This window comes from Pseudomonas sp. TE3644 (assembly GCF_056278815.1).
This window is the reverse complement of the sequence record NZ_JBWBQF010000001.1, coordinates 1,769,651-1,825,999: the sequence shown is the minus strand read 5'-3', so window position 1 is coordinate 1,825,999 and position 56,349 is coordinate 1,769,651. Positions and strand designations below refer to the sequence as shown.

General features: G+C 65.3%; 51 protein-coding genes and 1 riboswitch (2 of these 52 only partly in view). Of the genes, 25 read left to right on the top strand and 26 right to left on the bottom strand.

Annotated features, from left to right (window positions below; genetic code table 11):
• The 4 genes from pxpB to nac form a co-directional block, all read right to left on the bottom strand.
• On the bottom strand, nt 1-604 hold the 5' portion of the coding sequence (gene pxpB / locus ACZ9GA_RS08175; RefSeq protein WP_457363165.1) for a 5-oxoprolinase subunit PxpB. 68 nt of this gene lie to the left of the window's left edge; the window shows 604 of its 672 coding nt (coding positions 1-604); the start codon lies at nt 602-604; its stop codon lies off the left edge, out of view.
• Nucleotides 601-1,953 carry an acetyl-CoA carboxylase biotin carboxylase subunit gene (gene accC / locus ACZ9GA_RS08170; RefSeq protein WP_457363166.1) on the bottom strand — a complete coding sequence of 451 codons (1,353 nt, stop codon included), beginning with the start codon at nt 1,951-1,953 and terminating at the stop codon, nt 601-603. Before accC ends, pxpB begins: the two co-directional genes overlap by 4 nt.
• Entirely contained in the window at nt 1,953-2,372 is a 420-nt protein-coding gene (locus ACZ9GA_RS08165; RefSeq protein WP_457363167.1) for an acetyl-CoA carboxylase biotin carboxyl carrier protein, read from the bottom strand. The genes accC and ACZ9GA_RS08165 overlap by 1 nt, the downstream gene beginning before the upstream one ends.
• Before the next feature lie 594 nt (nt 2,373-2,966).
• Nucleotides 2,967-3,884: a nitrogen assimilation transcriptional regulator NAC gene (gene nac, locus ACZ9GA_RS08160; RefSeq protein ID WP_457363168.1), complete on the bottom strand. Its 918-nt coding sequence runs from the start codon at nt 3,882-3,884 to the stop codon at nt 2,967-2,969.
• Nucleotides 3,885-4,227: 343 nt separating this feature from the next.
• Between nac and ACZ9GA_RS08155 the strand changes: the two genes are divergently transcribed.
• The 3 genes from ACZ9GA_RS08155 (at nt 4,228) to ACZ9GA_RS08145 (ending at nt 8,383) form a co-directional block, all read left to right on the top strand.
• Nucleotides 4,228-5,436, top strand: a complete 1,209-nt coding sequence (locus ACZ9GA_RS08155) for an aspartate transaminase (protein ID WP_457363169.1) — start codon at nt 4,228-4,230, stop codon at nt 5,434-5,436.
• A 10-nt stretch (nt 5,437-5,446) separates the two neighbouring features.
• On the top strand, nt 5,447-6,976 hold the full coding sequence (locus ACZ9GA_RS08150; protein WP_457363170.1) for an MFS transporter: 1,530 nt from the start codon (nt 5,447-5,449) through the stop codon (nt 6,974-6,976).
• A gap of 66 nt (nt 6,977-7,042) precedes the next feature.
• Nucleotides 7,043-8,383, top strand: coding sequence for an OprD family porin (locus tag ACZ9GA_RS08145; RefSeq protein ID WP_457363171.1), 1,341 nt, complete (start codon nt 7,043-7,045; stop codon nt 8,381-8,383).
• 142 nt (nt 8,384-8,525) lie between these two features.
• Here ACZ9GA_RS08145 and ACZ9GA_RS08140 read toward each other — a convergent pair whose 3' ends face one another.
• A complete protein-coding gene (locus tag ACZ9GA_RS08140; protein ID WP_457363172.1) occupies nt 8,526-9,197 on the bottom strand; it encodes a glycosyltransferase family 2 protein in 672 nt (223 codons plus the stop codon).
• Nucleotides 9,198-9,473: 276 nt separating this feature from the next.
• Here ACZ9GA_RS08140 and ACZ9GA_RS08135 point away from each other — a divergent pair, with 276 nt between their 5' ends.
• Nucleotides 9,474-9,692 carry a hypothetical protein gene (locus ACZ9GA_RS08135; protein WP_457363173.1) on the top strand — a complete coding sequence of 73 codons (219 nt, stop codon included), beginning with the start codon at nt 9,474-9,476 and terminating at the stop codon, nt 9,690-9,692.
• Nucleotides 9,693-9,750: 58 nt separating this feature from the next.
• Here the strand turns inward: ACZ9GA_RS08135 and ACZ9GA_RS08130 are convergent, their stop codons facing one another.
• The 3 genes from ACZ9GA_RS08130 to ACZ9GA_RS08120 all read right to left on the bottom strand — a co-directional run bounded on the left by ACZ9GA_RS08130 (nt 9,751) and on the right by ACZ9GA_RS08120 (nt 11,323).
• Nucleotides 9,751-10,188, bottom strand: a complete 438-nt coding sequence (locus ACZ9GA_RS08130) for a hypothetical protein (protein WP_457363174.1) — start codon at nt 10,186-10,188, stop codon at nt 9,751-9,753.
• 152 nt (nt 10,189-10,340) lie between these two features.
• A complete protein-coding gene (locus ACZ9GA_RS08125) occupies nt 10,341-10,937 on the bottom strand; it encodes a DUF4865 family protein (protein WP_457363175.1) in 597 nt (198 codons plus the stop codon).
• Complete coding sequence (locus ACZ9GA_RS08120; RefSeq protein ID WP_457363176.1) at nt 10,934-11,323, bottom strand: tautomerase family protein; 390 nt, start codon at nt 11,321-11,323, stop codon at nt 10,934-10,936. Before ACZ9GA_RS08120 ends, ACZ9GA_RS08125 begins: the two co-directional genes overlap by 4 nt.
• 105 nt (nt 11,324-11,428) lie before the next feature.
• On the opposite strand from ACZ9GA_RS08120, the gene ACZ9GA_RS08115 reads away from it, so the two are divergent.
• Nucleotides 11,429-12,277 (top strand): LysR substrate-binding domain-containing protein, encoded by an 849-nt coding sequence (locus ACZ9GA_RS08115; RefSeq protein ID WP_457363177.1) that lies wholly within the window; start codon nt 11,429-11,431, stop codon nt 12,275-12,277.
• A 2-nt stretch (nt 12,278-12,279) separates the two neighbouring features.
• On the opposite strand, the gene ACZ9GA_RS08110 is transcribed toward ACZ9GA_RS08115, so the two are convergent.
• From ACZ9GA_RS08110 to ACZ9GA_RS08095, 4 genes are all read right to left on the bottom strand, one after another.
• Entirely contained in the window at nt 12,280-12,768 is a 489-nt protein-coding gene (locus ACZ9GA_RS08110) for a sterol desaturase family protein (RefSeq protein WP_457363178.1), read from the bottom strand.
• Nucleotides 12,769-13,115: 347 nt separating this feature from the next.
• On the bottom strand, nt 13,116-14,543 hold the full coding sequence (locus tag ACZ9GA_RS08105) for an efflux transporter outer membrane subunit (protein ID WP_457363179.1): 1,428 nt from the start codon (nt 14,541-14,543) through the stop codon (nt 13,116-13,118).
• Nucleotides 14,540-16,108: an MDR family MFS transporter gene (locus ACZ9GA_RS08100; RefSeq protein ID WP_457363180.1), complete on the bottom strand. Its 1,569-nt coding sequence runs from the start codon at nt 16,106-16,108 to the stop codon at nt 14,540-14,542. Before ACZ9GA_RS08100 ends, ACZ9GA_RS08105 begins: the two co-directional genes overlap by 4 nt.
• A complete protein-coding gene (locus ACZ9GA_RS08095; protein ID WP_457363775.1) occupies nt 16,101-17,111 on the bottom strand; it encodes an HlyD family secretion protein in 1,011 nt (336 codons plus the stop codon). Before ACZ9GA_RS08095 ends, ACZ9GA_RS08100 begins: the two co-directional genes overlap by 8 nt.
• A gap of 186 nt (nt 17,112-17,297) precedes the next feature.
• On the opposite strand from ACZ9GA_RS08095, the gene ACZ9GA_RS08090 reads away from it, so the two are divergent.
• Nucleotides 17,298-18,008 (top strand): CerR family C-terminal domain-containing protein, encoded by a 711-nt coding sequence (locus tag ACZ9GA_RS08090; protein WP_457363181.1) that lies wholly within the window; start codon nt 17,298-17,300, stop codon nt 18,006-18,008.
• 297 nt (nt 18,009-18,305) lie between these two features.
• Here the strand turns inward: ACZ9GA_RS08090 and ACZ9GA_RS08085 are convergent, their stop codons facing one another.
• The 7 genes from ACZ9GA_RS08085 to ACZ9GA_RS08055 all read right to left on the bottom strand — a co-directional run bounded on the left by ACZ9GA_RS08085 (nt 18,306) and on the right by ACZ9GA_RS08055 (nt 28,507).
• Nucleotides 18,306-19,316 carry a GGDEF domain-containing protein gene (locus ACZ9GA_RS08085; protein WP_457363182.1) on the bottom strand — a complete coding sequence of 337 codons (1,011 nt, stop codon included), beginning with the start codon at nt 19,314-19,316 and terminating at the stop codon, nt 18,306-18,308.
• Between the two features lie 334 nt (nt 19,317-19,650).
• Nucleotides 19,651-20,976 (bottom strand): ABC transporter ATP-binding protein, encoded by a 1,326-nt coding sequence (locus ACZ9GA_RS08080; RefSeq protein WP_457363183.1) that lies wholly within the window; start codon nt 20,974-20,976, stop codon nt 19,651-19,653.
• A 14-nt stretch (nt 20,977-20,990) separates the two neighbouring features.
• Complete coding sequence (locus ACZ9GA_RS08075) at nt 20,991-22,730, bottom strand: ABC transporter permease (RefSeq protein ID WP_457363184.1); 1,740 nt, start codon at nt 22,728-22,730, stop codon at nt 20,991-20,993.
• A gap of 245 nt (nt 22,731-22,975) precedes the next feature.
• Nucleotides 22,976-24,196 (bottom strand): voltage-gated chloride channel family protein, encoded by a 1,221-nt coding sequence (locus ACZ9GA_RS08070; RefSeq protein ID WP_457363185.1) that lies wholly within the window; start codon nt 24,194-24,196, stop codon nt 22,976-22,978.
• Nucleotides 24,197-24,276: 80 nt separating this feature from the next.
• Nucleotides 24,277-24,345, bottom strand: a riboswitch (Fluoride riboswitch).
• Nucleotides 24,346-24,488: 143 nt separating this feature from the next.
• Nucleotides 24,489-26,039 carry a carboxylesterase/lipase family protein gene (locus ACZ9GA_RS08065; protein ID WP_457363186.1) on the bottom strand — a complete coding sequence of 517 codons (1,551 nt, stop codon included), beginning with the start codon at nt 26,037-26,039 and terminating at the stop codon, nt 24,489-24,491.
• 360 nt (nt 26,040-26,399) lie between these two features.
• On the bottom strand, nt 26,400-27,020 hold the full coding sequence (locus ACZ9GA_RS08060; RefSeq protein ID WP_457363187.1) for a UbiX family flavin prenyltransferase: 621 nt from the start codon (nt 27,018-27,020) through the stop codon (nt 26,400-26,402).
• Complete coding sequence (locus ACZ9GA_RS08055) at nt 27,017-28,507, bottom strand: UbiD family decarboxylase (protein ID WP_457363188.1); 1,491 nt, start codon at nt 28,505-28,507, stop codon at nt 27,017-27,019. Before ACZ9GA_RS08055 ends, ACZ9GA_RS08060 begins: the two co-directional genes overlap by 4 nt.
• 119 nt (nt 28,508-28,626) lie before the next feature.
• On the opposite strand from ACZ9GA_RS08055, the gene ACZ9GA_RS08050 reads away from it, so the two are divergent.
• Nucleotides 28,627-29,508 carry a LysR substrate-binding domain-containing protein gene (locus ACZ9GA_RS08050; protein WP_457363189.1) on the top strand — a complete coding sequence of 294 codons (882 nt, stop codon included), beginning with the start codon at nt 28,627-28,629 and terminating at the stop codon, nt 29,506-29,508.
• Between the two features lie 106 nt (nt 29,509-29,614).
• On the opposite strand, the gene ACZ9GA_RS08045 is transcribed toward ACZ9GA_RS08050, so the two are convergent.
• Nucleotides 29,615-30,076: an Lrp/AsnC family transcriptional regulator gene (locus ACZ9GA_RS08045; RefSeq protein WP_457363190.1), complete on the bottom strand. Its 462-nt coding sequence runs from the start codon at nt 30,074-30,076 to the stop codon at nt 29,615-29,617.
• 187 nt (nt 30,077-30,263) lie between these two features.
• On the opposite strand from ACZ9GA_RS08045, the gene pcsA reads away from it, so the two are divergent.
• Complete coding sequence (gene pcsA, locus ACZ9GA_RS08040) at nt 30,264-30,983, top strand: phosphatidylcholine synthase (protein ID WP_457363191.1); 720 nt, start codon at nt 30,264-30,266, stop codon at nt 30,981-30,983.
• A 125-nt stretch (nt 30,984-31,108) separates the two neighbouring features.
• Here pcsA and ACZ9GA_RS08035 read toward each other — a convergent pair whose 3' ends face one another.
• From ACZ9GA_RS08035 to ACZ9GA_RS08020, 4 genes are read right to left on the bottom strand one after another with little or no spacing between them, the layout of a single operon-like run.
• On the bottom strand, nt 31,109-32,209 hold the full coding sequence (locus ACZ9GA_RS08035) for an XdhC family protein (protein ID WP_457363192.1): 1,101 nt from the start codon (nt 32,207-32,209) through the stop codon (nt 31,109-31,111).
• Entirely contained in the window at nt 32,196-33,419 is a 1,224-nt protein-coding gene (locus ACZ9GA_RS08030) for a c-type cytochrome (protein WP_457363193.1), read from the bottom strand. The genes ACZ9GA_RS08035 and ACZ9GA_RS08030 overlap by 14 nt, the downstream gene beginning before the upstream one ends.
• An 11-nt stretch (nt 33,420-33,430) precedes the next feature.
• Complete coding sequence (locus ACZ9GA_RS08025; protein ID WP_457363194.1) at nt 33,431-35,623, bottom strand: xanthine dehydrogenase family protein molybdopterin-binding subunit; 2,193 nt, start codon at nt 35,621-35,623, stop codon at nt 33,431-33,433.
• Between the two features lie 11 nt (nt 35,624-35,634).
• Entirely contained in the window at nt 35,635-36,087 is a 453-nt protein-coding gene (locus ACZ9GA_RS08020) for a (2Fe-2S)-binding protein (RefSeq protein WP_027981329.1), read from the bottom strand.
• A 186-nt stretch (nt 36,088-36,273) separates the two neighbouring features.
• Here ACZ9GA_RS08020 and ACZ9GA_RS08015 point away from each other — a divergent pair, with 186 nt between their 5' ends.
• Together ACZ9GA_RS08015 and ACZ9GA_RS08010 are read left to right on the top strand one after the other, a co-directional pair.
• Nucleotides 36,274-36,672 (top strand): hypothetical protein, encoded by a 399-nt coding sequence (locus ACZ9GA_RS08015; RefSeq protein WP_457363195.1) that lies wholly within the window; start codon nt 36,274-36,276, stop codon nt 36,670-36,672.
• Nucleotides 36,673-37,116: 444 nt separating this feature from the next.
• Complete coding sequence (locus ACZ9GA_RS08010; RefSeq protein ID WP_457363196.1) at nt 37,117-37,602, top strand: hypothetical protein; 486 nt, start codon at nt 37,117-37,119, stop codon at nt 37,600-37,602.
• Nucleotides 37,603-38,007: 405 nt separating this feature from the next.
• Here the strand turns inward: ACZ9GA_RS08010 and ACZ9GA_RS08005 are convergent, their stop codons facing one another.
• Nucleotides 38,008-38,259 (bottom strand): hypothetical protein, encoded by a 252-nt coding sequence (locus ACZ9GA_RS08005; RefSeq protein ID WP_457363197.1) that lies wholly within the window; start codon nt 38,257-38,259, stop codon nt 38,008-38,010.
• A 401-nt stretch (nt 38,260-38,660) separates the two neighbouring features.
• Here ACZ9GA_RS08005 and ACZ9GA_RS08000 point away from each other — a divergent pair, with 401 nt between their 5' ends.
• The 10 genes from ACZ9GA_RS08000 to ACZ9GA_RS07955 all read left to right on the top strand — a co-directional run bounded on the left by ACZ9GA_RS08000 (nt 38,661) and on the right by ACZ9GA_RS07955 (nt 48,866).
• Nucleotides 38,661-38,942, top strand: a complete 282-nt coding sequence (locus tag ACZ9GA_RS08000; protein ID WP_457363198.1) for a DUF6555 family protein — start codon at nt 38,661-38,663, stop codon at nt 38,940-38,942.
• 80 nt (nt 38,943-39,022) lie between these two features.
• Nucleotides 39,023-39,586, top strand: a complete 564-nt coding sequence (locus ACZ9GA_RS07995) for a type 1 glutamine amidotransferase domain-containing protein (protein WP_457363199.1) — start codon at nt 39,023-39,025, stop codon at nt 39,584-39,586.
• Between the two features lie 78 nt (nt 39,587-39,664).
• Nucleotides 39,665-39,880: a hypothetical protein gene (locus tag ACZ9GA_RS07990; RefSeq protein ID WP_457363200.1), complete on the top strand. Its 216-nt coding sequence runs from the start codon at nt 39,665-39,667 to the stop codon at nt 39,878-39,880.
• 294 nt (nt 39,881-40,174) lie between these two features.
• Nucleotides 40,175-41,395: a DUF1835 domain-containing protein gene (locus ACZ9GA_RS07985; RefSeq protein ID WP_457363201.1), complete on the top strand. Its 1,221-nt coding sequence runs from the start codon at nt 40,175-40,177 to the stop codon at nt 41,393-41,395.
• 980 nt (nt 41,396-42,375) lie between these two features.
• A complete protein-coding gene (locus ACZ9GA_RS07980) occupies nt 42,376-43,296 on the top strand; it encodes an ABC transporter substrate-binding protein (protein ID WP_457363202.1) in 921 nt (306 codons plus the stop codon).
• Nucleotides 43,293-44,417: a phosphotransferase enzyme family protein gene (locus ACZ9GA_RS07975; protein ID WP_457363203.1), complete on the top strand. Its 1,125-nt coding sequence runs from the start codon at nt 43,293-43,295 to the stop codon at nt 44,415-44,417. The genes ACZ9GA_RS07980 and ACZ9GA_RS07975 overlap by 4 nt, the downstream gene beginning before the upstream one ends.
• Nucleotides 44,414-45,283: a sulfurtransferase gene (locus tag ACZ9GA_RS07970; RefSeq protein WP_457363204.1), complete on the top strand. Its 870-nt coding sequence runs from the start codon at nt 44,414-44,416 to the stop codon at nt 45,281-45,283. Before ACZ9GA_RS07975 ends, ACZ9GA_RS07970 begins: the two co-directional genes overlap by 4 nt.
• A 102-nt stretch (nt 45,284-45,385) precedes the next feature.
• Nucleotides 45,386-47,536: a TonB-dependent siderophore receptor gene (locus tag ACZ9GA_RS07965; protein ID WP_457363205.1), complete on the top strand. Its 2,151-nt coding sequence runs from the start codon at nt 45,386-45,388 to the stop codon at nt 47,534-47,536.
• A 12-nt stretch (nt 47,537-47,548) separates the two neighbouring features.
• On the top strand, nt 47,549-48,145 hold the full coding sequence (gene pnuC, locus ACZ9GA_RS07960; RefSeq protein ID WP_457363206.1) for a nicotinamide riboside transporter PnuC: 597 nt from the start codon (nt 47,549-47,551) through the stop codon (nt 48,143-48,145).
• Between the two features lies 1 nt (nt 48,146).
• The gene (locus ACZ9GA_RS07955) at nt 48,147-48,866 is read left to right on the top strand and encodes a UTRA domain-containing protein (protein WP_457363207.1); all 720 of its coding nucleotides are present in this window, start codon (nt 48,147-48,149) and stop codon (nt 48,864-48,866) included.
• A gap of 117 nt (nt 48,867-48,983) precedes the next feature.
• Here ACZ9GA_RS07955 and ACZ9GA_RS07950 read toward each other — a convergent pair whose 3' ends face one another.
• Nucleotides 48,984-49,469: a sigma-70 family RNA polymerase sigma factor gene (locus ACZ9GA_RS07950; RefSeq protein ID WP_457363208.1), complete on the bottom strand. Its 486-nt coding sequence runs from the start codon at nt 49,467-49,469 to the stop codon at nt 48,984-48,986.
• A gap of 306 nt (nt 49,470-49,775) precedes the next feature.
• Between ACZ9GA_RS07950 and ACZ9GA_RS07945 the strand changes: the two genes are divergently transcribed.
• The 5 genes from ACZ9GA_RS07945 to ACZ9GA_RS07925 form a co-directional block, all read left to right on the top strand.
• Nucleotides 49,776-52,073: a TonB-dependent receptor family protein gene (locus ACZ9GA_RS07945; RefSeq protein WP_457363209.1), complete on the top strand. Its 2,298-nt coding sequence runs from the start codon at nt 49,776-49,778 to the stop codon at nt 52,071-52,073.
• Nucleotides 52,074-52,086: 13 nt separating this feature from the next.
• Nucleotides 52,087-53,292 (top strand): dipeptidase, encoded by a 1,206-nt coding sequence (locus tag ACZ9GA_RS07940; RefSeq protein ID WP_457363776.1) that lies wholly within the window; start codon nt 52,087-52,089, stop codon nt 53,290-53,292.
• Nucleotides 53,293-53,773: 481 nt separating this feature from the next.
• On the top strand, nt 53,774-54,460 hold the full coding sequence (locus ACZ9GA_RS07935; protein WP_457363210.1) for a peroxiredoxin-like family protein: 687 nt from the start codon (nt 53,774-53,776) through the stop codon (nt 54,458-54,460).
• A 14-nt stretch (nt 54,461-54,474) separates the two neighbouring features.
• Complete coding sequence (locus tag ACZ9GA_RS07930; protein WP_457363211.1) at nt 54,475-55,320, top strand: TauD/TfdA dioxygenase family protein; 846 nt, start codon at nt 54,475-54,477, stop codon at nt 55,318-55,320.
• Between the two features lie 540 nt (nt 55,321-55,860).
• On the top strand, nt 55,861-56,349 hold the 5' portion of the coding sequence (locus tag ACZ9GA_RS07925; RefSeq protein WP_457363212.1) for a gluconate 2-dehydrogenase subunit 3 family protein. 231 nt of this gene lie beyond the right edge of the window; the window shows 489 of its 720 coding nt (coding positions 1-489); it begins with the start codon at nt 55,861-55,863; the stop codon falls past the right edge of the window.

The window sequence follows — 56,349 nt, the reverse complement described above, 5'->3', positions numbered from 1 at the left end:
GCAGGGCGTCGAAGAACACCATGTCGGTGTGGCCGATGGTGTTCCAGCCGCTGGGGCCGGCCGAGGCCGACACGCCGGTCTGCACCCCGCCGATCGACACGGCGCCGGCGCCGATGCTGAGCACCGGCACCTGACGGCGTGGCGTGGCCAGGCGTGGGTCCATGCCGCCCAGGTAGCAATAGCCGGGGTGGCTGCCCAGGGCGAACACCGGGTACAGGGGCTCTGCGTGCAGGTTGGCGATGGTCTCGATGTCCAGCCCGGTATGGGCCACCACGTCGGCCATGTGCGGGCCGTGCTCGCCACCGTAGATTACCGGCAGTTCGATGATGCGGCCTTCCAGCGGCAGCGGCTGGCACTGTTCCCAGGCTTCCAGCAGGCGGCTTTTCAGGCCTTGCAGGTCGCGTGGCGGGGTGGCGAAGGTCAGCATCAGGTTGTTCATGCCCGGTACGGCTTCGGCCACGCCGCCCCAGTCCTGGGCCAGGCGGGCCAGGGCCCAGATGCGTTGTTGCGGCGGCAGGTCGAGGCTGCCGGGGGCTTCGAGCAGCAGCGCGGTGGTGCCCAACAGGCTGATGCGCGGGGCGGCGTCCATGTGCATGGCACTCATGATGCGGTCCTCTGTTGCAGCCAGCGTTCAAGGTGATGAATGTCGACGCCGCCCTCGCAGAAACCGGGGTCCTGGAGGATGTCGCAGTGCAGCGCGATATTGGTGCTGATGCCTTCCACGCGCATCTCGCTCAACGCCAGGCGCATGCGCGCCAGGGCCTCGTCGCGGGTGGCGCCGTGGGTGATGACTTTCGCCACCATGGAGTCGTAGTAAGGCGGCACGCGGTAGCCGTGGGTGACGTGGCTGTCCACGCGCACACCGTAGCCGCCGGGGATTTCCCAACGGCTGACCTGGCCCGGGGTGGGCATGAAGGTGTGCGGATCCTCGGCGTTGATACGACATTCCAGCGCGTGGCCCTGCACGCCGATGTCGGCCTGGGTCAGGCTCAGGCGTTCGCCGCGGGCCATGCGTACCTGCTGCTGGACGATGTCGATGCCGGTGGTCATTTCGGTGACCGGGTGCTCCACCTGCAAGCGGGTATTCATCTCGATGAAGTAGAACTCGCCGTCCTCGAACAGAAACTCGAAAGTGCCCACGCCCACGTAACCGATCTGCCGGCAGGCGGCGGCGCAGCGTTCGCCCACCTTGGCCACCAGCGCCGGGTCGATGCCGGGGGCCGGCGCTTCTTCCAGCACCTTCTGGTGGCGGCGCTGCATGGAGCAGTCGCGGGCGCCCAGCCACAGGGCGTTGCCGTAGGCATCGCAGAGCACCTGGATTTCCACGTGGCGCGGGTGGCCGAGGAATTTCTCGATGTACAGCTCGGGGTTGCCGAAGGCGCGGCGCGCTTCTTCGCCGGTCAGGGCAATCGCGTCGAGCAGCTTGTCGGCCTGTTCCACCACGCGCATGCCGCGCCCACCGCCGCCACCGGCGGCCTTGACGATCACCGGGTAGCCGATGCCTTGGGCGATGGCGAGGATGCTGTCGGCGTCGTCCGGCATGCTGGTGTCCGGCCCCGGCACGCAGGGCACGCCGGCTTCACGCATGGCGCGCTTGGCCGACACCTTGTCGCCCATGGTGCGGATACAGGCGGCGCTGGGGCCGATGAAGGTCAGGCCGGCCTGCTCCACGCGCTCGGCGAAAGCGGCGTTTTCCGAGAGGAAGCCGTAGCCGGGGTGGATGGCCTGGGCGCCGCTGAGTTCGGCGGCGAACAGCACGGCGGCGTGGTCCAGGTAGCTTTGGCCGGGGGCCGATGGGCCGATGCAGATGGCCTGGTCGGCCAGTTGCACATAGCGGGCGTCGCGATCGGCTTCCGAATACACGGCCACGGTCTTGAGGCCCAGACCCTGGCAGGCGCGCAAAATGCGCAAGGCGATTTCGCCGCGGTTGGCAATAAGGACGGTATCGAACATCACACGGCCTCCAGGCGGAACAGCGGCTTGCCGGCCGCGACTTCTTCGCCGCTGGCGGCCAGGATGGCCTGGACGATGCCGGCGCGTTCGGCCTTGAGCGGGTGAAACATCTTCATCGCCTCGACCACCGCCAGGGTCTGGCCGGCTTCCACCCGGTCGCCCAGTTTGACGAACGGGGGTTGGTCCGGGGCGGGTGTCAGGTGCAGCACGCCGTACAGGGCGGCGCTGGCGTCGAAGGTGTCGCTGATCGGTGCCGGTGCTGCGGCTTGCTTGAGCGGCGCAGCGACCGGGCTCGCCACGGTCGCCGACTGACCGTCGCGCAGCAGTCGCAACTGGGTGTCGCCTTCGTTGAGGCTCAGCTCGCTGAGGTCGGATTCGGCCATCAGGTCGATAAGCGCTTTAATGCGTTCCGGGTTCATGCAAAGGCCCCTGCCGTGAATAGTAAAAGTGGCTGGATGAACTCTATCGAGCGCACAAAATCACGGCCAAGACGGTTTGACTGTGGGGAGATAAGGGCGGCTTATGACGGGTAGACGGGGCAGGCAGCGCCAATGCATCAGGCCATGGCACGAAGGCTGGCAACTCCAAACCATCAGGCCATGGCACAAAGGCTGGCAACTCCAATCCAACAGGCCATGGCACGGTGCTACAAACGTGGGAGCGGGCTCTGCCCGCGAAGCGCCGCGCGGGCGGCGCTCGATCTCAAGAGCGCTAGAAAAACATCGGCTAGCACCTGGTAGCCCTGACTCGATTCCCAGACATGCCAGAGCGGGCTTCGCTTTGCCCCCACTGGGGATAGCATCAAGGCCGCCAAGTGCCAGTCGATGCTTTTCCAGAGCCCTCAAAATCGAGCGCCGCCCGCGCGGCGCTTCGCGGGCAGAGCCCGCTCCCACGTTTGTTGCACCGTGCCATGGCCTGTTGGATTGGGGTTGCCAGCCCTTGTGCCATGGCCTGGTGGATTGGCGTTGCCAGCCTGGTTTGCTCGGCTTTGAAGGTGTGTGAAGCCGCATTGCTCAAGCCTGCACCGACACCAAATTCCCACGCATCTCGGCAATCAGCTCCAACAGAATCGCCTTCACCGCCTGAGCCGGCACCGACAGCGGCAAATGCCCCGACAGGCACAGCGCCAGCGGCGCTTCGATGTCGGGCGCGGTGATGCGCAGCAGGTGCGCCTCATGCACTGCCACCAACGCGCGGGCAGCAGACTCGGGGAGGATGGTGGAACCGAAATGCTCGCTGACGGCGGTGGCCAGGGTGGTGGACGACTCCACCTCGGCAATCACCCGGGCGCTGAGGCCGATTTTCAGGAAGGCTTCGTCCACCAGGCGGCGCATGGTGTTGTAGGTGCGTGGCAGCAGCAGTTCCAGCTCGGCGACTTCGGCCAGGCCGATTTCATCGCGCTGTTGCAGTTCGGGGTCGGCGCTGACCAGGTACAGCTGTTCGCGCATCAGCGGCACGAAGGTCAGGCCGTGCACTTCGCGGCCGCCGTACAGCACGGCCATGTCCATGCGGCCGTTCATGATCAGTTCGCTGAGGGTGGTGCCGAAGTTTTCGTTGAGGTACAGCAGGATACCGGGGTGGCGTTCGCGTACCCGGCGCAGCAACGGCAGCGACAGCGCCGAGGCGGCAGTGCCGGGGGCCAGGCCGACCGAGACCTGGCCGGACAGGGCGAAACCGGTGGCGTTGACGTCGCTCTGTGCCTGCTCGCACTGGCGCAGGATCAGTTGCGCGTGGCCGTACAGCACCTTGCCCGCTTCGGTTGGCGTGACGCCGCGCTTGGTGCGGATGATCAGTTGCTGCTGCATCTCGGCTTCCAGCGTCACCAGTTGCTGACTGAGGGCGGGCTGGGCGATGTGCAGCACGTCGGCGGCCTGGGTCAGGCTGCCGACATCGACGATCTTCACGAAGTACTTCAAACGACGCAGGTTCACGGGGGTGGCACTCAGACAGATGGACTCTTGAGGCTACAGAGCAAGACCTGGGCCAGTTTTCGACTCAGCAGTCACAACCCCAGTCATAAGCACGCCCTATATTGGCCATCCCCCGGCGCGTAGCCGCTGCCGCCAGGCTGCGCTGGCCCTGGAGTACACCCAGTAAATCCCCTGTGAATGCGCGGGCCAGCGCAGCCTGGCGGCAGCGGCTACAGGTGCGCACCATGATGGTGCGAAAGCGGTCATAAGCTGTGCCTATCAACCCAGAACAAACTTGTCTTATCAGCCCCGTCGCCGCCCCTCGTAACGTAGCCGCCATCAGGCCACCAACGAGGACTTCCCCGTGACCGCTTCCCGCATCGCCGCCCGTGTGCATCGCATCAAACCCTCGCCCAGCAGCGCCGCTGCCGACCGCGCCAACGAGCTGCGCCGCGCCGGCAAGTCGATCATCAACCTGGTGGTGGGCGAGCCCGACTTCGATACCCCGGCGCACATCCGCCAGGCTGCCTGCGCCGCCATCGAGAACGGCGAAACCCGCTACACCCAGAACGCCGGCACCCCGGAACTGCGCCAGGCCATCGTCGCCAAGCTCAAGCGCGAGAACGGCCTGGACTACACCGCCGCCCAGGTGGTGGTGACCAACGGCGCCAAGAGTGCGATCTACAACGCCTTCTCGGCCACCCTGGGCCCGGGCGATGAAGTGCTGATCCCGGCGCCGTACTGGGTGTCCTACCCGGACATGGTGCTGGCCTGCGAAGGCGAGCCGGTGACCCTGGCCTGCACCGAGGAACACCACTTCAAGCTGACCGCCGAACAACTGCGCGCCGCCATCACCCCGCGCACCCGCTGGCTGCTGCTGAACTCGCCGAGCAACCCCACCGGCGCCGTGTACCACGCCGAAGAGTTGCGCGCCCTGGCCGATGTGCTGCTGGACTACCCCGACGTGCTGGTGATGACCGACGACATTTACGAGCACATCCGCTACGACGACCGCCCCGCCACCCACATCCTGGCCGTGGAACCGCGGCTCAAGGACCGCGTGCTGGTGATCAACGGCGTGTCCAAGTCTTATGCCATGACCGGCTGGCGCATCGGCTACGGTGCCGGCCCGGCCGACCTGATCACCGCCATGGCGACCCTGCAGTCGCAGTCCACCAGCAACGCCTGCAGCGTCAGCCAGGCCGCCGCGCTGGCGGCCATGAACGGTGACCAGAGCTTCATCGCCGAGAGCCGCGCCGTCTACCGCCAGCGTCGCGACCGTTGCCTGGAATTGATCAACGCCATCAACGGCCTGAGCTGCATCCCGCCCGAAGGCGCCTTCTACCTGTACGTCAACTGCGGCGCCGTGCTGGGCAAGCGCACGCCGCAAGGCCAGGTGCTGGAAAGCGACAGCGATTTCATCCTCTACCTGCTGGAAAGCCAGGGCGTGGCGGTGATCCCCGGCAGCGCCTACGGCCTGGCACCGTTCTTCCGCATGTCAACCGCATCGGCGATCGAGACCCTGGAAACCGGCTGCCAACGCATCGCCACCGCCGTCGCGGCGCTGGTGTAAGGGGCCGATGATGACGATGCCGAGCCACAGCGCCCTGACCTTCAAGAAAGCCTTGCTGGCCATGCTCGGCATCTCCCTGGTGCTGATGCTCTCGGCCCTCGACCAGACGGTGATCGGCAACGCCTTGCCGAGCATCGTCGCCCAGTTGCAGGGCTTCGAGCTGTACGCCTGGGTGGCCACCGGTTACCTGCTGGCGTCGATCGTCACCATCCCTATTTTTGGCCGTTTGGGCGACTACTACGGGCGCAAGCCGTTCGTGCTGGCGGCCACTGTGATCTTCACCCTGGCGTCGCTGGTGTGTGCGCTGGCCACCGACATGCTGGTGCTGGTGCTGGGCCGGGCCCTGCAAGGGGTGGGCGGCGGCATGCTGATCGGCACCGCCTTTGCCTGCATTCCCGAACTGTTTCCCGACACCCGTCAGCGCCTGCGCTGGCAGATTCTGCTCAGCGCGCTGTTCAGCGTGGTCAACGCCATCGGGCCTGGCCTGGGCGGCTACCTGACCGGCGCGTTCGGCTGGCGCTCGGTGTTCTACATCAACCTGCCGCTGGGCGCGGTGGCGCTGTTTTTCGCCTGGCGCTACCTGCCCCATTACCGCCCACTGCAAAGCCGCGCTATTCGCCTGGACTGGCTGGGCGCGCTGCTGATCGCGGTGGCGCTGGGCAGTCTGCAACTGTTCGTGGAATGGCTGGGCCAGGCGCGGGTGTGGGGCAGCGCGATACTGGGTGTGGTGTGCATCGCCGCTGCGGTTGGGCTGTGGTGCTGGGAGCGTCGCTGCAGTGAAGCGTTGCTGCCTGCCGCGCTGTTCCGGTCGGCCAGTGTGCGCCTGCTGTTCGTGCTGTCGCTGCTGGCCGGCGCGATCATGTTCACCCTGCTGTTCTACCTGCCACTGCTGCTGCAAGGCAGCTACGGTTACAGCCCGCAAGACGCCGGACTGCTGATCACGCCGCTGGCCCTGAGCATCACCTTGGGCGCCATCGTCAACGGCCGCATCATTACCCACCTGCGCAACCCCAACCTGATCCCCCTGGCCGGCTTCGCCGTGCTGCTGGTGGCCTGCGCCGGGTTGTCGCTGGTGGGCCTGAATGCCTCTTTCCACGTGTTGCTGGGCCTGATCCTGCTGGCCGGGCTGGGCCTGGGGTTCATCCTGATGAACCTCACGGTGTTCACCCAGACCCTGGCCGAGCGCCAGTTCCTGGGCATCGCCACCGCCCTCACCCAGTCGCTGCGGCTGGTGGGTGGGTTGCTGGGCACCGCGGTGATGGGCGTGCTGGTCAAGCTGCTGTACGCCAGCCACCTGCAAGGCGCGTTCATTGCCGCCGGCCACGCCGACGCCCTGCCCCGTTATATCGACCCGCAAGTGCTGCTCCAGGCCAGCGACGACCCGGTGCTGCTGCACCTGGCGCGCCAGGCCCTGGCCCAGGCCCTGGGCAGCGGCCTGCTGCTGTGCGCAGGCCTGGGCGTGTTGGCCCTGTGGGCGCTGTACCGCTTGCCCCCGGTGGCGCTGACCCGCGCCCCGGCCCCTGTTGCTCCTGACGAATAATAAAAATCTTTGACTGCCGCCATTGCCTGCCTCTCACAACATTGACTACAGCATGAGGAATAACCGATGGTGCTTTTGAATCGCGCAGCCAACCGCGCCCCCACCCTCCTGGCCGGCCTGTGCGGGCTGGTCATCGCCCAACAGAGCAACGCCGAGGGCTTTATCGAGGACAGCACCGCGAGCATTCTGGCGCGCAACTTCTTCAGCAACGCCGACAACCGCAGCGGTTCGGCCAACCCCAACTACACCCAGGAGTGGGGCCAGGGTTTCATCCTCAACTTCAAGTCCGGCTACACCCCCGGCACCGTCGGTTTCGGCGTAGATGCCATCGGCATGCTGGGCATCAAGCTGGACTCGGGCAAGGGCCGGCACTACAACCCGTCGGGCAGCAGCTACAACGGCAACATCTTCCCCACCGACGATGGCCGCGCCGCCGATGAATTCGGCAGCCTGGGCGCCACGGCGAAGATGCGCTTCGCCAAGACCGAAGTGCGCGCCGGTACCCTGGTGCCGATGCTGCCGGTGGTGATGTCTACCGACCGCCTGCTGCAACAGACCTTCAATGGCACGCAGATCCAGTCCAAGGATTTGAACAACTTCACCTTCATTGCCGGGCAACTGGACAGCGTCAAGGGCCGTGGGTCGACCAACCAGATGGGCATGTCGATCCCCGGGTCCAACAGCCGCCTGACCGGCAAGTTCGTGCACAAGTTCCAGTACGCCGGTGTCGACTGGAAAGCCACGCCCGACCTGTTACTGCAGTACTACTACGGCGGCCTGGAAAACTTCTACAACCAGCACTTCCTGGGCCTGGTGCATAACTGGCAGGTGGGCCCCGGCACCCTGCGCACCGACCTGCGCTACTTCAACAACAGCTCGGCCGGCAAAAACGGCAATGACTCGGATTACTACACCGCCGGCTACTACGGCGATGGCGTGACCAAGGGCAAGGTCGACAGCCAGCTGTCCAGCGCCTTGTTCACCTACAAAGTGGGCCCGCACACCCTTGCTGCCGGCTTCCAACAGGTGACCGGGGACAGCGATGCGGTGTGGTTGAACCAGGGTGACGGCTCTACCTCGTACTTCATCACCGAGTCGATGATCGGCAAGTTCCAGCGTGCTGGCGAGCGCACCTGGCAGGTGCGTTACGGTTACGACTTTGCCGCGCTGGGCGTGCCGGGGCTGACGTTCCTGGGCATGTACGAAAGCGGCTCGGGCGCGCGTACGGCGACGGGCGAGAAGAGCGAGTGGGAACGCAACCTTACCGTCAGCTACACGGTGCAGTCGGGGCCGGCGAAGGATTTGAACATTGCCTTGCGCCATGCCGCGATGCGTTCCGAGTTTACCGGGGTGCGTGATCAGGATGAGCATCGGGTAATTGTGAGCTACCCGATCAATCTGTTCTGATTCTGGGCTACCTGGCCCTTGTGGGAGCGGGCTCTGCCCGCGAAGGGCACACCGCCGTGTGTCAGCACCCATGCGGTGTGCCCTTCGCGGGTAGAACCCGCTCCCACACAGAACCTGCTCCCAAATGGAAGGTGGGCGGCGATTACAAGGGTTGTGTGCAGGCGACTTCGTCAAGCTTCAACAGGAATTCCCCAAACCCCTCCCGGCACTTGAAATCACGCCGCGCACTGGTGGTGACCGAATTGGTCGCCGTCCAGACAATGCGGGCGCCGATGCGCTCAAGGTCCGCCACCAGTTGCACGTCTTCATGCGCCGCCAAATGCTGAAAGCCGCCGGCCTTTTCGTAGGCCGCCGCACTCAACCCCAGGTTGGCGCCATGAATGTGCCGATGCCCTTCCTCGAACCGATACCCTTCCAGGTACCGCGCCCGCGCCTGCTCGCTGTAACCCTGCCAGCTGTCCACCGCCACCGTGCCACACACCGCATCGGCCTCGAAGGCCAACTGCCGGGCCAACCAATCGGCAGGGACCCGGGTGTCGGCATCGGTAAACGCCAGCCAGCGCGCCCCGGCGTTGAGCAACGTCTGCGCGCCTACGGCGCGGGCCTTGCCGACGTTACGGAACCACACCTCAAGCGTCGGATGGCCCATGGCCGCGGCCAGCGCACCCGTGTCGTCGCTGCAATCGTCCAGCACCACCAGCACCTGCACCGTCCCCCCCGCCAACAGCGGATGCGCAGCGGCCACCTCGATTGAGGCCAGGCACTGCTCGATATACCGTGATTCATTGTGCGCAGGGATTACCACACCAATCATGTCTCGCCCTCCTCGGCCCACGCGGTGCCTGTAGCCAATCGACTGGTGGGGGGCGAAGAAGGTTTAAAAAATATGCAGCAACCCGTAGCCGCTGCCGCCAAGCTGCGCTGGCCCGCGAGAACCCTGAAGATCTTTAGGGAGGCACAGGGCCAGCGCAGCCTGGCGGCAGCGGCTACAAGGCCGGGCAAACTTACTTGAACTCGCCCGTATGCCGCGGCTCCATACCTTATGGGCAGAAAATGCCAGCCACGAAGCCGCCTGACCGAGGAACCTGCCATGAGCAATGACAACAACCGCCCCGAAAACGCCCCGCCTCGCGACACCTCCGGCAAGCCGGTGAATGTGGTGAAGCGTGACCTTGAGGACCGCGATGACGATACCCGTGGGGTGGATGAGGTGATTACGCCGTCGTCTACCCGTGCCAAGGAGCAGGATGCGGAAACGCTGGAACGCAAGACGGCAGAGATTGAACGCAAGGTTGCGGACGGGAACTGAGGGCTATCCAGGTCGCTGCCCCCTCAGCGATCTGGATGCGCGGTTGGTATCGCAAGGATTAAGCGGATCTATACGTGACGAGAAAGTCGGTTTCCACGGTATAGGTTCTACTGAGAAAAACTGCTTTCACCCTGAATTTCCACCGTATTGCGCGGGTACCTTCACCAATGCTGCGGGAAAACCAGTCCAGAATGCTCGCTTTGGAAAGGCGATAGTCAAAGGTCCTCGACAGTGGCCTTCGAATATCGGACTCAGCATGGAGGCCTACCTCATGCCCCAACACCGTCACCCAAACCACACTCAAGTCCCATCGGTCACACGTTCCCTGGCTTTCAGGTAATGTAAGCCGCAAGGTAGTGAAGTCATGGGCGTCGAAGTAGCTTGTATAAATCCATCCATCGTCTGCGCCATCGATAGTGATGTTATTCAGGCCTCGCTCAATCCGTCCATCTCCCGACTTGACGTTGATGTTGTCGTCCTCAGATTCAATGTGCATTTTCACGTCCTCGCAACAAGCAGGCGGTGTACCTGCTCACTCGGCCGATTAGGACATGCGACCTAACGTTGCGGTACTGTCATTACTACTAGCAGCATGTAGCCATCACCCAGCGCGCCGATCTCTTGGCGCCCGCCGTACCGACAGGCGGTTCAATACACTGTGGACGTGCGCTCGCTGGCTGATGTTGGCTGTGACAGGTGCAGCAACCGATAGTGCTGCAGGCACGACGATAGCGGCAGCACGGCGGGCCGGCGGCGAAACACCATACGTACCAGGCTCCACTGTGCAGGATCAATTCCCGTCACCACAGCCTCCACACGGGGATCATCCAGCAAATCTGCAGCCAACTGCTGCTCCTGAATCCACAGGGCGGCCAATGGCGCGTGCGAGTCCACAGCAACGATTTCCCGGGTGACAAACCTTGCCCGTGCCAGGGTTGCCTTGCGCTGTTCGATCACCGGCAACCACGTATTGACCGTGGGCCGACCGAACGCTTCGCTGACGCCAGCAAATGCAGCGCTAGCCAAGAATGCGACCAACGCCTGGGCATTGGCCCACAGGTAAAACGGCGCGTAGAGGTTCTCGCTGGCCGGCACCTCATCGTCCTTCTCGCTGGCCATCAGGAATGCCTTGAACACCAGGTGCGGCCAGTCATCAAACAGGTGCCCCTTCTCCGCCACTCGCCGAGCGATCGCCGACATGTCGTGGCCTTGCGGGAACGAAAACGAATACTGCATGGCAATCATGACGCGATCTCCCCGTTCATGCGCCCCCCGCCAAACGACCACTCCTGCGCCGCAGTGGTGTTGATCACCACCATCACGTCCTCCGGATCAAGCCCCAGCGCCTGCTGCAAACGCGCCACCAGCGTCTGGTAGAACGCCCGCCGGGTGCTGTCGCTGCGCGGTTTGCCGGCGGTGATGGCGATCAGGGTGAAGGCGTCGCTGCGCGGGCCGCCCAGGTAATGTCGGTCGAACATCAACTCGCCTGGCGCGTGCTGGTGGATCATCTGGAAGCGGTCGCTGGGCGGTACGTCGAACGTGTCGACCATGGCTTGGTGCACCGTGGTAGACAGGCTTTGCAGGTACTGCGGCGAGTGGCCTTGCAAGAGGGAGATGCGCACAAACGGCATGGCGGGATCCTTGGGAGTGTTGACGAGCACAAGGCTAACAAGGGACGATACTCCCGAATATCAGATTAGTCTGAACTGACGATCCACTTTTTCAGGACAATCGCCATGCGCGTTCCCGCCTTCGATCTGGATGTGTTGCGCACCTTTGTCACTGGGGTAGAGCTGGACAGTTTTGCCAAGGCGGCCGAGCGGCTGGGGCGCTCCACCTCGGCGGTCAGTGCGCAGTTGAAAAAGCTGGAGGACCAGGTGGGCGCACCGGTGCTGGCGCGCTCGGGGCGTGGGCTGGTGTTGACGCCGCTGGGGGAATTGTTGCTGAGCCATGCGCGGCGATTGTTGAGCCTCAACGACGAGATTTTCGGCCATCTGCACGGCACCCAGGCCCAAGGCACGCTGCGGCTGGGGGTGCAGGAGGACTTTGGCGAGCACCTGCTTAGCCAGGTGTTGCAGCGTTTCGCCGCGGTTTACCCGCGCATCAATCTGGAGGTGCGGGTGGGGCGCAGTGCCGAGTTGCTGCCGCTGATCGACAGTGCCCGGCTGGATGTGGCGCTGACCTGGGATACCGGCGCCAGGACACCGTGGGCAACCCCGCTTGGGCACACGCCGATGCGTTGGATCGGCGCGCCGGCCAGGCGCTTTCCCGCTGACGAGCCTTTGCCGCTGGTGCTGTTCGATGCACCCTGCGTGTTGCGCAGCGCGGCCATCGAAGCCCTGGATGCAGCCGGGATTGCCTGGCGCATTGCGCTGACCAGCCCCAGCGTGGCGGGGTTGTGGGCGGCGGTGAGCGCCGGGTTGGGGGTGACGTTGCGCACCAGCGTGGGGTTGCCTGCATCGTTAATGGTGCTGACTGAGCTGCCGACGGTACCGACGATAGGCTATGTGCTGCATCGGGCGCGGGAGCATGGCGGCGCGGCGGTGGATGATCTGGTGCAGATGATGGGCCAGGCGATGGCCTGAGTTCAGCGTTGGGTGGCCGGGCCAGCGCAGCCTTCGGCAGCGGCTACGGGGGTGGCGAGCTTTTTCTCGAGGGTGGCGATGGGTGGGGCGTAGAGGAAGCCGAACGAGACGCTGTTGTGGCGGCCCTTGACCTTGTGATGCATCAAATGCGCCTGGTACAGGCGCTGCAGGTAGGGGTGGCGTGGGCTGGGGCGCACCGGCCAATGGCGGTGGACAATGCCGTCGTGGAAGAACATGTAGATCAGGCCATAGCCCGCCACGCCGGCGCCGATGCTGTGGACCACGGCGTCGCCCAGTAGCAGCAGGCTGACGGCGATGATGGCCAGGGCCAGCAGGAAGACGTCATTGGCTTCCAGCGCGCCGAGGTGCTCCTCGTGGTGCGAGCGATGCAGCCACCAGCCCGGGCCGTGCATGATGTACTTGTGCGCCAGGGTGCCGACGGCTTCCATGGCGGCCAGGGTGGTGAGGAAGATGAGGAAGTGGGTGATCATGGGGGGAGGATACAGTGAAAGTGGGGTGGGGCCGAGGTGCCTGGCTTGAATTTTTTGGTGGTCATGAGATCGAGCGCCGCCCGCGCGGCGCTTCGCGGGCAGAGCCCGCTCCCACGTTTGTTTTGGACCAGTTATGTCTGCAAGATCACCTTGATCGCCTTGTTGGTTCACTACAAATCTGCAGTGAAAAAACAAAGCGGACAAGGTGATGGCACTGGCAAAATTGGCCCGAAACAGACGTGGGAGCGGGCTCTGCCCGCGAAGCGCCGCGCGGGCGGCGCGCGATCTCATGAACACCCCAAAACCCCAGCCATGCGCCCCCGCCCCCCCCCCCCCAAAAAAAAACCCTAAACCCGCCACCCCAACCCCAACGCCTTATGCAACGCCGCAAAATCCTTCAACAACTGCGCATCCCCACTGATCCGATTCTGCTGCGCATCAAACCGCGTACGCTCCGCATCCAGCCAGTCCAGCGTACTGGCCGTCCCCGCCTTATACCGCTCACGGGTCAAGCTGGCCGCCCGGCCGGAAGACGCTTCGATCTCACGCAACAACACCACGTTCTGCCGCTGATGCCCATAACGCGCCAGCGACGTATCGGCATCGCGCAACGCCTGCAACACCACGCTGCGGTAATGCGCCTGCGCCTCATCACGCCCCGCTTCGGCGCTGTCGACGCTGGCGGCCACGCGGCCGAAATCCAGTGCGTTCCAGGTCAGGCGCGGCAGCAGTAACCAGGTGCCATTGTCCTTGCGAAACAGGTGCGAAGGTTCCGCGGCGCTGAAGCCCAGGTCGCCCATCACCGACAGTTTGGGAAACCAGTCAGCCTTCTTTTCACCAATCTGCGCGTTGCTGGACGCCAGTTGCCGCTCGGCAGCACGGATGTCCGGGCGTGCCTTGAGCAGCGCGGCCGGGTCGGCCAGGGGCACCGTACTCGGTACTTTGGGCAGATCTACCGGCGTGGCCAGGCGCGCGTCCAGCTCGCCCGGTTCCAGGCCGCAGAGCACCGCCAACTCATCCAGCGAGTCGATGATCTGCGCCTGCAACGGCAGGCGCTGGGCCTGGGTGGTCTGCAGTTGCGTGGTCACCTGCTCCAATTGCAGTTGCGAGGCCACGCCCCGGGCGCGGCGCTGCTGGGTGAGGTCCAGCACCTGGCTTTCCAGGTCGACGGTGGCGTCGACCAGGGCCAGGCGTGCCTGGCGGTCACGCAGGTCGACGTAGGCCTGCACCACTTCGGCGGCCAGTTGCACCTGGGCGTCGGCCAGGTCTGCCTGGGAGGCGTCGGCGCTGGCGGAGGCGGCTTCGATGGCGCGGCGGGTGCCGCCGAACAGGTCCACTTCCCAGCTGGCGTCGAAGTCGGCCAGGTAGAACTGCACCGGCCCACGGCCGCCGCCGCCGCTGTCACTGCCAGTCAGCGACGACAGGTCCGGGGAGCGCATGCGCAGGCTGGTGGCGTTGGCGCTGAGCTTGGGCATGCCGTCGGCCTGCTGGCTGTGCAGGCCAGCGCGGCTCTGGCGCAGGCGGGCCAAGGCGGAATGGATGTCGGGGCTGTCCTTGAGCGCGGACTCCACCAGCTCGTTAAGCTGGGCATCGCCCAGGCCGCGCCACCAGTCGGCGGCCGCGGGCGCTGTGGCCGCATTAAGGTCGGCATGGGGCAGGCGCCCGGCGGCCACGCTGTCACGCGCCACCACGGGGGCACCTTGATAGTCAGGGCCCACGGTGCAACCGGCCAGCAAGGCCAGCACCAGGGCCGTAGTCAGGGTTCTGTCGATCATGGATGGCTCGCCGGTTTTTTCAGAAGTAAAGCCAGGGGCACGCACACCACCAGGGCAATGCCCAGCAGGTAGAAACATTCGTTGAAGGTCATCACCGTGGCCTGGGTGGCGATATTGCTGGCCAACTGCGCCGAGGCCTTGAGCTGCGCCAGGGCCTGGTCGCCGGTCTGGGCCAGGAAGCTGGCGGTCTGCCCGGCCATGTAGTCCTGGCCCTGGGTGCTGTTGGCGGTCAGCGACTCGCGGATCACGTCGTCGTGGTAGGTGTTGCGACGGTCGATCATCACCCCCATCAGCGCCAGGCCGATGGAGCCGCCCAGGTTGCGCGACATGTTGTACAGCCCCGCCGCGTCGCCCGCTTCATCGTTGGCCACCGCCGCCATCGCCGCCTGGTTGAGCGGCATCATCGCCAGAATCTGCGCGAAGCCGCGCAGCAGCTGCGAGCCGTAGAAGTCATGGCCCACACTCAGGGCCGTCAGGCCGATGTCCATGGCGCAGCTGATGGCGAACATCACCAGGCCGATGCCCACCAGCCAGCGGCTGTCATAGCGTTGCAGCAGCGTCGGCAGTATGGGCATCAGCAGAAACGCCGGCAGGCCCGACAGCAGCATGATCGACCCGGCCTGCTGGGCGTTGTAGCCGGCCACGGTGCCAAGGAACTGCGGCAGCAGGTAGGAGATGCTGTAGATCGCCGCGCCCACCGTCGACACGATCAAGATCACGCTGGCGTAACGCGGGTTGCGCAGCAGGCTCAGGCGCACGATGGGCCGTTTGGCCGTGACCTGCCCCACCGCCACCAGGAAAAAACCCAGCAACGACAGCAGGCTCAGCCACACGATCAGGTGCGACTCGAACCAGTGCTCGCGCTGACCTTCTTCCAGCACCACGGTCAGTGTGCTCAGGCCCAGGGCCAACCCTGTGATGCCGATCCAGTCGGCCTTGATGAACTGTTGCAGGTCGGCCTTTTCCGGGCGCAACCCAGTCCACAGCAGCGCCACCAGGGCCAGGCTGATGGGCAGGTTGAGGAAGAAACACCAGCGCCAGCTGGCGTTTTCGGTCAGCCAGCCGCCCACCACCGGGCCCATCAGCGGCCCCAGCAGCACGGTCAGGCCGAAGATGGCCATGCCCGCCGACATCTGGTGCTTGGGCAGGCGGGTGCGGATGATGGTCTGCGCGGTGGGGATCATCGCGCCGCCGGCAAAGCCCTGGCCGATGCGCCCCAGCACCATGCCCATCAGGGTGGTGGACAGGCCGCAGTACATGGAAAACACCGTGAACATGATCGCCGTGCCCATCAGGAAACGGCGTAGCCCGAACACCCGGGTCAGCCACGCGGCCAGGGGGATCATGACGATTTCGGACATCAGGTAGCCGGTGGAAATCCACGTGCCCTCGGTGCCCGAGGCGCCGATCTGGCCCTGGATCTGCGGCAGCGCCGAGTTGGTGATGGAGATGTCCAGGGTGGCCAACAGCGCCCCCAGGGAGCCGGCGGCCACGGCCACCCAGTCACTGAGCGAGGCATTGGCTTCGCGCGGGGCGCTGGCCGGTGCTGCCAGGGCCTCAGCCATGGGTGCGGGTGTCCACGTCGACGGTCACCGACAGGCCCGGCACCAGCACCTTGCGTACGTCATCCGGCACGTCCATCTGGATGCGCACCGGCACCCGCTGGACGATCTTGGTGAAGTTGCCGGTGGCGTTCTGCGACGGCAACAGAGCGAACTGCGAGCCGGTGCCCGGCGACAGGCTGTCGATATGCCCGGCCAGGTCCTGGCCCGGCAGCGCGTCGACGTGCACGGTGACCTTCTGACCAGGGCGCATGTCGCCGATCTGGGTTTCCTTAAAGTTGGCGGTCAGGTACAGGGCCTGCACGGGTACCACGGTCAGCAGGCGGGTGCCAGGCTGGGTGAACTGCCCTACCCGCACGCTGCGGTCGGCCACGCGGCCGGCCAGGGTGCTGACCACCGTGGTGTCGTCCAGGTCCAGCTGCGACTGGCGGGCGCTGGCCTGGGCCACCACCAGTTGCGCGCGGGCCTGTTGCAGCTGTGCTTTTAGGATGCCGGTGCGGGTCTGCGCCGATTGCAGCGCGGCCTGGTGCGCGGCCTGGCCGGTGGTGGCCTGGGCCAGCTTGTTGTTGAGCTCGGCCAGGCGCTCTTCGGTTTCGGCCCCGGACTTGGCCAGCGGCGCGTAGCGGTTGACCTCGGCGCGGGCGTGCTGAGTGTCGGCACCCGCCCCGGCCAGTTCGGCGCGGGCCTGGGCGATGCTGGCGTCCTGTTGCACCAGGTCAGCCTCGGCCTTGGCCACGTCGGCCTCGCGGGAGGCCACGGTGGCCAGCGCTTCGTCCAGCGCCGCCTGGTACTTGCGCGCATCCAGGCGCACCAGTGGCTGGCCCAGTTCGACGGTCTGGTTGTCGGCCACCAGCACTTCGGTCACGTAGCCGCCCACCTTGGGCGCCACGGTCATGCTGTCGGCCGCCAGGTAGGCGTCATCGGTGCTTTCGATAAAGCGCCCATGCAGCCACCAATAACCGCCCCACACCAGGGCCGCCAGCACGATCAGCAGGCCCAGGCCCATCAGTACCTTGCGGGGGCCGGCCCGTTGCGGCTCATCGACCACGGGGGAAAGTTGCTCTTGCGCACCGAGAGGGCGATCGACGGACATGCCGGGGGCTCCAAAATATTCCAGTCGATACAAAATGTGACGGTGGCGAATTTATGTCAAGTGATATATTTTGCTTGCACACCCTACAGGCGCTTTGACATGGCACGACATCGACCCGCGAAAGAAGGCGGCTACCAGCGCGGCGAAGAAACCCGCTCGCGCATCATCGAGGCGGCCATGGGGCTGTTCGCCGAACGCGGTTACGAGGGCGCTTCCACCCGCGACATCGCCACGGCGGCGGGGGTCAACGCCCCTGCCCTGCAGTACTATTTCGACAACAAGGAAGGCGTGTACGTCGCCTGTGTCGACCATATCCTGATGCACATCTGGGAACAGCTGAGCGGCGTGGTGATGCACGCCGAAGCCCTGCTGGAAGACGCCGATGCCAGCGATACCGCGCTGATCGACGCCTACCTGGAGGTGCTGGGCGGCTTCGTCAGCTTCATCCACGACACCCCGCAAAGCAGCGACTGGCGGCTGTTCATGGCCCGTGAACAGGCAGGCCTGGGGCCGCCAGCGGCGTTCGAGATGATGAACCAGGGCTTCAACCAGCGCCTGAGCAGCGTCACCCGCGGCATCGTCGGCCGCCTGACCGGGCGCAGTGCCGATGATGAGGTGACGATCATTCGGGCCATGGCGTTCAACAGCCAGGGCATGGCCTTCCGCGTACTGCGCCGGCCGGTGCTGCGGGCGCTGGGGTGGGACACGATTGATCGGGCGCGGATGGAGACGGTGCGCGATACGTTGCTGTCGCAGAATAGGTTGACGCTGGAGGCGTTGGTGCGCGAACGGCTAGCGACGCAGGACTGATGCCGAAAAAACAAGGCTGACAACGCCGCTATCACAGGCCATGGTACGTTGCAACAAATGTAGGAGCTGCCGCCAGGCGGCGATGCGCCGCGCGGGCGGCGCTCGATCTCAAGAGCGCCCCAACAATCCAGACATGCCCCTAGCGGCCCCACGCAATCGCGTAGCCGCTGCCGAAGGCTGCGCTGGCCCTGTGCCCCACTGGAGATTTTCAGGGTTCACACGGGCCAGCGCAGCCTGGCGGCAGCGGCTACAGGGTCGGCGGCGTCTGGTGGAGGTGCAGGTCGGGGTGGAGGCCCTTCACCCCATCACCACCTGATTGCGCCCCTGCGCCTTCGCCTGATACAGCGCCTGGTCCGCGGTGCTGAAGCTGTCGCGCGACGACACCCCCGGCCCCACCACTGCCGCACCAATGCTCACGGTAACCCGCCCAAAGCTTGAGCGCCGATGCTCGATGCCCAGATCCTGGATGCCCCGGCGTAGCGCTTCCAGCGCCTGATGCACCGCCTTGGCCGGCACGCCGCTGGCCAGCAGGCCGAACTCTTCGCCGCCCAGGCGCCCGGCGATCAGGTGGTGCTGATCGGCCACGGCCTGGATCACCGCCGCCACCTGGCGCAGGCAGTCATCGCCGGCCGGGTGGCCGTAGGTGTCGTTGTATTGCTTGAAGTAATCGATGTCCACCATCACCGCCACCAGGGTCTGGCCCACGGGCGCTTCCTGCCATTTGCGCTGGATGCTTTCGAGCATGAAGCGACGGTTGAACAGTTGCGTCAGCGGGTCGATGGCGGTAGCGGTGCGCAGGGCCAGGTCGTTTTCGATCATGGCCTGCAGGTGCACCAGCACCTCGCGTTGCGGCTCGCTCAGGGTGGCGGGTTGCGGGTCCATGGCGCACAGCACGCCCACCACTTCACCGCCCGGCGCACGCAAGGGGATGGCGGCGTAGAAACGAATGAAAGGCGCGGCGCTGACCAGTTGGCACTGAGCGTAGCGGGCGTGCTGGCGGGCATCCTCGACCACGAACACGTCCTGCTGCCGCACCACGTAATCGGCCAGGGAACGGCCACGGGGGATGATGTCCAGGATCACGCCAGCTTCGGCGCGGTAGTGCTGGTGTTCGGCGTCCAGCAGGATAACGGCGCTGTAAGCGGTGCCCAAGGCGGTCTTGAGGATGGCCACGGCGTGGCGGAAGCACTCGCGCATCACCTGGTCGTCGTGCAGCAGCCATTCGATGATCGCGTGTTCGGGTTCGGGGCTGTCCGCGCTGGACTGTACCCGGCTGGCGGGGCGATCAAGGGAGGTGATGAGACTCACGACGTGCCTCTGAACGGATGATTGTTGGAAGGTATCGTCATCCGTTTGAAAAGCTTGAGTCCGGTGGTCGGGTTTAAAGGCGATACACCGCGTCGCCTGCATCGCGACCAAGGGCTCGACGCCGCCCTTTCTCCCACAAAATGAAGCCTGGCATCGATGGTTGGCCCAACACTGTGGGAGATTCTATGGTCTTGGGCAACCTGAACCGGCCTCTCGCGAGCAAGCTTTGCTCCCACAGTGGTAAGCCATGCACCGTGGTTGGCTCACCACTGTGGGAGCAAAGCTTGCTCGCGAGAGGCCAGGTCAATCACAGCAAAGCCTCCCTGACACGCCATCAGCTCTCCCCTTCCACATCCTCCAGACTGAACGTCTCGGTATGGTCGTCATAGGAGAAGATCTCCGCATACCGCCCCCAGCTGATCACGCTTTCCAGGGTTTGCTGCACCGCCGAATCGGTCAGCGAATCCTCCAGCTCCTGCTCGAAGCGCACCCGCGGCGCGTGGTGGCCGCGGCGGCCCTGCAGAATGCCGCGAATGCGCGCGGCCAGCGGCACGTTGCGCACCAGGTGGTCGGCAAACAGGGTTTTGCGTTCCTGGGTGCCCTCCTCGGCGAACACCTTGCCGGCGTCGGTCAGGCTGATGTCGGCGCCCTTGAGTTCGACAAAGCCCAGGTGTTCGAGCATTTCGGCCACGGGGAACAGGTCGTCCACCTCCAGCAGCAAGCGCTCGGCCACCATCGGCATGCCGGCGCGGCCGTGGTACGGCTCGGCGGCCAGGGCCTCCATCAGGCCGGCCATCAGGTTGGTGGACACGTTGGGCAGCAGGCTGCCCACTTTGAGTTCGGCGCGGCCTTGGCTGGCGTCGGCGCTGCGGCGGTCGGTCATCAGCGCGTAGATGTCGTCCACCAGGTTGCGGAACTTGGGCTCCAGGCGGTTGCGCGGGTGGGCGAACGGCACGTTGATCTGCGCCACCACGCGGCCCGGGTTGGAGGACAGCACCAGGATGCGGTCGCACATCAGCACCGCTTCCTCAATGTTGTGGGTGACGATCAGGATCGACTTGATCGGCAGTTGCTTGTCGCTCCACAAGTCCAGCAGGTCGGTGCGCAGGGTCTCGGCGGTCAGCACGTCGAGGGCCGAGAACGGTTCGTCCATCAGCAGCAGCGTGGGGTTGACCACCAGGCCACGGGCGAAGCCCACGCGCTGGCGCATGCCGCCGGACAGCTCGCGCGGGTAGGCGTTTTCGAAACCGTCCAGGCCGATCAGGTCGATGGCGGCCAGGGCGCGCTGGCGGGCTTGCTTGCGCGGCACCTTGAGCGCGTGCAGGCCCGCTTCCACGTTTTCCAGCACGGTCAGCCACGGGAACAGCGCGAAGGTCTGGAACACCATGGCCACGCCTTCGGCCGGGCCGGTCAGCGGTTTGCCCTGGTACAGCACCTCGCCGGCGCTGGGCTCGATCAGGCCGGCAATGATGCGCAGCAAGGTCGACTTGCCGGAGCCGGAGCGGCCCAGCAGGCCGACGATCTCGCCTTCGTGCAGGGTCAGGTCGACATCGCTGAGCACCTGCAGCGCCTCCTTGCCCTTGCCGAAGCCGCGGCTGACGTTGCTCAGGGAGAAAATCTGCGCCGCGGTGTTTTCCGGGTGTTGGTTCAAGGTATTCATGCTCGCAGCCCCATTCAATTCATGCGCAACTTGTTTTCAGCGATGCTGTACATCGGGCGCCACACCACGCGGTTGAACACCACCACGAACAGCGACATCACCACCACGCCCAGGGTGATCTTGGGGAAGTCGCCGGCGGCCGTGGTCTGGGCGATGTAGGCGCCCAGGCCATGGGCCGCGACCTTGTCCTGGCCCCAGGTGACGAACTCGGAGACGATGCTGGCGTTCCAGGCGCCGCCCGAGGCGGTGATGGCGCCGGTGACGTAATACGGGAAGATCCCCGGCAGCATCACCGTGCGCCACCACTGCCAGCCACGGATGCGGAAGTTCGCCGCCGCCTCGCGGAAGTCATTGGGAAACGCGCTGGCGCCGGCGATCACGTTGAACAGGATGTACCACTGGGTGCCCAGCACGATCAGCGGGCTGAGCCAGATGTCCGGGTTGAGGTGGTAGTGCAGGATGACGATGACGAACACCGGGAACAGCAGGTTGGCCGGGAACGCGGCCAGGAACTGCGCCAGTGGCTGGACCTTTTCCGCCCACTTGGGGCGCAGGCCGATCATCACGCCCAGCGGCACCCAGATCAGCGAGGCCACGGCGATCAGCAGCAGTACCCGCAGCAAGGTGATGAAGCCCAGGCCCAGCACGTGGATGCACTCGTCCAGGCCCACTTCGGCGCCCACATACCGCACGATGTGCCACAGGGCATAGAGGGTCAGTGCGCCGATGGCCGCGTTCCACACCCAGTCCACCAGGCGCGAGGCCGCAGGGCTTGGCGTGGTGCGACGGGCCCGGCGCGGCAGGCTGAAACGGCGGTTGCCCAAGCGCCCGATAGACCGGGTGACAGGCCGCAGCAGGCGCTGCACCAGGCGCGTGCGCTGGATCAGGTTGAGCACCCAGGACTCCGGCGCGCCGGCCTGGGAGGCGGTGTTTTCCATGCGGAACTTGTCGGCCCAGGCTACCAGCGGGCGGAACAGGAACTGGTCGTACAGCACGATGACCACCACCATGGCCAGGATCACGTAACCCACTGCGGCCAGATCCTGATGCAGGATGGCCGTGGCCAGGTAGGCACCCACCCCCGGCAGGGTGATGGTCTGGTCGCCCACGGTAATGGCTTCGGAGGCCACCACGAAGAACCAGCCGCCGGACATGCTCATCATCATGTTCCACACCAGCCCCGGGATGGCGAATGGCACGTCCAGCTTCCAGAACTTCTGCCAGGCCGACAGCTGCAGGTTGCTGGCCACCTCGGTCAGGTCGCGCGGCAGCATGCGCAGCGACTGATAGAAGCTGAACGTCATGTTCCAGGCCTGGCTGGTGAAGATGGCGAAGATGGCCGCGCATTCGGCGCCCAGCACGCGGCCGGGGAACAGCAGCAGGAAGAAGGTCACGGTGAACGAGATATAGCCCAGCACCGGCACCGACTGCAGGATGTCCAGCACTGGCACCAGCAGCTTCTCGGCGCGCCGGCTCTTGGCGGCCAGGGTGCCGTAGATCAGGGTGAACACCAGCGAGGCGGCCATGGCCGCGAGCATGCGCAAGGTGGTGCGCACGGCGTATTCAGGCAGGTTGGCCGGGTCCAGCGAGATGGCCTGGGTTTGCAGGGTGGAGATCGGCGCCCAGGTCTGGTGCGCGCCGATGGAGAAAAACAGCAGGAAGCCCACCACCAATGGCAGGGCCATGAGGTCCCAGCGGTTGGGCAGCATCCGCAGCGTCGAAGCCGGAAGATAGTGGCGCAGTACCTTGTTCATGGGGCGGATTCCGGCAAGGTGTCGAACGGGGTTCACGACGGCACGCCAGGGCCGCGCCATCGGGGCGGAGTATAGGTTCGCGAATATGACGGAGGGATAAAATCGGCGGTGTGTTAACGCTTTGTTCAGGAATCTGCCCAACCGGCCTGTAGCCGCTGCCGCCAGGCTGCGCTGGCCCTGTGCCCCACTGGGGATGTTCAGGGTTCACGCAGGCCAGCGCAGCCTGGCGGCAGCGGCTACGGGTGTTAGATTTTCTGGCCGGCCTGCTGGGCCTTGTAGATGCCGGTGTGCCCCGACACCAGGTAGCTGGCCACGCAGGCCACGGCCGCCAGCGGGCCGATGTCGGCGCCGAACAGCTCCATGGCCATGATGATGGTTGCCAGCGGCGTGTTGGCCGCCCCCGCGAACACCGCGACAAAGCCCAGCCCCGCCAGCATGGCGAACGGCAGGTGCAGCAGCGGCGCCAAGGCGTTGCCCAGGGTGGCGCCGATGTAGAACAGCGGCGTCACTTCACCGCCCTTGAAGCCCGAGCCCAGCGAGGCCACGGTGAAAGCCAGCTTGCCCAGCCAGTCCCACGGCGCCGCGGGCACCTGGAACGCCTGCACGATGCTGGGGATGCCCAGGCCGATGTAGTCGTAGGCGCCCAGGGCCCACACCGCCACGGCAATGACGATGCCGCCCACGAACGGACGCAGCGGCGGATAGGCGATCACCCGCTTCACCCACGCGCCCAACCGGTGCGTGGCGGTGGCGAACAACAGGCCGGCCAGGCCGAAGATCACGCCTGCGATCAGCACCGCCAGCAGGCTCCACGGCCCCACCGGCACGATCTCGCCAATGGCGTAATGCGTATGCTGCACGCCCCAGGCCAGCCCCACCTGATCGGCGACAATGGCCGCCACCATGCACGGGAACAGCGCGTCATAACGCATGCGCCCGATGGCCAATACTTCAAGCCCGAACACCGCCCCCGCCAGCGGCGTGCCGAAGATCGAGGCAAAGCCTGCGGCAATACCGGCCATCAGGATGATGCGCCGGTCTTCACGGCGCAGGCGCAACACGTGGGTGAGCTGGTCGGCCAGCGCACCGCCCATCTGCACCGCCGTGCCCTCGCGGCCCACCGAGGCGCCGAACAGGTGCGACACCAGGGTGCCGCCCAGCACCAGCGGCACCATGCGCAGGGGCACCACGTTTTTGGGATCGTGAATCTCATCGATCAGCAGGTTGTTGCCCGCCTCCACCGTTTTGCCCAGGCGGTAGTAGACCCAACCCACGGCGAAGCCTGCCACCGGCAGCAGCGCGATCAGCCAGCGGTGGCCTTCGCGCACGCCGGTGACGTAGTCCAGGGCGAACAGGAAGAAGGCCGAAGCGCTACCGGCCAACAAGGCCACGACGCTGGCCAGCAGCAGCCATTTGCCGATGTAGGGCAGCAGTTGGAGTTGTTCGAAGCGTTTGAGTCGAGACATGAAGTCAGTCACACAAAGGGGTGGATGTGCCTGACCAGAAGGGATTTGTTGCGCGTACGCCTACAGCCCCTGGTGGTCAGGTGGTTGTAGGCATCATCAGCTGCGGCCAGCGCGGCGGTTCGGGGAGGAATGCCATCTCCGGGCGGGCATCATAGCCAGATGTTGCAGGGTTTTACAACTTGCCTCGCTGGGCAGGTGCGGTGTTCTCGCGGGCCAGCGCAGCCTGGCGGCAGCGGCTACGTAGCCGCTGCCGAAGGCTGCGCTGGCCATCAGACGCCCCGAAGATTCCAGGTTACAACGCTGCGATCGGTACCGCCTGCCACACCGCGCGCCGCTCGGCCCCCAGGTAATCGCGGCCCAGGCTCAGGGCCGTATCGAAGCGCAGGTAATCCAGCGCCTGCGCATCATGCCGGGGCCAGGCCGGCAACGCCTTGGTCTGCGGATCCCCTGTGTGCGCAAAGGCGATGAAGCAATCGCGCATCTGCTGCGACAACGCCTGCTCCGCTGCAGTGAAACTGCCCCGCCCCTTCCCCGGCTGACCCAGCCCGAAGGTGTAGGGAATATCGCTGCCATGGCACGGCCCATACGGCCCGGCCTGGGCGTAGTCGAAGCGGTACGTCCATACGGGGGCGCCGGCGGCGCTGAGGCGATCGGCCAGGCGCAGGGCCGGCACGCCGACGAATATGTCGCTGAACAGTTCGCGCTGCCAGTCACCGTCCGCCGCCGTGGTGGCCTGGTAGGTCTGCACCACGTGCTGCCAGGCGGCCTCGCCGATCTTGCCGCGCACCCGGGCCGGCAAGCCCTCCAGCAGGTTGACCGCCTTGCCGGCCACGAACAGTCCGCTTTCGTCACGGCAGTGGCCGATCAGCGTCGGCACGGGCGTCAGGCCTTCCAGCGGGTGGCGAGGCAGCAGGCTGCCATCCACCGCCGGGTGATAGGCCTCGCCGCCCAGCAAGGGGGTGTTGGACTGGGACGCAACCTTGATGAACAGGTTGTTCAGGTCGGCCACCGGCATGTGTTGCAACTGCGCCGTGGTGACGGCACCGGCCTGCAACACCTGGTGCAGCACCTGCGCGGTTTCATCGGCCTGGAACAGTGGCCGCGCCCCGCCACTCTGGATGATCGCGCGCTTGAACAGGCCCTTGGCGGCGGGTGCGCCCAGCAGGCAGCCGATGGACATCGCCCCGGCCGACTCGCCCATCACCGTGACGTTGGCGGGGTCGCCACCAAAGGCCGCGATGTTGTCGCGCACCCAGCGCAAGGCGGCGATCTGGTCCTGCAGGCCCAGGTTGGCCGCGCCTGGTTCGTCGTGTACCTGCAAATAGCCGAAGCCGCCCATGCGGTAGTTCACCGTCACAAACAACAGGTCACCGCGCTGGGCGTAGTCGCTGCCGTCGAAACGCGGGTCACCGCCACTGCCCAGCACAAAGGCGCCGCCGTGAAGCCACACCATCACCGGACGTGGGCGCGAAGCAGCTTCGGCTGGGGCCCAGATATTGAGATACAGGCAGTCTTCCTCGCCCTTGGGTTTGTCCTGCGCTACGGGCGGATAGGGTTGCTGCACGGCCCACGGGCCGTAGGCGTCGACCTTCAGCGGGGCGTGCCAGGCGTGCACGGGCTGGGGGGCCTTGAAGCGCAGCTCGCCCACGGGGGGCTGGGCAAAGGGGATGCCCTTCCAGGTACGGGTGCCGTCGGGTTGGCGTTGGCCCAGCAGTATGCCTTGGGCGACTTTTATCTGGGTGGGGGCGTCGGTGGCGGCCAGGGCGAACGGTGGCAGTAGCGCTACGGTGGACACGCTGAGGCAATGCTGGAGGAAACGGCGGCGCGATGAAGTGACGGGCATCGGTATCTTCCTTGAGTCGTTGTTGTTATGGGCCGCAGGTGCGGTACAACGAGGATAGATAGCCAGCTAACGGGTTGCCCAGGCAGTGGGGGTGAAAGCGGGCGATCAACGAACGGTTGTGTGGCCTGGATGTGGTGGCGCCTGTGTTGAGCAGCCTGTGGGAGCGGGTTCTACCCGCGAAAAGAACGCCGCGAAGTACCTGAAATACCGCAGTGCTTTCTTCGCGGGCAGAGCCCGCTCCCACAATGCCAATGCAAACAACGATATGAGCCTTGACACTGTGGGAGCAACCGGGGTCGCGCTCGACCTTGCTCGCGAGAGGCCATCAGCCCCACCACACAGCTCAAATCCGCCCGACCCTCATTGCCCCACGGCCGTGGCGTATTTGCGCGCCGCCGGGGCCACGTCGATGTTTTCGCCCCAGCGCGGCATGTCGTCCACCTCCAGGCCGAAGCTGTCCAGAGCCCGCGCCACGCTGTGGTCGACGATGTCGGCAAGGCTGGTGGGGTGGGTGTAGAACGCCGGCACCGGCGGGTGGATCACCCCGCCCAGGTCGCTGACGGTGAGCATGTTGCGCAGGTGCCCGGAGTGCAGCGGTGCTTCGCGCACCATCAGCACCAGTCGCCGGCGCTCCTTGAGCACCACGTCGGCGGCGCGGGTCAGCAGCGTGGTGGTCACGCCGCTGGCGACTTCGGCCAGGGTGCGCACCGAGCACGGCGCCACCAGCATGCCCAGGGTGCGGAACGAGCCGCTGGCAATGCTGGCGCCGACGTCGGCAATCGGGTGCACGTGGTCTGCCAGGGCGTAGAGCTGCTCGCGGCTGAGTTCGGTTTCGTACGAGCGGGTCATCTCGGCGGCCTTGGACACCACCAGGTGGCTCTCGACGTTGAGGGCCTTGAGCATCTGCAGGGCACGGATGCCATAGATGATGCCAGTGGCGCCGCTGATGCCGACTACGAGTCGTTGACGTTGGCTGCTCATGCGGGCCTCCGGGGGAACAGTTCAGGCGCATACGGATGCGGATCGACCTCGACGAATTCGGCGCGGGTGAAGTGTTCGCGCAGATGGAACGGCGCCGTGCAGTCGAAGATGGTCTTGCAGGTGTTGCCGCGCACCAGCAGCGCCGGGTTGTATTCCGGGCCCTGCGACGGGTCGAGCACATGGCCGGGCACCCCGGGCAAAAAGATCGTGTCCATGTCGCCCTGGTAGCGGGTCTGCATGGCCCACAGCACGTCGTCGGAGTCGAACGGGTCGACGTCTTCGTCCACCAGGATCACGTTTTTCAGTTCGCGGTACACGCCCAGGGCAATGATCGCCGCCTGGCGCTGACGGCCTTCGTCGCCGGCCTTGCGCTTGGCCACCTGCAAAATCGCCAGGAACTTGCCGCCGCCCGCAGTGTGGGCATAGACGTTGACCAGAAAGCCCGGCATGGCCAGGTCCACGGCGTTGCGGATGCTGGCTTCGGTGGGGATGCCGGCCAGGTTGGTGTGCTCCTCGCCCGGGCCTACCAGGGTTTGCAGGATGGCGTCGCGGCGCATGGTGACCGCGGTGACGCGGATAATCGGCAGCGCCGGGTTGGCCGGGCCGTTGTAGCCGGGGAACTCCGGCATGGCGTGGCCGGTGTTGGTGTTGATGTCTTCACGCATGCGCTCGTAGGGCAGGATCTCGCCTTCGATGACGATCTCGGCGCGGGCGATGGATTTCTGCTTCACGCTGACCGCGTCCACCAGTTCCACGCCTTGGCCGCGCAGGCCGCCAGCGATCTTCAGTTCATCGAAGCCCAGAGGCGTGGTGGGTGCCTCGAAGCAGGCGCCGATGGGGATCGCAGGGTCCAGGCCCATGTTGATGGTAATGGGCAGCGGCTTGCCGGCGGCTTCGGCCTTCTGGCGGAAGTGGTCGATGTGGCGGTCGGGGGCGAAGAAGATGGTCAGTTTGTCACGGTCCTGCACGCACAGGCGGTGGATGGTGACGTCGGTATGGCCCAACTCCGGGTCGCTGCCCAGCACCAGGCCCAGGCAGAAGAACGGCCCGGCGTCTTCGGCCGTGTTGGTGGGTGCAGGCAGCAGGGTGCGAATGTCGAAGTCGGGGTCCTGGGCGCTGAAGACGATTTCCTGGCACGGCGCATCGGCATGGTCGACCATCACCGGGTCGATTGGATGCTTCACCGCCTCGCCCATGCGTTCGGCGAGCTTCTCGGGGGCGCTATCCAGCAGCAGGCCGACGCGCTCGCGGCTGGCCATCAGGCCTACCAGCACGCGGGAATGGGGGTAGCCTTCGATGTTGTTGAAGATCATCGCCGGGCCCAGCTGGGTCGGGCGCTTCACCGTGCCCCCGGCGCCAACGCGGCGGTAGACGCCGGCCAGTTGCGCGTCGGGGTTCACCGGGTGGTCGGTTTCCAGCAGTTGGCCGGGGTGCGCCTGCAAACGCGCCAGGGCGCTGCGCAGGTCGTTGATGGGTTGCTTGTCCATGGGTTCTGGGCACTCAATTTGGCGCTACACGTAAGGTAGGCAAACGATGAACCCAAACGAATGGATGATCCATCCACTGAAAGGTGCGTTATTGATAAGAAAAAACTTATAATCCAACCATGACGACCTCCCTGCGACGCCTCGCCTATTTCCTCGACGTGTGCGAAACCCTGCACATCGGCAAGTCCGCCGAGCGCCTGGGCATTGCCCAGCCGGCGCTGAGCCAGCAGATCAAGAAGCTGGAGACGGAGCTTGCGGTGCAGCTGTTCTTCCGGCGCAAGCGCGGCATCGAACTGACCGTGGCCGGCGCAGCGTACCGGCTGGAGGTGCAACGGCTGCTGCAGATGCACGAGCAGGCCAGCGAAGTGGCCCAGCGCACGGCGCGGGGCGAGTTGGGCTCGCTGCACCTGGCGTATGTGGGCTCGGCGATGTTCGAGCCCGAGTTCCCGGCGTTGCTCAAGCGCTTGCGCAGCCAATACCCCGGCGTGCGCCTGACGCTGCATGAACAGCGTATCGAGGATCAGTTGCAGGCATTGCAAAGCGGCGAACTGGACATCGCCGTGGTACGTGCACCGGGGGTGGAACTGGGGCCGCGCCAGGGCAAGCGCGTGGGCTCGCGGCGGCCGTTGATCGTCGCCCTGCCCAACGACAATCCGCTGCTGGCCAAGCCGGCGCTGAGCATTGCCGAGCTGGCTGACCAACCGATGATCAGCTTCAACGACCCCGCAAGCCTGGCCATCCTGCAGATCGCCCACACCCTGGCCCAGCGCGCCGGGGTGCAGTTGAACGTGGCCTGGCGGGTGCCGGAAGTGGCGAGCATTCTGGGGCTGGTGGCGGCGGGCATGGGCTACGGCATCGTGCCGGCGTCGATTGCCAGCTTGGCGATGCCGACGGTGAGTTTCCGGCCGCTGACCGATGAAGGGGCGTATGCGGAGCTGTGGTACATCTGGAACGAGGACCGCGTAACGCCGGCGGTGCAGCGGTTTCTGGAACTGTTGTAGCCGCTGCCGAAGGCTGCGCTGGCCGGGGTGAACCCTGAAAATCTCCAGTGAGGCAGCGGGCCAGCGCAGCCTGGCGGCAGCGGCTACGCGGCGGTTGGCGTTGCGGTCACGGCGCGTAGCGCAGCGGCAGGCGGGTGGAATACTTGATTTGTTCCATGGAAAAGCTGGAGCTGATGTCCGACAGCCCGGGGATGCGGATCAGTTGCTTGTACACCGCGTCGTAGCCCGCCACGTCCGGCACCGCCACGCGCAGCAGGTAGTCGGTGTCGCCGGCCATGCGGTACACCTCCACCACTTCCTCGATGCCTTCCACCGCCTGATGGAAGCCTTCGATCCACTCGGCGTTGTGCTGGGTGGTGCGAATGGACACGAACACCACCACGCCGACGTTGAGTTGCTTGCCGTCCAGCAACGCCACGCGGCCGCGGATGATGCCCGACTCCTCCATTTTCTGAATGCGCCGCCAACAAGCGGTGCTGCCCAGGCCGATCTGGTCGGCGATGTCGCTGACCGAACGGGTGCAGTCCACTTGCAGGATGTCGAGGATGGCGCGGTCGAGTTTGTCCATGGGCTTGCCTGGCAGGGGAATTTTCAGAATTTTATTCGCACTCACGCCGCAATGTCAGAATATTTTTTCAGCACGCCAGGCGGCCGATTGCCTATTCTGAGAACATCGCCACTGAACCTTGCCGCCCGCCTCCGGTCGACTGGATCAGCCAGCGCTTCGCTGCCTTTTTCCTTGCTGGAGACGTACTGTGATCTCGACCTTGCACATGGCCAGGCTCAAAGCCTGGGGCGCCCATGGGTTTACCGCCACGGGGGTGGTGACCGCCTTGCTGGCCACCCTGGCGCTGTTTGAAAACCAGCCCAAGGCCTGCCTGATGTGGCTGGGGGTAGCGCTGATCGTCGATGGCGTCGACGGCTCGCTGGCGCGCCGGGTGAACGTGCAAACGGTATTGCCGCAGTTCGACGGCTCGGTGCTGGACCTGGTGATCGACTACCTGACCTATGTGTTTATCCCGGCACTGTTCATTTACCGCTACATCCCGCTGCCCGACTACACCGCGCTGGTGGCCACCTCGATCATGCTGGTGTCGTCGCTGTTCTGCTTCTGCAACGTCGACATGAAGAGCAAGGACAACTACTTCCAGGGCTTCCCGGCCGCCTGGAACGTGGTGGCGCTGTGTTTGTACACCCTGGCGCCGTCGCCGTGGTGGACTTTGCTGACCATTGTGCTGCTGGCGTTGCTGACGGTGACGCGGATGAAGTTTCTGCACCCGTTCCGGGTACGGCGCTTTATGCCGATCAATATCGCGGTGACGGCGATCTGGCTGCTGTGCAGCTTGTCGCTGGTGCATGACCACCCGGCGATCAATCCATTGGTGATGACGGTGTGGTCGTTGATGTCGGCGTATTTTCTGGGGGTGTGCGTCTGGCGGACGGTGGCGGAGTGGTTTGCGAACGATGTCGCCTGAACGGGCCTCATCGCGAGCAAGCTTTGCTCCCACAGTGCGAAGCCAACCACCGGTGCAAGGCCTTGCACTGTGGGAGCAAAGCTTGCTCGCGATGAGGCCAGTGAGGATTGCCCAAATCCATGACGCTAAGAGGACGGATGCAGCACCGAGGGCTCCACATCGTGGATGCCTTGCTGTCGAGCCTTCAGCGGGCCGCCCTGGCGGCCGTTGAAGGCGGCGGTGATCTCGGCCAGGATGGCCATGGCCACGCTTTCCGGGGTGTCACCGCCCAGGTCCAGGCCCATGGGGTAATGCAGGCGCTCCAGTGCCGGCGTGGCGTGCATGTCGGCCAGCAGGCGCTCGGTGCGGTCCCGTGGCCCCAGTTGGCCGATATACGCAGCTTTACTGGCGAGCGCGGCCTGCAACCAGTGAAAGTCCTGGGTCAGGCTGTGGGTCATGATCGCCACGGCAGCGCCGTCCAGCACCACACCGGGCGGCAACGGCTCGCGCGGATGGGCGCACACCACCTGCTCGGCCTGCGGGAAACGCTCGGCACGGGCGAAATGCGAGCGGCCATCCACCACCGTGACCTTCCAGCCCAGCAGGCTGGCCATGCTGACCAGCGGCTGCACATCATGCCCGGCACCGAACACCACCAGCCGCCGCGCCGGCGCCAGGTATTCGAGGAACACCTCGACCTCGCCCCATTCGCCGCGGTAACGGCGCAGGGCTGATTTGCCCTGCTCCAGCACGCTGACCAAGGCCTTGTGCACCTGATCGTTCAGCGACGGCCACGCCCAGTCGGTTTCGTTCAAGGCACGGCGGGCGCCGACGGGCAACGGCCCGTCGCTGGCGATCACCGTCGCCAACGCTCGCGGCTGCCCCGTGTCACGCAGGGTGCGCAACAACAGCGACTGCTGATCGTGCACCCGCTCCATCAACACGAACACCGTGCCGTTGCAGCCCAACCCGAAACTCAGCGACGCCTCGTCCAGCGGGTCATCCTCGTCCGCCGCCGTGCTGTAGGCCACCACCTTGGGCCCCTGCTCGCTCAGCCACCAGGCCTTGCGCGCCACCTCGTTTTCCAGGCAGCCGCCGCTGACCGTGCCGCTGGGGCTGCCCACTTTTGGAATGAGCATGCGCGCCCCTGGCCGGCGGTAGGCCGAGCCCTGGACCTTGACGACGGTGGCCAGCACGACCTCGCCAGCCTCGTCGATGGCCCGCAGCAGTGGATCAATGCAAGGCACTGGCACGGCTCCGGGCCACTTGCTGGGCACTGATACGCGCATCGCTCTCACCGAAGCGGCGCAACACAAAGGTACTCACGGCGGCCAACTCCTTATCGCTGTAGCCCTGGGCAAACCCGGGCATCTTCTGTTGCGACCCGAACGAATACGGATAGTGCCCGGCCAACAGCGCGGCGATCACGTTGCTGCCCGATGGATCGTTCAGCGACTTGAGCCCGGTCAGGGTCGCCACGCCGGTCTGGTTGCCCTGCCCGTCCAGGCGATGGCAACCGGCGCAGGCGTCGACGAACAGCTTGCGGCCCAGGCCATCGCCGGGCGGCAGCGGCCCATCGTTGACCACGGTGGCCGGCCGGGGGATGCCCTCGGCGCGCGCCGGCGAGCCTTGCAGGTACACCGCCACCGCCTTGATGTCGGCCGGGGTGAGGAAGCGCAGGCTGTGCTCCACCACGTCGCTCATGGGCCCACCGGCCATGGCGTAGCCGGGTGCTTCGCCGGTGGCCAGGTAGGTGGTCAGCACGTCCTGCGGCCAGCTGCCGACGCCAAAGCGCTTGTCGGAACTGATGTTGTACGCCTGCCAGTTACCGATGGCCGCGCCCGCCAGGGACTTGTCGCTGTCCACGGCCTGGAACAGGTTGCGTGGCGAATGGCACTCGCCGCAGTGGCCGGGGCCCTGCACCAGGTAGGCGCCGCGGTTCCATTCGGCGGACTGCGCCGGGTCTGGGGCAAAACGTCGGTCGTCGGCGAACATCATGTTCCACATGGCCATGCCCCAGCGCTGGTTGAAGGGGAACGAGATAGCGTTGTCCTTGGCTGCCTGGTTCACCGGCGTCAGGCTGAACAGGTAGGCCTTGATGGCCAGGATGTCCTCGCGCGGCATCAGCGTGTACGAGGTGTAGGGGAACGCAGGGTAGTAATGCTTGCCGTCCTTGCCCACGCCCTTCTGCAAGGCGCTGACAAAGTCGTCATCGCTCCAGCCGCCAATGCCGGTGGCGGTGTCGGGGGTGATGTTGGGCGAGTACAGGGTGCCGAACGGCAGCTGGAACGCCAGCCCGCCGGTAAACGGCTTGCCGCCGGGCGTGGTGTGGCAGGCTTCGCAGTCGGCGGCGCGGGTCAGGTATTCGCCCTTGGCGATCAACTGCGGGTCGGCGGCCTGGGCGCTGGCGCCCAGCACGGCCAGGGTGGCGGCCAGGGCTACTTTGATAAACGTCATGTCAGCCATCCTCAAACGGTGTAGTAGCCGGAACGGCTCAGGGGCAAGCGGCGCACGCGGGCGTTGGAGGCTGCGTGCAGGGCATTGACCAGGGCCGCCGCCACCGGCACGGCGCCGGTTTCGCCGACGCCGCCGGGGCTTTCCAGGCTGGGCAGCAGGTGCACTTCAACCGGCGGCGCGTCGCTCATGCGGATCTGCCGGTAGGCGTTGAAGTTGCTCTGCTGCACGCGGCCGTTTTCCACCAGGATCTCGTTGAACAACGCCGCCGACAGGCCAAACAGCGTGCCCCCCTCCACCTGCGAGGTCACCGAGGTGGGGTTGTTGACGAAGCCGCAGTCGATCACCGACACCAGGCGCTTGATCTTGATGGCGCGCTCGCCCTGCATTTCCAGCTCGACCACGGTGGCGATGAAGCTGCCGAACACGGCGCTGACGGCGATGCCACGGCCCTGCCCTTTGGGCAGCGGGGTGTGCCAGTCGCTCAACTCGGCCGCGCGCTTGAGCACGGCCAGCGCGCGGGGTTGCTCGGCGATCAGCTGGCTGCGGTAGGCCACCGGGTCGGCCTTGGCGCGGTGGGCCAATTCATCGACGAAGGACTCCAGCGCATAGGTGCTGCGCAACGGGCCCACACCGCGCCACCAGGACACGGGGATGGTTTTCGGGTCTTCGCGGATGTAGCGCACTTTCAAATGCGGCAGCTGGTAGATCGGCTCGATGGCCACTTCCACCGCGTCGGCGTCGACGCCGCTGGGCGGCAAGGCGCCAACGAAGCTGGCGATCACCGAGGCGCCGGCGATGCGGTGCTCCCAACCCTGGGGGCGGCCCTGCTCGTCCAGCGCGGCGTTCATGCGGTCCACGTAGTGCGGGCGGAACAGGTCGTGGGTCATGTCCTCTTCACGGCTCCACACCAGCTTGATCGGGTAGTCCACCTGGCGGGCGATGTCCACGGCCTGGAAGATGAAGTCCGACTCCAGGCGACGGCCAAAAGCGCCGCCGATCAGCTGGTTGTGGATGATGATTTTTTCCGGCGGCAGGCCACTGATCTTGGCCGCGCCCATCTGCGCGAACACCGGTGCCTGGCTGCCCACCCACAGCTCGCAGGCGTCGGCGCGCACGTGGGCGACGCAGCCCATGGGCTCCAGGGGCGAGTGGGACAGGAAGGGTTGCTGATACACTGCCTCGAACTGGCTGCTGGCCGAGCCCAGGGCATTGGCGATGTCGCCGTTTTCATGGGCGATCACGCCGTCGCGGGCGCTGGCGTCCAGCAGCGCCTTATCGAGAAGGTCGGAGTGGCCGTCGCCGTTGGCGCCGTAGTCCCACTCGATGCGCAGGGCCTTGAGGCCCTGCTGGCAGGCCCAGAAGTGATCACCGACCACCGCCACGGCGTTGCTCAGCTTGATGATGTCGTGCACACCGGGCACTTGCCGGGCATCGCCCTCGTCGAGCGCCTTCAGCGTGCCGCCGTGCACCGGGCACGTCAGGGTGGAGGCGATGCGCATGCCGGGTACTTTCAGGTCAATGGTGAACTGCGCCTTGCCGGTGACCTTGTCGGGGGTGTCCAGGCGCCGGGCCGGGGTGCCCAGCAGCTTGAAGTCGGCGATGGCCTTGAGCGGCACGTCGGTGGGCAGCGGCAATTGCGCGGCGGCGTTGGCCAGCTCGCCGTAGCCCAGCACCTGGCCCTGAGGGCCGTGGACCTTGCCTTGTTCGGCGTGGCACTGGCTGGGCGCCACGTTCCAGCGCACGGCGGCGGCCTGGATCAGCAGGATGCGCGCCGTGGCCCCGGCCTTGCGCAGCGGCTCCCAAGTGAAGCGCGTGGAGGACGAGCCACCGGTGGCCTGGAACTGAAGGATGGTGTCGGTGTACAGCGCGCCATTGGGCGGTGCTTCCTGGATCTGGACCTGGTCCAGGCCCACTTCCAGCTCTTCGGCCACCATCATCGCGATGCCGGTCTGGGCGCCCTGGCCCATCTCGATCTTGGGCGAGATAACGCGCACGCGGCCGTCTTCGCCAATCTGCACGAAGGCGCCAAAGCCTTCAAAATTTGTCACGCCCGGGCGTCCCGGGGCCACGGCTTCGGCCGCAGCCGAACGGGCCACCAGTGGCGGCAGCCACGTACTCAAAATCAGCCCGCCCATGGACAGCGCACTGCCCTTGAGCAAGCCACGACGCGACAGCGCCACACCTGAATGATCGGCGGTTTTCATGGGGTTGATCCTCAGGCCTGGCTGACGCTTTTGATCGCGGCGCGGATGCGCGTGTAGGTGGCACACCGGCACAGGTTGCCGGTCATGGCCGTGACGATCTGCTCGTCGTCGGCCTTGGGGTGGTTGTGCAGCAAAGCTGCCGCAGCCATGATCTGGCCCGGCTGGCAGTAGCCGCACTGCACCACTTCGTGCTCAAGCCAGGCCTGCTGCAGCTGCGCGCCCACCGGCGTGTCGCCCACGCCTTCGATGGTGGTGATGCTGTGCCCTTCCACGGCGCTGACCGGCAGCACGCACGAGCGCACCGCCTGGCCGTCCAGGTGCACCGTGCACACGCCGCACTGGGCGATGCCGCAGCCATATTTGGTGCCGGTCATGCCCAGCACATCGCGCAGCACCCACAGCAACGGCATATCGGCGGGCACGTCGACGTCGTGCGCCTGCCCATTGATGGTCAATGTGTGCATGGTTCTTCCTCGTTGCGACAATCACGGTAACGTCTGCGCGGCTACGTTGGCCGGGCAGTACGGTTGCAAGTCTAGAACCTTACCAGTGCAGGCCCGTGAATATTGCACCGGTGTGCTACATCCGGACGATCACGCAAGCAATCCGCAGCATTGTGCAAGGCCGGGTGCACTGACTATGCTGGAGCCATGACCACCCCTGCCCCGATCCGCCAACCCTGCCCCCCTGCCGCCTGCACTTGCGGGCATGCGCAGCTGCTGGCGACAGAGGGCGGTGATGTGCGCATTCTGCAGCTGACGCGGCATGAAGAGCGCAAGCTGATCGAGCGGTTGGAGAACCTGCAGAGTGTGGAGGATTTGCATCGGTTGTGTGGGCGCATGCATGAGTTGCTGGGCATTGGCGTGCGGATCAATCCCAGCCGCAATGAGGTGCGTAGCGTGCGGGGGTTGGTGATTGAGTTTGATGAGCAACTGGGGTTGTGTCGCAAGACGCGCGAGGCGATACCGGCGGCCATACGGCGGGCGTTGGTGCAGCGGCCGGAGATTTTTTATCGGTTGCTGGATGGGTATGATTTGTTAGGGTCGTAGCGTTTCTATGGTGTTGTGCAACCTGTAGCAGCGGCCGCCAGGCCGCGTCACAGGCGCCTCGGTATCCCTGACGCTGCTACAGAGGCGGGGTACACCCGGTGGGAGCAAAGCTTGCTCGCGAGGCGCCGGCACTGACGCCATCGCGAGCAACTTTTGCCACAGGTGTTTGCCTTGGCACCGTGGGAGCGGGCTCTGCCCGCGAAGAGAGCGGCGCGGTGTTTCAGGTACTTCGCGGCGTTCTTTTCGCGGGTAGAAACCCGCTCCCACAGGTTGCTCAACACCCTAGAATCTCCCACAGTGTGTGCCTCCACAGGAGAGTCGCTGCTACGTCGACGGTGTTGGTGCTTGAAAGGAATGTAGGAAAAATCTGATCTTCCCGTCAGGTAATACATCCTCAGATTGAATCTGTAGAATGCCGCGTTCTTTCCACTGTCAGGATGACAAATGCGCGTTCCCCCCTGCCCCCGTGGTATCACCGTTGACGCCAACCTGCGTGGAGCCCGCGTGCAGTTTGCCGCGAATGTCCTGCTGGCCTTGTTGTTTGTCTACATCGTCGGGGGCTGGCTGCTAAGCCCGGCCGGCCCGCGCTTGGACAAACTGGTCGTCAAACAGGCCTTGGGGGACAACACTTTTCTGTACGGTGCGCGCGACAATGGCGGTGGTGCCACCACCCGCTTCAGCTATCTCTATTTCGTGGGGCCGGAGTGGGGGGAAGGCCAAGCGGCGCTGCAGCGGCTTGGCGAAGTGCATCCTTTTCTGATCAGCGACGACGATGCCGTGCAGGCTCAGCAGGTTAAGGACTTGATCACGATCAAGGTCCAAGGGCGCGTGCTCGAGTACCGCAGCGACGCGCTGATTGGGACGGGGGATGATTACCGTCAGGTGAAGTTTGCCTTGGTGCAGCAGCCTGGGCCGGCAGCTGCACCCTGAAACGCTTAGCTGCTGCAGATTTGCAGCGCACATTAGGGCCAGCGCAGCCTGGCGGCAGCGGCTACAGCGGCCAAGGTTGCGGCTCTACGTCGGCGGGAGTGGGCCTCAACCTTTTCGTGGCTGACCCCGGGGGTTTTTATCATTCAAGGCCTCCAGGAACCAGGCATCGTGTGTGAGCGGGTCCACCGCCGTCTCCACGGGTAACGTCGATAGGGTCATGCTCATTTCCCACTACTGAGGGCTCCGAGAGCCAGAACCTCGAGCTCTAGGGAAACGCTTGCCTGATCACCATCCCCCACCCCAAGCGTCACCTGTAGCCGCTGCCGTAGGCTGCGCTGGCCCTCTGCCCCGCTGAAGATTTGCGGCGCACAGAAGGGCCAGCGCAGCCTGGCGGCAGCGGCTACATCAGGCGGGGGTGTGCCAGGGTTTTTGCTGGCGCATGGCGGCGGCCAGGCGGTAGACCTTTTCGCGGCCGGTGTGGCGGGTCCAGCGCAGGTTGTCGACCAGGGTCTTTTCGTCGGCGTTGAGGTGCAGGCGGTGGGCTGAGGGGGCTGTCAGGTCATCGTGCAGGCAGCGCAGTTGGCGCATAAGGCCTTCTGGAAGATCATGGTTTTCGAGTTGGGTGATGATGGAGTGCAGTTGGGTTGCGTTATGCATGGTCAAACCTCCTGAAAAAGCAAAGAACGACCACCTGACGCCAATCAGGTGGGCGAAGCCGTACGGGTTGGCGTACCGGAGGAGGACCGGCGTGCCCGAAGGCACCCACGCACGGCCCCGCCCATAACAGGCGTAACCATGCTGCAAAGATGAGAAGACCGCCGAAAGCGGCCTCTCATTTGCTCACTCCTGCCAGGACGCCAATCCTGCACCGCTGATGTGCAGCGGCGGGCGAACCTTACCCAAGTTGGTCGGTGCGAGGCAACCCCTTCCCCCCAGCTACGCGTCAGTAAATCGGCGCCGCCCACTTCAGCCTTGCCACTTATCGCATCCACAAGCAATTTTTTTGAATTCCCACGGCATCCGTGCACTCCCACTCACAGGGATCGACGGAGGCACCCATGAATCCACAGCTCTATGTCATTGAATACCGCCTGCACGGCAAACCTGCGTCGTTCATTATCCGCTTGGAAAAGATGGACAACGCCATCGCCTGGCATTGGGCCAGTTGCGACGCCGGGGTGGGGATCATTCCCAAATTTGGCCGCCAGCAGATTAAGCAGGTGAGCAAGCCTATGGCTGAACGGTACGGGATTACCGAGGTGAAATGGCGCTTGGCGGGGCAGCCTGCCGCCAGGCGTGACACTGATCCGGAAGCGTCGACGCAGCCTGCGGAGCCGTAAATCTGATAACGATGCACGGGAGTACAGTTGTACTCCCGCACGCACTCCCCCCCCTCTTCAGTCATTCAAGGAGATAGCCCATGAGTACATCCCTGCAAGGCAAGAAAATTCTGGTCATCACCAGCAACACCGGCATCGAGCGCGATGAGTTGCTCAAGCCGCTGGAGACCCTGCGCAGTTACGGCGCCACCTTGGTGCACGGCTCGATCAAGGGCGGCACCACCCAGACCTTTCAACAGGACACCGAGAAAGACCGCACGGTGGAATCGGACGGCAAACTGGCGGTGTACAACGGCGCCGACTTCGATGCGCTGGTGATTCCCGGCGGCACCGTGAACGCCGACACCCTGCGCCAGGACAGCGATGCGCAGCGCCTGATCAACGAGTTCGTGAAGGCCGGCAAGACCGTGGCGGCGATCTGTCATGGGCCGTGGGCGTTGATCGATGCCGGGGTAGTCGAAGGCAAGACCTTAACCTCGTACGTCAGCGTGCGCACCGACCTTGTAAACGCCAAGGCGGCCGGCTGGGTGGATGCTGAGGTCAAGCAGTGCGGCGCCAATGGCTGGACGCTGATTACCTCGCGTACGCCCAAGGATTTGCCAGCGTTCAACGAAGCGATTGCCAAGGCACTGCAGGCGGCCTGACCAGCGGCGTATGCGCGAAGGCCCGCAGGGCGTAGGCTGGCGAGTCACCGTGACAGGGATTCTGCGGAGACTGCTGCCGTGCCGGACCGACCGATCAAACTCAAGAACTGGGACCGCGCGTGGCGTTTGCTGGGCGACCATCTGCAGTGCCCTCAGTGTGGGCAGACGCAGTTGGCGAACAAGGCTTATACGCCGTTCAGTCATCGTCATGATTGCGCGGCGCGCACGGAGCAGGATCAGTATCCGTGGCTGGACCTGGATGCGATTTTGCGCTCGGTGTTGAAGGATTATTAGCCTGTTGTTTCGTGTGGGACCGGGCGAAGCTCGGGAAGCGAGCGACGCGGTTAACTGGGCGGGCCTCTTCCCGAGCTTCGCCCGGTCCCACACGAAATACCTCCCACCCTGCGCCGCTATGCCCGGTGGCCATACGCGAGCGGTTGCGTCGCCACGCTTGGGTACCTATAGTAGCCCCAGGCGCCATCCACGCCCGCATCCGCGCAAAGGGCCGCGCCCCGGATTTTCACCCCTGTTGACCTGTCATCACGACTCCCGACCATGAAGCGGACCCTGGTTGCCCAAGGAGATCGTATGCCCGCCCCTTCCCTGCCCTCGTCCAGCGACGGCCGCCTTAACCTTGAGCAGCAGCGCAAGCGCGCCAAGGATCTGCTCAAACAGCTCAAGCAAACCGCCAGCCCTGTGCAGCAACCGACCTTGTCCGAGGCTCAATGGCAGATCGCCAAGCAATTAGGTTTCAGCAGTTGGCCCAAGCTCAAGGCGCACGTCGACGCCATCGATTTTGCCGCGCGCCACCCCGATTTCGACGCCAGCGATGAAGCACAGACGACGCATTGGCGCTGCGGCAATGACATAGCCCACAGCCTGCAACTGGCCGGCTTCAAAGGGCGCTTCCGCATGCTTACCGATCCCCTGTGCATGGGTCCGGTGCGCGAATTGCCGGCCGATGCCTACCGTCAGGAACGCAGCCAGTTCATCAGCCAGGCATTCGCCATGGACCTGAGCGAGGTAACCCGCCGCTTCGACGACGAGTACCGTGACCTGGCCGAATTGGGCGAAGACCGCCCCGGTGTGATGTGGTGCGAGGCCGATGCCTATGACCAGCTTTTCCTGATCCGCGCCTTGGCGGGGCTTGCGCAGGTGCCCACGCGCCTGACCCTGATCGAAGTCAGCCAGGTGCCGGGGGTTGAGCGTTTTATCGGCATCGGCCAGTTGGCGCCGGACGTGCTGGCGTGGCTGTGGCCCCAGCGCCGGCCGGTGGATGCGGCCATGCTGGGGCTGGCGCGCCAGGCGTGGCAGGCGTACTGCGCGCCTTCGCCGCTGGCGTTGGCGGCGCTGGCCCGGGTGGACCATGCAGCGTTGCCCCTGCTGGCGGCTGCGTTGCGGCGGCAGTTGCAGGAATTGCCGGGGGTGCGCGATGGGCTGTCGCTGACGGAGCGGTTGGCGTTGCAGGTGATCGATGAGGCCGGGGCGCTGCCCATCGGCAAGGTGTTTGGCGTGTTGATGCTCAAGCATGAGCCACTGCCGTATTTGGGGGACATGATGTTTAACGCGATGCTGCGGCCGTTGATCGAGGGGGCTGCGCCGTTGCTGGTCGAGGAGCAGCCTGAACTGCCTTGGCCGCAACGGCCGGTGAGTTTGACGGCGCTGGGGCGGCGCGTGTTGGCTGGCCAGGCGTATTGGCCTGAGCATGCCAGCCATGAGCGCTGGGTGGGCGGTGTGTGCATATGGCCTGGGCAGGCGCATTGGGTCATTGATGAACACAACCAGCCCGTGTGGCGCGAAAACCCGTAGGCGTGGGCTTTAGTCGCAATACAGACGCCACCATTTCAAGCCAGTAGCGACACCCGTAGCCGCTGCCGCAGGCTGCGCTGGCCCTGACCCACGCTGAAAATATCCAGGGTTCACCCCGCCCAGCGCAGCCTGGCGGCAGCGGCTACAAGATTGGCAGAGGCGCCTGCCACGGACGGTGTAGGAGCCGACTTTAGTCGCGATGCAGACGCCACCATTTCAAGCCAGCAGCTACACCCGTAGCCGCTGCCGCCGGCTGCGCTGGCCCTGTGCCCCACTACACATATCCTGGGTTCACCCCGGCCAGCGCAGCCTGGCGGCAGCGGCTACAAGATTGGCAGCGGCGCTTGCCACGGACGGTGTAGGAGCCGACTTTATTCGCGATGCAGACGCCACCATTTCAAGCCAGATGCAACCCGTAGCCGCTGCCGCAGGCTGCGCTGGCCCTGTGCCCCGCTACACATATCCTGGGTTCACCCCGGACAGCGCAGCCTGGCGGCAGCGGCTACAAGATTGGCAGAGGCGCTTGCCGCGGACGGTGTAGGAGCCGACTTTAGTCGCGATGCAGACGCCACCATTTCAAGCCAGCAGCTACACCCGTAGCCGCTGCCGCAGGCTGCGCTGGCCCTGTGCCCCACTACAAATATCCTGGGTTCACCCCGGACAGCGCAGCCTGGCGGCAGCGGCTACAAGATTGGCAGCGGCGCTTGCCACGGACGGTGTAGGAGCCGACTTTAGTCGCGATGCAGACGCCACCATTTCAAGCCAGATGCAACACCCGTAGCCGCTGCCGCAGGCTGCGCTGGCCCTGTGCCCCACTGCACATATCCAGAGTTCACCCCGGCCAGCGCAGCCTGGCGGCAGCGGCTACAGCGCAGTGCTGAATTTAGCGCTAAGCATAGTCCCATTCGATATTTGGTATATACCAAACCTTGCGTTTATAAAGGGCCACCTTCCAAAGACCGAACAAGGCCCGCCCCACCATGCCGTCACTGCGCATCATGCTCGAGTACTTCCACCCCTGGCCCAACTCCGCCGGTTTCTACCTGGCCCGCGAGCGCGGCTGGTATGCCGAGGCCGGGCTTGAGGTGGAGTTGTGCGTGCCGGACCCGGCGCGCGGCGATAGCCTGCAGCACTTGCTGGACGGCGCGGTGCAGTTGAGCGTGTTCCCCAGCAACCGCCTGCTGGTGCGCCGCGACCTGGGCCAGCCGCTCAAGGGCGTGGCGGCGATCAATCATGATGGGCTGGAGGCGTTCCAGACCCTGCGCGAATTCGGTATCCAGCGCCCCCGCGATTTGATGGGCAAGCGCCTGGCCATGAACCCTACCCCGCGCGGCCTGGCCATGGTGCGCGACCTGGTGCGCAAGGACGGCGGCGACCCCGACGCGGTGATCATCGTCGATGCCGGTGCCCGCGAGCTGCGCCCCGAGGAGCTGGAAGCCGGCCGCGCCGACGCCAGTTTCGGCGGCTACTGGGCCTGGGAGGCGCTGATGGACAGCCCGGTGCCGGCCGAGCGGCGCGTGGTGCACCGCGTCAGCCAGTGGGGCGCGCCGGCCTATCACAGCTACTTGCTGGGGGCCCGCGAGGACTGGATTGCCGATAACGCGGAGGTGCTGCGCGCCTTCCTGGCAGTCACCACCCGAGGCTTTGAAAGCGCGGCCGCCGAGCCTCTGCTGGCCCGTGAGGCCTACGAGCGGGTCATCCCTTATTTCCCCGGCGCGCTGATTGACCGCTCGCTCACCCACATCGCCCCGACCTGGCTGCACGAAGGCCGTTTCGGCGTGCAGCGCCAGGCCTTGATCGAACCCTATGCCCACTGGCTGCACAGCCATGGCATCCTGCAGCAACCGCAAGTGTGGGCTGCAGCCACCACCAATGAATACCTGCCTGGAGTGACGTCATGAGCCAAGCGCTGCACAGCCACGGCCTGGCCGGCGAAGAAGTGGCGCCGGTGTGGGCGCCGCTGACCGCCGGCGAGTTGCAGCCGCTGCTGGCCCAGTACCCGCAGGTGGGCTGGTTGCAGCGCATCGACTGGCACAGCCCACGGCCGTTTTCGGCGGCGGCGCTGGTCAGCACGGCCAGTGGCGAGTGGTTTATCAAGCGCCACGCTCAGCAGGTGCGCAGCGCCGCGTGGCTGGAGGAGGAGCATCGCTTCATCGCCCATCTGCGCACACAAGGCATCCCGGCGCCCGACGTGCAGATCAGCGAAACCGGGGCCACGGCGATTGCCTCAGGCCCGTGGACCTATGAAATACACGCCCGCTCGCCGGGCGACGACCTGTACCGCGATGCCCAGTCGTGGTCGCCCTTCCAGAGCACGGCCCACGCCCTGGCCGCCGGTGCTGCCCTGGCGCGGCTGCACAACGCAGCGGAAGGCTTCGACGACGCCCCGCGCCAGACTGACGTGCTGACCAGCCGCTGCCACGCCTTCACCCAGCCCGATCCGTTGGCCACGCTGGCCCTGCAGATCGACAACAGCCCGGCCCTGACCCGCTACCTGGCCAACCGCGACTGGCGCGCCGAATTGAGCCGCGCCCTGCTGCCCGCCCATGCGAATCTGCTGCCCCATCTGGCGGCACAACCACCGCTATGGACCCACAACGACTGGCACGCCTCCAACCTGCTGTGGGCAGGCGGCCACGTCAGCAGCGTGCTCGACTTCGGCCTGTGCGACCGCACCTGCGCGCTGTACGACCTGGCCACGGCGCTGGAGCGCAATGCCATTCCCTGGCTGGACCTGGACGTGGGCGGCGTTGCGCGCGCGGACCTGGCCACGGTCGATGCCCTGCTGAGCGGCTACGCCAGCGAACGCGCCCTGCCTGCCATCGATGCCCTGATTGCCTGGTTGCCCCTGGTACACGCCGACTTCGCCGTGTCCGAAACCGAGTATTTCGAAGGCATCCTCAACGACCGCGCCAGCGCCGACATCGCCTGGGACGACTACCTGCTGCGCCACGCCGACTGGTTCAACGGCCCGGAAGGCCAGCGCCTGCTCGACCATCTGCGCCAAGGAAACGGGTCATGACCGCGCTGCTGGTAGACGTCGCCTGGCTGGCCGCCCATGCCCAGGATGAAAACCTGGTGGTGCTCGACGCCACCGTAGACCTCAAAGCTCCGCAGTTCGACGGCGACTACCAGGCCTACAGCGGAGAACCCGGCTGGCAGGCCGAGCACATCCCCGGCGCCCTTCACGCCGACCTGCTCGAACGCCTGCACGACCAAGCGGCCGATTACAGCTTCGCCATGCCACCGCTGCCGCAATTGAATCAGGCACTGCAAGCACTGGGCATCGACGATCACAGCCACGTGGTGATCTACGACCGCACCGACGGTTTCTGGGCCGCGCGCCTGTGGTGGATGCTGCGCAGCGTCGGCCTGCAACCGGCGATTCTGGACGGCGGCCTCAAGGCCTGGCGCCTGGCGGGTCTGCCTCTGGCCAACGGCACCACCGCCTCCGCCAAAACCAGCGGCGCATTGACCCTGCAAGCGCAACCCGGCTACTGGGCCAGCCTTGAACAGGTCCACGCCGTCAGCCAGCAAAACGCCCCCGGCCACCTGATCTGCGCGCTGTCGGCCACCGTATTCGAAGGCACCACCGCCACCCGCTACAGCCGCCGCGGCCATATCCCCAACAGCCTCAACCGCCCGGCCCGCGCGCTGTTCGACGACAGCGGCCGCTACCTGCCCATCAACACCCTGCGCAGTGCATTGGGCGTGGACCACCTGCCCCAATCCCTGCTGCTGTACTGCGGCGGCGGCATCAGCGCCGCTGCCACTGCCTTCGCCCTGGCCCTGCTGGGCCGCCACGATGTGACCCTGTTCGACGGCTCGCTGCAGCAATGGAGCGCCGACCCCGCTTTGCCAATGACCACCGGAGCAGCTCCGGCCTGAAAACCTGATCGGCGCAGGCCATGATCGTTGCGCGTAGCCTTGCGGCCTCGCGCAGGGTAGCCTGCAGCCCAAAAAAACATATGTGCGACAAGGAGCTGCCCCATGTTTCGCCCCATTCCCTTCCCGGCGCGCCTGCTGGTGACGAGCATCGCGCTCGCTTCACCCTGGGCGGCTGCGGAAGAACCCACGACGCTGAGCGCCGTGACCGTGCTCGGCGAATCGCCGGACAGCTACCGGGCCACCAGCGCCTCGGTCAGCGGCGTGGACGACACGCCGTTGCTGGACACCCCTGCCGCCATTTCGGTGTTCAACACGCAATTGCTGCAAGACCAACAGGCGCGCCTGCTCAGCGAAGTGCTGCGCAACGACGCCTCGGTGGGTGACAGCTACGCCCCGGTGGGCTACTACGAAAACTTCGTGATTCGCGGCTTTTCGCTGAACGCCGCCAGCAGCTACAAGATCAACGGCCGCACCATCACCGGCGAGCAGAACGTGGCGCTGGAAAACAAAGAGCAGGTCGAAGTACTCAAGGGCCTGGCCGGCCTGCAGAGCGGCGTCAGCGAACCGGGCGGCGTGATCAACTACGAAACCAAGCGCCCCGCCAACGTGCGCTCGGTCACCGTGTCCACCGACGAACAAGGCGGCCGCTACCTGGCCACCGACCTGGGTACCTGGTTTGGCAGCGAGCAGCAGTTCGGCATCCGCACTAACCTGGCCCACGAGGACATTCGCTCCTATGTCGACCACGCCGACGGTACCCGCGACTTCGGTTCGGTGGCCCTGGACTGGAACATCGACTCGCGTTCCAGTCTGCAACTGGACCTGGAATACCAGCACCGCGAACAACGCTCGGTGCCCGGTTACCAGTTGCTGGGCGGCACCGAGCTGCCGCACCACGCCGACCCGCATGACCTGCTGGGCTACCAGAGCTGGTCGAACCCGGTGGGCATGACCTCGCTGAACATGGAAGGCCGGTACCAGTATCAGCTGACCGACGACTGGAAGACGCAGTTGAGCCTGTCGCGTAGCCGGGTGGTTATTGATGACTACAGTGCGTTTCCTTATGGGTGCTATTACGGCGACGGTTGCACGGCGGTGAACAGCCAGTTCGGCAGCACCGGCAACTACGATATCTATGACTTCCGCAACCCTGATGACACCCGCCGCAATGACGAGGCCGAAGCCTCGCTGAGTGGCGAGTTCAACGCCTTCGGCCTGCGCAATGAACTGGACGTAGGTCTCAGCGCCTTCCGCCGTACAGTGGACCAGCGCGACGCCGTCAACGAATACGTCGGCAGCGGCAGCCTCGATGCCACGCCCCAGACCTTTACCCCCTCTGCCGACTCGCCGAGCCACACCTACCGCCACCTGGACAGCCGCCAGTACGGCCTGTTCTTCAACGACCGACTGCACCTCAACGAGCAGTGGCAGCTGGTGCTGGGCGGCCGCGAAGTAAGGCTGGACGAGAAGACGTTCGACGCCGACGGCGACACCACTCGCCACACGCAGATGTGGGAGTTTTTGCCCAACTTGGCGGTGATCTACAAGCCGACCGACAACCTGTCTTTGTACACCCGTTACAGCAAAGGCCTGTCCCTGGGCAGCGAGGCGCCGTGGTTCGCCAGCAACTACGGCGACACCCTGGCCCCAACCATTTCGCGGCAACTGGAAGTGGGCATCAAGCAGGACTGGCAACGCCTGAGCCTGGGCGCGGCGCTGTTCCAGATCAGCCAGGCCTACCAGTTCTCGCGCCCCAATGGCGATGACACCTTCACCTACGTGCAACAAGGCAAGCAGAAAAACATCGGCCTGGAGCTGACCGCAAGCGGCCGCGCCACCGAGCGCCTGCAACTCAACGCCAGCCTGGCCGTCACCCGCGCGCGGGTCACCGATAGCGGCGTGGACGCCTACGAAGGCCACCAGGCCATCAACGTGCCGCGCCTGCGTGCCAGCTTCTATGGCGACTACAGCGTGCCGGGCATCGACGGCCTGGCGCTGCTGGGCGGGGTGCAGTACAGCGGCAAAAAGTACGCCAACCGCGAAGGCACGGTGCAGGTCGGCGACTACGCGGTGTTCAACGCCGGCAGCCGCTACGCCACGCGCATCGAAGGCTATGAAACGGTGTTCCGGCTGAGCGTCGACAACCTCTTCGACAAGCGCTACTGGCGTGACGTGGGCGAGTATGAGGGGGATGATTACCTGTTCATGGGCGCCCCGCGTACTGCGCGGCTGTCGGCCACCATCAATTTCTAAACGAGAACTGCCATGTCGAACCTGGAAATAATCGCAGTGCTGGTCAACGTCCTCGGCGTGTGGCTGACCGCCCGCCGCACCCCTTGGTGCTGGCCGGTGAGTGTGGTGGCGGTGCTGCTTTACGTGTGGATCTTCTACGACGTGAAACTGTATTCGGACATGCTGCTGCAAGTGCTGTTCGCCTTGCTGCAGGGCTACGGCTGGTGGCGCTGGCGCACCGGGCGCCTGAGCGAGGGCAAGGTGCGCATCGAGCCGTTGCCACTGCGCCTGGCGGTGGTCAGCCTGGTGGCCGGCGCGGTGCTGTCGGTGTTGCTGGGTGCCGGCATGGCACACTTCACCGACGCGGCGGTGCCGTGGCTGGACGCGACCCTGACCGGCTACAGCCTGGTGGCCAGCTACTGGGCGGCGCGCAAATTCGTCGCCAGTTGGTGGCTGTGGATTGCACTGGATGCGGTGTACACCGGTATGTACTACGTCAAGGGTTTGCCGCTGACGGCCGTGCTGTACGCCGGGTTTATCCTGCTGGCCGTGTACGGCTGGCGCGCCTGGCAGCGCGAGCTGCAAGCCCAGGCGCCCCTCAACGCCGCCGAGCCGTTGCAGGCCAGCTGAGATGAGCATCAAACCCGCCCAGTCCCAGTACCTGCGCATCAGCGACCAGCTGACCGACGACATCGCCCACGACCGCCTGGCTGCGGGCGAGCGCCTGGCCACCGAACGCGACATGGCCGAGCATTTCGGCTGCACCCGCGTCACCCTGCGCCAGGCGTTGCAGCGCCTGGAGGCACAGGGCGCGCTGTACCGTGGCCATCGGCGCGGCTGGTTCGTGTCGCCCACGCCCATCCGCTACGACCCCACGCGCATCACCGGCTTCATGGAATACGTCAGCGCCCAGGGCCGCGAGCCGCGCACCGAATGCCTGCTGGCCGAGCAGCGAGCGGCCGGGGCGTGGCTGGCGCAGCGCATGGGCATCGGCGCCGATGACCTGGTGTTCTACCTGCAACGACGGCGCTGGGTGGATGGCCGGCCGGTGCTGCTGGAAACCAACGTGCTGAACCCTGCGTGGTGCCCCGGTTTGCTGGAACATCGGCTGGACGGCTCGTTGACGGCGCTGCTGCGCGACCATTACGGCCGTCAGCAGGCGCGCAGCCAGATCAACCTCAAGCCCTGCCTGCTGGATGAGAGGCAGAGTGCGGAGCTTGAGATTGCCAGTGGCTCCAGTGGGTTGTACCTGGAGCGGGTGTGTTTTGCCCAGGATGGCAGCATTGTTGAATTCGACCGCGAGTTCTGGCGGCCGGATGCGGTGGAGGTGTCGTTGGCGATTGATCGCTGAACCTCCGTAGCCGCTGCCGCCAGGCTGCGCTGGCCCTGTGCCCCACTGCCGATCTCCAGGGTTCACACAGGCCAGCGCAGCCTGGCGGCAGCGGCTACGGGCGATTTGGTTGCCCCTTCATTCGCGCAACCCGCGATGGCAACACTGCAACGCCACCGTCATCAACTGATGCACCCGCCCCACCGACAACCCCAACCGCTCACTGATCTGCGCATAGGTCATGCCGTCCAGTTGGCGGTGCACGAACACCGCCTTCGCCTGCCCCGCCAGGCGCCGATCGAGGGCCAACAGGCTCTCATTCAGCATCAGTTGCTCCTGCGGGGAGTGATGCACGTCTTCAACGTCCCCTGCCAAGCCTTGCAGGTAGGCCTTTTCAACATCGCGTCGGCGCCAGCCTTCGTACATCAGGCGCTGGGCAATGGTGGTCAGCAAGGCACGCGGCTCACGGATGGCGTCAGGTTCGGCCAGGGTACACACCCTCAAAAACGTTTCGGCGGCGATGTCCTCGGCACGGTCGCTGCACCCCGTGCGGTACGCCAGGCGCGTACACAGCCACTGGTAATGCTGCTGGAAAATCTGCCCGATGACTCGGGTCTTGTGCACGCTCTGGGCTTCCATAAATCCACAATCTTCGTGGACTGCACACGCCAACGGACACGATGGTGGTGGGCCTGTCGGGTTGAGGTTGGGCTGCGTCCTGCAGGTGGGGCCAGTGTGCCCCAGCCCATATCATGAGAGAAAAGAATAAAAAATTCGCACTTGCTGCGGTTTATTCATAAAGAAATCTTCAGCTACTGGCCTACAAAAGCCTCTAATCCCCAAACCAATCAGTCTAAGTTCGCGCTGAAAATTGCACCGCGAAGTTGCTCAAGCTCATCGAGAACACCTCCCCATTGCCAAGGACAGACGATGAGCGTCAGCAAACGAAAAACGCCCCACCTGCTAGGCGGCCTGCTGCTGGGCAGCCTGTGTGTCGACCCCGCCTGGGCGGCGGACGACACCGAACCCAAGCTGGAAAAAGTGGAAGTGGTGGGCGCCCGCGTCACCGAAGCCAGCGCCGCCATTGGTGAAGACAAGATCAGCAACACCGTGGCCATCTCCCATCAGGCCCTGTTGTCGGCGCCGGCCGGCACCTCGGGGCTGAAGATGCTGGAGGGCCTGCCCGGCTTCAACGTGCAGGTCAACGATGCCCTGGGCCTGTACGAGTTCGGCAACTCGGTGTTCGTGCGCGCCTTCAACCTGCAGCAGATCGGCTTTTCCATCGACGGCGTGCCCTTGGGCCGCACTGACCAGTTCGGTGGCAGCCCGATCTACCGCTACGTCGACAACGAAAACACTGAGCGGGTGACCGCCTCCACCGGCGCGGGCGATGTCTCGCAATCGGGCTATGCGTCGCTGGGCCCCTACGTGGATTATCAGACCAGCAACCCCAGCGTCACGCCGGGCGCCAGCGTTTCCTACACCCTGGGCAGCGATAGCCTGCGGCGCAGCTTCGTCAAGTTGCAAAGCGGCGAATACCAGGGCCTGTCGGCCTACGTCAGCCGCTCGAAAATCGACGGGGACCTGTGGCGCGGCCCCGGCACCATCGACCGCGAGCACCTGGAAGCCAAGGTGCGCTACCGCTTCGGCGACCACAACGAAGTGTGGCTGCGGGCGGTGCACAATTCGTTCTATGACTACGACTCGCCCTACGTCACCCTGGCGCAATACAACGGCACCGCCAGCGATCCGTTTGGCCGCTCGGGGCGCAACTTCGCCTACCTGGACAGCCTGCCCAACCTGCCGGAAAGCGTGCCCGGCGTGCGCTACAGCAACGCCAACTACAACCAATACTACAAGCAGGCGGTGAACCAGCGCCGCGACACCCTGTACAGCCTGGGTGGCACCTTCGAGCTGACGCCCAACCTGGACAACTACACCACCCTTTACTACGAGGACAAGAAAGGCTTCGGCGTGTCGCCCGAGTCCTACGCCACGTCGCTGGCGCTGCACAATGCCGAAAGCAACGTGGCCGGCCTGGTGGCGCCGCGCGGCGTGCAGTACGGGCTGTCATCGCTCAGCGGCCACCGTTTCGGCGGCCGCACGGGGCTCAAGTGGAGCATCGGCCAGCACGAAGTGGAAACCGGCCTGTGGGCCGAGACCGACGTGTTCAACCGCCAGCAGGCGCGCTACAACCTCAGCGACGGCAGCCCCGACGGCTACCCGCTGTTTGACGAGCCGGTGCACCTGCAAGGCGACTTCACCTCCACGCGCAACTCGCTGCAGTTTCACCTCAAGGACACCTGGTCGCTGCTCGATGACCGCCTGCGCGTGCAGTACGGTTTCAAGAGCCTGAACCTGGACTACCGCATCGAAGGCTACCGCAATGCCGGTGACTACATTGCCGGTCGCCAGCCGCGCCTGAGCACCGAATGGAACGATGCCTTCCTGCCGCAACTGGGCCTGGTCTACGACGTGACCGGCAACAGCCAGGTGTTCGCCAGCTACTCGGAAAACATGGCCCTGCCGCGCGGCGCCGATGATATCTATCGGGCTGCCAGCCCCCAGGCCCCGGCGCCGGATGCAGAGCGGGCGAAAAACTACGAGGTGGGTTACCGGGTCAATCACCCTACCTTCAACGCTTCCTGGGCGCTGTACCGCACCGACTTCGACAACCGCCTCCAATCGTTCGCCTCGCCGGTGCCGGGCAGCAGCCAGGTGGAAACCTACTACCAGAACGTGGGCAAGGTGCAGGCCTATGGCAGCGAACTGAGCGGCCAGTGGAAACCGCCGGTGCTGGCCGACAAGGTGGTGCTCAACGCCAGCCTCACCTACAACAAATCCACCTTCAAGGACAACGCCGCCGGCCTGGCGCTGCGCGGCAACGACCTGCCCGACAGCCCACGCTGGCTGGCCCAGGCTGGGGTGACCTTCGAGCTGGCGCCGTGGGTGCTGCTGAATGTCTCCGGGCGCTTCATCGGCGAGCGCTACAGCAACTTCACCAACAGCGAATCGGTGCCCGGCTACACCGTCTACAACGCCTATCTGGACCTGGGTGGCGAGCGCGTGCACTACGGGCCGCTGAAGAACATCAAGCTGCGCTTCAACCTCGACAACCTGTTCGACAAGGACTACCTGGGCTACATCTCGCCCACCGCCTCGGGCCCTGCCGCGTTCCGCCCCGGTTCGCCACGCACCTTCCAAACTACCCTGAGCGTGGATATCTGACATGACCAAGTCGATGCTTGCCTTGACCCTGGCCCTGCTACCCCTGCTGGGCCACACCGCCGACACCGTCGTCAGCCCCGCCACCCTGGCCCTGCACCAACGCTTGTTGGTGCTGGACAGCCACCTGGACACACCGCTGGACCTGACCCGCCCCGGCTGGGACATCACCCAGCGCCACGACTACCGCCAGGACGGCAGCCAGGTGGACGTGCCGCGCATGATCGAGGGCGGCCTGGACGGTGGTTTCTTTGCCGTGTACACGCCCCAACAGCCGCTGACCGATGAAGGCCGTGCCTACGCCAGCGCTTACGGCCTGGCCACGCTGATGCGCATCCACGACATGATCGACCGCAACCCGCAGGTGTTCGGCCTGGCCCTGACCGCCGACGATGCCCGGCGCATCGCCGCCCAGGGCAAGCGCGTGGTGTTCATCAGCATGGAAAACGCCGAGCCCCTGGCGGCCGACCCCGGCCTGCTGCACACCTACTACCGCCAGGGCCTGCGCATGCTGGGCCTGGTGCATTTCGCCAACAACGAACTGGCCGACTCGGCCACCGCCCTGCCCCAGTGGAAGGGCCTGAGCCCCGAGGGCCGGCAGTTGGTGAGCGAGGCCAACCGGCTGGGCATCCTGCTGGACGTGTCCCATGCCAGCGACGCGGTGTTCGACCAGATCCTGGCGCAGTCCACCGCGCCCATCATTGCCTCGCACTCCAGCAGCCGCGCCGTCAACCCGCACCCGCGCAACCTCGACGACAAGCGCTTGCGCCAACTGGCGGCCAAGGGCGGCGTGGTGCAGGTCAACAGCTACAGCGACTACCTGGTGCCACTGACCCCCAACCCCGAACGCAACAAGGCCCTCGCCGCCCTGGGTGCCCGCTTCCACAACCTGGCAGCGCTGAGCCCGGAACAAAGCCATGCGCTGTACCAGGACTACCACGACATCGACACCCGCTATCCGCAGGCCAAGGCCGACCTGGATGTGTTCATGAAACACCTGCTGCACATCCTCGACGTGGTGGGGCCGGAGCACGTGGGCATTGGCGCCGATTGGGATGGCGGTGGCGGGGTCACGGGGCTGGAAGACGTGAGCCAGTTGCCGAAGATCAGCCAGCGGTTGCTGGATGCGGGGTATACCGAGAAGGATTTGCGCAATATCTGGGGGGAAAATCTGCTGCGGGTGTTGCAGGCAGCGCAAGCGGCGGCCCTTGCGCCCCGCTGAAGATCTTCAGAGTCTACACAGGATCATCTGTGGGACCGGGCGAAGCTCGGGAAGGGTACGACGCGAGGGTTGGGTTGGCCGCTTCCCGAGCTTCGCCCGGTCCCACAGGAGGGGGCAACCGTAGCCGCTGCCGCAGGCTGCGCTGGCCCTGTACCCCGCTGAAGATCCTCAGGGTTCACACCGGCCAGCGCAGCCTGGCGGCAGCGGCTACCACGCAGACCATCTGTGGGACCGGGCGAAGCTCGGGAAGGGTATGGCGCGAGGGTTGGGTTGGCCGCTTCCCGAGCTTCGCCCGGTCCCACAGTAGACAGTGACAATATGCAAACAAGGCATTACCAAAAACAAATCAAATCCACAAACAGCATATTAGCTTAGAACAAAACAAACCTTCACAACCCCCCTCCCCCCGTCTACCGTCACCCCATACAGCCCGACCCTACGCTGCGGAGGCCTGCTTCCTCCACAGCCATGAGGGCTATCCATGAGCACCGCCACACCATCGCTGAACCAACTGCTGGCCGACCTGCACGCCGAGCGCGTGCGCACCTGGGACCCGGCTGCCCTGCAAGTCAATATCGACCAGCGCCAACGCCTGGTCGACCAGGCACCTGCCCAGCCGTTCGTGCGCGCCGGCGACAACCTGGGCCCCTTCACCCTGCTCAAGGTGGAAGGCGGCGAACTGGACCTGGACACCCTGGTACGTCGCGGGCCGGCGGTGCTGGTGTTCTTCCGCTTCGCCGGCTGCCCGGCGTGCAACATCGCCATCCCCTATTACCAGCGCCATCTGCAACCAGCCTTGCAGGCCCGCGGCGTACCGCTGGTGGCGGTGAGCCCGCAGGTGCCCGAGCGGCTGGTCGAGATCAAGCAGCGCCATGAGCTGACCCTGCAGGTGGCCAGCGACCCGGACAACAATTTGGGACGGCGCCTGGGCATCCTCTACAGCTTCGACGATGCCTCGCGCGCAGCGGCCGAGGCCAAGGGTTCGAGCATCGGTGCGGTGACCGGCACCGGCACCTGGGAACTGCCGCAGCCCACGGTGGTGGTGATCGGCAGCGACCGCCGGGTGCACTTCGCCCAGGTCAGCCCCGACTGGCTGGTGCGCACCGAAGCGCAACCGATCATCGATGCCGTCGACGCCCTGCTCACCCCCACCCAAGCCACCGCCTGACAAGGAGCACCACCATGGGCGCGGAATACGCCATCGCACTCGAACAACCGCTGACCGTCACCGCACTGGAACCCACCTTGGGCGCCGAAATCAGTGACGTTGACCTGGCCCGGCCACTGAGCCCGGCCCAGCGCGAGCAGATCCACGGCCTGCTGCTAAAGCACAAAGTGATTTTCTTCCGTGATCAACACCTGACCAGCGCCCAGCAGGTGGCCTTCGCTCGCCAGTTCGGCGAGCTCTATGTGCACCCCACCACCGACACGCAGGACCCAAGCCTGCCTCAGGCGCACCTGATCCGCGCGGAGGATGCCGCGGTGGCCTACGGCGACGCGCGCAAGGGCCGTTGGCACACCGACACCAGCTGGATGCTCAAGCCCACCTATGGCGCCGTACTGCGCGCGGTGAGCCTGCCGCCGGTGGGCGGCGACACCCTGTGGGCCGACAGCGGCCTGGTGTATCGCGGCCTGCCGGCAGAGGTGCGCGAGCGCATCGACAATGCCTTTGTCACCCACAATTTCAAGTCGTCGCTGGACCAGGTCGGCCACCCCTACCCCATCCTCGCCCACCCGCTGGTGCGCACCCATCCCGAGACGGGCGAGGACGCGCTGTTCATCAATTTTTCGATGTCGCCGCAGATCATCGGCTGGTCGCAGGAGGAGAGTCAGGCACTGGTGACGTTGTTGCTCAAGGCGTACAGCAACCCCGAGTACCACGTGCGTTTCAAATGGACCGAGGGTGCCATCGCCTTTTGGGACAACCGCGCGGTGCTGCATTACCCGGTGTACAACTACGGCGATTTTCCGCGGGTGATGGAGCGGGTGTTGATTGCTGATGATGATATTCCTCACCGCAAGCGCTGACTCAACCCTCCCCTCGTAGCCGCTGCCGCCAGGCGGCGCTGGCCCTGTGCCCCGCTGGAGATCTTCAGGGTTCACACCGGCCAGCGCAGCCTGGCGGCAGCGGCTACGGGGCATGTCATCACATAACGTCAAATCATCATCAAACCTGGGAAAAATCACCACAACCGCTCTACATCAACACTAACCCCTGCGACACCCGGTCACTTTGACACCCCAAAAAATTATCGTAGCCGTTACATTCAAAGCAGTGGTACGATGACTGACCCGTGATGAGCCAGACGATACTCCAGTATCGCGCCCTCTTTGCCGAGCAGGTTTTGCACCCGCCGGCCCGATGTGACCAGTCCAATTAGAGCAGCCCCAAGGCCTGCCACCCCCTCAGCACCGATGCGGCCAACCGCCCCCTTGTGCCTTTCCCCATCAGCGGGAAAGCCAGGCCTTTGGCTGGGCGCTTTTCGAGGGGGCTTGCACACCGTTTCGAGCGCTTGGCCGTTGTCTTGCCTCGTCCGGATTTTGCAAGCCGCTAAAGTGAGCCCCCTTATGTTGTTAGCCTCGCAGACATCCCGAAGAAAGTTTCTGCTGTCCTCCCTGATTGCCTTGCCGGCCATGGGCGTGGTGGTCAAGGGCCTCAGCGCCGCCATGGCCGCAGACCTGGTGGCCCCCACCCTTGAGACCTACCGCCCGACGTTTTTCGACCCGGCGCAATGGGCCTTCATCATGGCCGCCTGTGACTGCCTGATACCCGGCGGCGGGCGCGGCCCCGGCGCGCTGGAAACCAACGTACCGGTGTTCCTGGACCAGCAACTGGCGGGCGACCTGGGCAGTGAGATCTATCTCGAAGGCCCGTTTGACGTCAAAGCCCCCGCCACCCTGGGCTATCAATTGCCCTACCGGCCACAAGAGGTCTACCAGAAAGGCATCGAAGCCGCCCAGGCCTGGTGCCAGCACACCCACGGCGCCAACTTCGCCGCCCTGGATGAAGCCGGGCGCATCGATGCGCTGAAGCGGTTGTCGTCGGACGAGATCAAT

Bases quoted from the DNA above. Each gene is read 5' to 3' on its own strand.
- ACZ9GA_RS08110 (WP_457363178.1), bottom strand. From the start codon at position 12,768: ATGATCACCCACTTCCTCATCTTCCTCACCACCCTGGCCGCCATGGAA.
- ACZ9GA_RS08115 (WP_457363177.1), top strand. From the start codon at position 11,429: ATGCGCGTTCCCGCCTTCGATCTGGATGTGTTGCGCACCTTTGTCACT.
- ACZ9GA_RS08105 (WP_457363179.1), bottom strand. From the start codon at position 14,543: ATGATCGACAGAACCCTGACTACGGCCCTGGTGCTGGCCTTGCTGGCC.
- ACZ9GA_RS08070 (WP_457363185.1), bottom strand. From the start codon at position 24,196: ATGTCTCGACTCAAACGCTTCGAACAACTCCAACTGCTGCCCTACATC.
- ACZ9GA_RS08065 (WP_457363186.1), bottom strand. From the start codon at position 26,039: ATGCCCGTCACTTCATCGCGCCGCCGTTTCCTCCAGCATTGCCTCAGC.
- ACZ9GA_RS08090 (WP_457363181.1), top strand. From the start codon at position 17,298: ATGGCACGACATCGACCCGCGAAAGAAGGCGGCTACCAGCGCGGCGAA.
- ACZ9GA_RS08165 (WP_457363167.1), bottom strand. From the start codon at position 2,372: ATGAACCCGGAACGCATTAAAGCGCTTATCGACCTGATGGCCGAATCC.
- ACZ9GA_RS08145 (WP_457363171.1), top strand. From the start codon at position 7,043: ATGGTGCTTTTGAATCGCGCAGCCAACCGCGCCCCCACCCTCCTGGCC.
- ACZ9GA_RS08075 (WP_457363184.1), bottom strand. From the start codon at position 22,730: ATGAACAAGGTACTGCGCCACTATCTTCCGGCTTCGACGCTGCGGATG.
- ACZ9GA_RS07940 (WP_457363776.1), top strand. From the start codon at position 52,087: ATGCTTGCCTTGACCCTGGCCCTGCTACCCCTGCTGGGCCACACCGCC.
- ACZ9GA_RS07955 (WP_457363207.1), top strand. From the start codon at position 48,147: ATGAGCATCAAACCCGCCCAGTCCCAGTACCTGCGCATCAGCGACCAG.
- ACZ9GA_RS07985 (WP_457363201.1), top strand. From the start codon at position 40,175: ATGCCCGCCCCTTCCCTGCCCTCGTCCAGCGACGGCCGCCTTAACCTT.
- ACZ9GA_RS07930 (WP_457363211.1), top strand. From the start codon at position 54,475: ATGGGCGCGGAATACGCCATCGCACTCGAACAACCGCTGACCGTCACC.
- ACZ9GA_RS08030 (WP_457363193.1), bottom strand. From the start codon at position 33,419: ATGACGTTTATCAAAGTAGCCCTGGCCGCCACCCTGGCCGTGCTGGGC.
- ACZ9GA_RS08025 (WP_457363194.1), bottom strand. From the start codon at position 35,623: ATGAAAACCGCCGATCATTCAGGTGTGGCGCTGTCGCGTCGTGGCTTG.
- ACZ9GA_RS07945 (WP_457363209.1), top strand. From the start codon at position 49,776: ATGAGCGTCAGCAAACGAAAAACGCCCCACCTGCTAGGCGGCCTGCTG.
- ACZ9GA_RS08010 (WP_457363196.1), top strand. From the start codon at position 37,117: ATGCGCGTTCCCCCCTGCCCCCGTGGTATCACCGTTGACGCCAACCTG.
- pnuC (WP_457363206.1), top strand. From the start codon at position 47,549: ATGTCGAACCTGGAAATAATCGCAGTGCTGGTCAACGTCCTCGGCGTG.
- ACZ9GA_RS07965 (WP_457363205.1), top strand. From the start codon at position 45,386: ATGTTTCGCCCCATTCCCTTCCCGGCGCGCCTGCTGGTGACGAGCATC.
- ACZ9GA_RS07935 (WP_457363210.1), top strand. From the start codon at position 53,774: ATGAGCACCGCCACACCATCGCTGAACCAACTGCTGGCCGACCTGCAC.
- ACZ9GA_RS08080 (WP_457363183.1), bottom strand. From the start codon at position 20,976: ATGAATACCTTGAACCAACACCCGGAAAACACCGCGGCGCAGATTTTC.
- ACZ9GA_RS08045 (WP_457363190.1), bottom strand. From the start codon at position 30,076: ATGGACAAACTCGACCGCGCCATCCTCGACATCCTGCAAGTGGACTGC.
- ACZ9GA_RS08005 (WP_457363197.1), bottom strand. From the start codon at position 38,259: ATGCATAACGCAACCCAACTGCACTCCATCATCACCCAACTCGAAAAC.
- ACZ9GA_RS08125 (WP_457363175.1), bottom strand. From the start codon at position 10,937: ATGATTGCCATGCAGTATTCGTTTTCGTTCCCGCAAGGCCACGACATG.
- ACZ9GA_RS08055 (WP_457363188.1), bottom strand. From the start codon at position 28,507: ATGGACAAGCAACCCATCAACGACCTGCGCAGCGCCCTGGCGCGTTTG.
- ACZ9GA_RS07980 (WP_457363202.1), top strand. From the start codon at position 42,376: ATGCCGTCACTGCGCATCATGCTCGAGTACTTCCACCCCTGGCCCAAC.
- ACZ9GA_RS08140 (WP_457363172.1), bottom strand. From the start codon at position 9,197: ATGATTGGTGTGGTAATCCCTGCGCACAATGAATCACGGTATATCGAG.
- ACZ9GA_RS08120 (WP_457363176.1), bottom strand. From the start codon at position 11,323: ATGCCGTTTGTGCGCATCTCCCTCTTGCAAGGCCACTCGCCGCAGTAC.
- ACZ9GA_RS08095 (WP_457363775.1), bottom strand. From the start codon at position 17,111: ATGGGCCTGGGCCTGCTGATCGTGCTGGCGGCCCTGGTGTGGGGCGGT.
- ACZ9GA_RS07970 (WP_457363204.1), top strand. From the start codon at position 44,414: ATGACCGCGCTGCTGGTAGACGTCGCCTGGCTGGCCGCCCATGCCCAG.
- accC (WP_457363166.1), bottom strand. From the start codon at position 1,953: ATGTTCGATACCGTCCTTATTGCCAACCGCGGCGAAATCGCCTTGCGC.
- ACZ9GA_RS07995 (WP_457363199.1), top strand. From the start codon at position 39,023: ATGAGTACATCCCTGCAAGGCAAGAAAATTCTGGTCATCACCAGCAAC.
- ACZ9GA_RS08135 (WP_457363173.1), top strand. From the start codon at position 9,474: ATGAGCAATGACAACAACCGCCCCGAAAACGCCCCGCCTCGCGACACC.
- ACZ9GA_RS08130 (WP_457363174.1), bottom strand. From the start codon at position 10,188: ATGCACATTGAATCTGAGGACGACAACATCAACGTCAAGTCGGGAGAT.
- ACZ9GA_RS08050 (WP_457363189.1), top strand. From the start codon at position 28,627: ATGACGACCTCCCTGCGACGCCTCGCCTATTTCCTCGACGTGTGCGAA.
- ACZ9GA_RS07975 (WP_457363203.1), top strand. From the start codon at position 43,293: ATGAGCCAAGCGCTGCACAGCCACGGCCTGGCCGGCGAAGAAGTGGCG.
- ACZ9GA_RS08150 (WP_457363170.1), top strand. From the start codon at position 5,447: ATGACGATGCCGAGCCACAGCGCCCTGACCTTCAAGAAAGCCTTGCTG.
- ACZ9GA_RS08015 (WP_457363195.1), top strand. From the start codon at position 36,274: ATGACCACCCCTGCCCCGATCCGCCAACCCTGCCCCCCTGCCGCCTGC.
- ACZ9GA_RS08060 (WP_457363187.1), bottom strand. From the start codon at position 27,020: ATGAGCAGCCAACGTCAACGACTCGTAGTCGGCATCAGCGGCGCCACT.
- ACZ9GA_RS08000 (WP_457363198.1), top strand. From the start codon at position 38,661: ATGAATCCACAGCTCTATGTCATTGAATACCGCCTGCACGGCAAACCT.
- ACZ9GA_RS08020 (WP_027981329.1), bottom strand. From the start codon at position 36,087: ATGCACACATTGACCATCAATGGGCAGGCGCACGACGTCGACGTGCCC.
- ACZ9GA_RS08100 (WP_457363180.1), bottom strand. From the start codon at position 16,108: ATGGCTGAGGCCCTGGCAGCACCGGCCAGCGCCCCGCGCGAAGCCAAT.